54 protein-coding genes and 1 tRNA gene are annotated in these 55,329 nt (G+C 66.7%); 16 read left to right on the top strand and 39 right to left on the bottom strand.

Annotation, left to right across the window (positions count from 1 at the left end):
* Positions 1 to 221: 221 nt before the first annotated feature.
* From RT614_RS28270 to RT614_RS28250, 5 genes are all read right to left on the bottom strand, one after another.
* A complete protein-coding gene (locus tag RT614_RS28270; protein ID WP_313625817.1) occupies positions 222 to 1,184 on the bottom strand; it encodes a tripartite tricarboxylate transporter substrate binding protein in 963 nt (320 codons plus the stop codon).
* 186 nt (positions 1,185 to 1,370) lie between these two features.
* Positions 1,371 to 2,069 carry a 3-oxoacid CoA-transferase subunit B gene (locus tag RT614_RS28265; RefSeq protein ID WP_313625815.1) on the bottom strand — a complete coding sequence of 233 codons (699 nt, stop codon included), beginning with the start codon at positions 2,067 to 2,069 and terminating at the stop codon, positions 1,371 to 1,373.
* 1 nt (position 2,070) lies between these two features.
* Positions 2,071 to 2,736, bottom strand: a complete 666-nt coding sequence (locus RT614_RS28260) for a 3-oxoacid CoA-transferase subunit A (RefSeq protein ID WP_313625813.1) — start codon at positions 2,734 to 2,736, stop codon at positions 2,071 to 2,073.
* On the bottom strand, positions 2,737 to 3,705 hold the full coding sequence (locus RT614_RS28255; protein ID WP_313625811.1) for a tripartite tricarboxylate transporter substrate binding protein: 969 nt from the start codon (positions 3,703 to 3,705) through the stop codon (positions 2,737 to 2,739).
* Between the two features lie 136 nt (positions 3,706 to 3,841).
* The gene (locus RT614_RS28250; protein WP_313625809.1) at positions 3,842 to 4,744 is read right to left on the bottom strand and encodes a LysR family transcriptional regulator; all 903 of its coding nucleotides are present in this window, start codon (positions 4,742 to 4,744) and stop codon (positions 3,842 to 3,844) included.
* Positions 4,745 to 4,838: 94 nt separating this feature from the next.
* Here RT614_RS28250 and pcaD point away from each other — a divergent pair, with 94 nt between their 5' ends.
* Complete coding sequence (gene pcaD, locus RT614_RS28245) at positions 4,839 to 5,657, top strand: 3-oxoadipate enol-lactonase (RefSeq protein WP_313625807.1); 819 nt, start codon at positions 4,839 to 4,841, stop codon at positions 5,655 to 5,657.
* 16 nt (positions 5,658 to 5,673) lie between these two features.
* On the opposite strand, the gene RT614_RS28240 is transcribed toward pcaD, so the two are convergent.
* Positions 5,674 to 6,576 (bottom strand): NAD(P)/FAD-dependent oxidoreductase, encoded by a 903-nt coding sequence (locus RT614_RS28240; RefSeq protein WP_313625805.1) that lies wholly within the window; start codon positions 6,574 to 6,576, stop codon positions 5,674 to 5,676.
* Between the two features lie 122 nt (positions 6,577 to 6,698).
* Between RT614_RS28240 and folB the strand changes: the two genes are divergently transcribed.
* Together folB and ttcA are read left to right on the top strand one after the other, a co-directional pair.
* Positions 6,699 to 7,058 (top strand): dihydroneopterin aldolase, encoded by a 360-nt coding sequence (gene folB, locus RT614_RS28235; RefSeq protein WP_008164827.1) that lies wholly within the window; start codon positions 6,699 to 6,701, stop codon positions 7,056 to 7,058.
* A gap of 1 nt (position 7,059) precedes the next feature.
* Positions 7,060 to 8,028 carry a tRNA 2-thiocytidine(32) synthetase TtcA gene (gene ttcA, locus RT614_RS28230; RefSeq protein WP_313625803.1) on the top strand — a complete coding sequence of 323 codons (969 nt, stop codon included), beginning with the start codon at positions 7,060 to 7,062 and terminating at the stop codon, positions 8,026 to 8,028.
* A gap of 122 nt (positions 8,029 to 8,150) precedes the next feature.
* Here the strand turns inward: ttcA and RT614_RS28225 are convergent, their stop codons facing one another.
* The 6 genes from RT614_RS28225 to apaG form a co-directional block, all read right to left on the bottom strand.
* Positions 8,151 to 8,705, bottom strand: a complete 555-nt coding sequence (locus tag RT614_RS28225; protein WP_313625801.1) for a hypothetical protein — start codon at positions 8,703 to 8,705, stop codon at positions 8,151 to 8,153.
* Positions 8,706 to 8,983: 278 nt separating this feature from the next.
* Positions 8,984 to 9,943 carry a D-2-hydroxyacid dehydrogenase family protein gene (locus RT614_RS28220; RefSeq protein WP_313625799.1) on the bottom strand — a complete coding sequence of 320 codons (960 nt, stop codon included), beginning with the start codon at positions 9,941 to 9,943 and terminating at the stop codon, positions 8,984 to 8,986.
* A 66-nt stretch (positions 9,944 to 10,009) separates the two neighbouring features.
* A complete protein-coding gene (locus RT614_RS28215; RefSeq protein WP_313625797.1) occupies positions 10,010 to 10,798 on the bottom strand; it encodes a DsbC family protein in 789 nt (262 codons plus the stop codon).
* Between the two features lie 144 nt (positions 10,799 to 10,942).
* Positions 10,943 to 12,112 (bottom strand): UbiH/UbiF family hydroxylase, encoded by a 1,170-nt coding sequence (locus tag RT614_RS28210; RefSeq protein WP_313625795.1) that lies wholly within the window; start codon positions 12,110 to 12,112, stop codon positions 10,943 to 10,945.
* On the bottom strand, positions 12,109 to 13,413 hold the full coding sequence (locus RT614_RS28205) for a murein transglycosylase A (RefSeq protein ID WP_313625794.1): 1,305 nt from the start codon (positions 13,411 to 13,413) through the stop codon (positions 12,109 to 12,111). The genes RT614_RS28210 and RT614_RS28205 overlap by 4 nt, the downstream gene beginning before the upstream one ends.
* 40 nt (positions 13,414 to 13,453) lie before the next feature.
* Positions 13,454 to 13,828, bottom strand: coding sequence for a Co2+/Mg2+ efflux protein ApaG (gene apaG, locus RT614_RS28200; RefSeq protein WP_313625792.1), 375 nt, complete (start codon positions 13,826 to 13,828; stop codon positions 13,454 to 13,456).
* 129 nt (positions 13,829 to 13,957) lie between these two features.
* Here apaG and rpe point away from each other — a divergent pair, with 129 nt between their 5' ends.
* The 6 genes from rpe to trpC all read left to right on the top strand — a co-directional run bounded on the left by rpe (position 13,958) and on the right by trpC (position 19,651).
* Entirely contained in the window at positions 13,958 to 14,686 is a 729-nt protein-coding gene (gene rpe / locus RT614_RS28195; RefSeq protein ID WP_313625791.1) for a ribulose-phosphate 3-epimerase, read from the top strand.
* A gap of 16 nt (positions 14,687 to 14,702) precedes the next feature.
* Entirely contained in the window at positions 14,703 to 15,410 is a 708-nt protein-coding gene (locus RT614_RS28190; protein ID WP_313625789.1) for a phosphoglycolate phosphatase, read from the top strand.
* A 262-nt stretch (positions 15,411 to 15,672) separates the two neighbouring features.
* A complete protein-coding gene (gene trpE / locus RT614_RS28185) occupies positions 15,673 to 17,193 on the top strand; it encodes an anthranilate synthase component I (protein ID WP_313625787.1) in 1,521 nt (506 codons plus the stop codon).
* Positions 17,194 to 17,255: 62 nt separating this feature from the next.
* Positions 17,256 to 17,822 (top strand): aminodeoxychorismate/anthranilate synthase component II, encoded by a 567-nt coding sequence (locus RT614_RS28180; protein ID WP_313625785.1) that lies wholly within the window; start codon positions 17,256 to 17,258, stop codon positions 17,820 to 17,822.
* 12 nt (positions 17,823 to 17,834) lie between these two features.
* Positions 17,835 to 18,866, top strand: coding sequence for an anthranilate phosphoribosyltransferase (gene trpD / locus RT614_RS28175; protein WP_313625783.1), 1,032 nt, complete (start codon positions 17,835 to 17,837; stop codon positions 18,864 to 18,866).
* Positions 18,863 to 19,651 carry an indole-3-glycerol phosphate synthase TrpC gene (gene trpC / locus RT614_RS28170; RefSeq protein WP_313625781.1) on the top strand — a complete coding sequence of 263 codons (789 nt, stop codon included), beginning with the start codon at positions 18,863 to 18,865 and terminating at the stop codon, positions 19,649 to 19,651. The genes trpD and trpC overlap by 4 nt, the downstream gene beginning before the upstream one ends.
* 50 nt (positions 19,652 to 19,701) lie before the next feature.
* Here trpC and RT614_RS28165 read toward each other — a convergent pair whose 3' ends face one another.
* Positions 19,702 to 21,576 carry a sigma-54-dependent Fis family transcriptional regulator gene (locus RT614_RS28165; RefSeq protein ID WP_313625779.1) on the bottom strand — a complete coding sequence of 625 codons (1,875 nt, stop codon included), beginning with the start codon at positions 21,574 to 21,576 and terminating at the stop codon, positions 19,702 to 19,704.
* 294 nt (positions 21,577 to 21,870) lie between these two features.
* On the opposite strand from RT614_RS28165, the gene adh reads away from it, so the two are divergent.
* Both adh and RT614_RS28155 read left to right on the top strand, forming a co-directional pair.
* Entirely contained in the window at positions 21,871 to 23,400 is a 1,530-nt protein-coding gene (gene adh, locus RT614_RS28160; protein ID WP_313625777.1) for an aldehyde dehydrogenase, read from the top strand.
* 78 nt (positions 23,401 to 23,478) lie between these two features.
* On the top strand, positions 23,479 to 23,856 hold the full coding sequence (locus RT614_RS28155) for a DUF779 domain-containing protein (protein WP_313625775.1): 378 nt from the start codon (positions 23,479 to 23,481) through the stop codon (positions 23,854 to 23,856).
* Positions 23,857 to 23,920: 64 nt separating this feature from the next.
* Here the strand turns inward: RT614_RS28155 and RT614_RS28150 are convergent, their stop codons facing one another.
* The 3 genes from RT614_RS28150 to RT614_RS28140 all read right to left on the bottom strand — a co-directional run bounded on the left by RT614_RS28150 (position 23,921) and on the right by RT614_RS28140 (position 25,061).
* Positions 23,921 to 24,094, bottom strand: a complete 174-nt coding sequence (locus RT614_RS28150) for a hypothetical protein (RefSeq protein WP_313625773.1) — start codon at positions 24,092 to 24,094, stop codon at positions 23,921 to 23,923.
* Positions 24,095 to 24,134: 40 nt separating this feature from the next.
* Entirely contained in the window at positions 24,135 to 24,785 is a 651-nt protein-coding gene (locus RT614_RS28145; RefSeq protein ID WP_313625771.1) for a 2-hydroxychromene-2-carboxylate isomerase, read from the bottom strand.
* Between the two features lie 66 nt (positions 24,786 to 24,851).
* On the bottom strand, positions 24,852 to 25,061 hold the full coding sequence (locus RT614_RS28140) for a DUF2917 domain-containing protein (RefSeq protein ID WP_313625770.1): 210 nt from the start codon (positions 25,059 to 25,061) through the stop codon (positions 24,852 to 24,854).
* Between the two features lie 170 nt (positions 25,062 to 25,231).
* On the opposite strand from RT614_RS28140, the gene RT614_RS28135 reads away from it, so the two are divergent.
* Positions 25,232 to 26,149: a LysR substrate-binding domain-containing protein gene (locus tag RT614_RS28135; protein ID WP_313625768.1), complete on the top strand. Its 918-nt coding sequence runs from the start codon at positions 25,232 to 25,234 to the stop codon at positions 26,147 to 26,149.
* Between the two features lie 203 nt (positions 26,150 to 26,352).
* Here RT614_RS28135 and selD read toward each other — a convergent pair whose 3' ends face one another.
* Entirely contained in the window at positions 26,353 to 27,414 is a 1,062-nt protein-coding gene (selD, locus tag RT614_RS28130) for a selenide, water dikinase SelD (protein WP_313625766.1), read from the bottom strand.
* A 138-nt stretch (positions 27,415 to 27,552) separates the two neighbouring features.
* Here selD and RT614_RS28125 point away from each other — a divergent pair, with 138 nt between their 5' ends.
* Together RT614_RS28125 and RT614_RS28120 are read left to right on the top strand one after the other, a co-directional pair.
* A complete protein-coding gene (locus RT614_RS28125; RefSeq protein WP_313625764.1) occupies positions 27,553 to 28,653 on the top strand; it encodes a transglutaminase domain-containing protein in 1,101 nt (366 codons plus the stop codon).
* A gap of 23 nt (positions 28,654 to 28,676) precedes the next feature.
* Positions 28,677 to 29,216, top strand: coding sequence for a TlpA disulfide reductase family protein (locus tag RT614_RS28120; RefSeq protein ID WP_313625762.1), 540 nt, complete (start codon positions 28,677 to 28,679; stop codon positions 29,214 to 29,216).
* A 400-nt stretch (positions 29,217 to 29,616) separates the two neighbouring features.
* On the opposite strand, the gene RT614_RS28115 is transcribed toward RT614_RS28120, so the two are convergent.
* The 7 genes from RT614_RS28115 to fdnG all read right to left on the bottom strand — a co-directional run bounded on the left by RT614_RS28115 (position 29,617) and on the right by fdnG (position 38,784).
* A tRNA-Sec gene (locus RT614_RS28115) sits at positions 29,617 to 29,712 on the bottom strand.
* A gap of 12 nt (positions 29,713 to 29,724) precedes the next feature.
* Entirely contained in the window at positions 29,725 to 31,671 is a 1,947-nt protein-coding gene (gene selB, locus RT614_RS28110; RefSeq protein ID WP_313625760.1) for a selenocysteine-specific translation elongation factor, read from the bottom strand.
* Complete coding sequence (gene selA / locus RT614_RS28105) at positions 31,668 to 33,098, bottom strand: L-seryl-tRNA(Sec) selenium transferase (protein WP_313625758.1); 1,431 nt, start codon at positions 33,096 to 33,098, stop codon at positions 31,668 to 31,670. Before selA ends, selB begins: the two co-directional genes overlap by 4 nt.
* Positions 33,099 to 33,127: 29 nt before the next feature.
* A complete protein-coding gene (fdhE, locus tag RT614_RS28100) occupies positions 33,128 to 34,060 on the bottom strand; it encodes a formate dehydrogenase accessory protein FdhE (protein WP_313625756.1) in 933 nt (310 codons plus the stop codon).
* Between the two features lie 120 nt (positions 34,061 to 34,180).
* Positions 34,181 to 34,813, bottom strand: coding sequence for a formate dehydrogenase subunit gamma (locus RT614_RS28095; RefSeq protein ID WP_313625754.1), 633 nt, complete (start codon positions 34,811 to 34,813; stop codon positions 34,181 to 34,183).
* Positions 34,806 to 35,705: a formate dehydrogenase subunit beta gene (gene fdxH, locus RT614_RS28090; RefSeq protein ID WP_313625752.1), complete on the bottom strand. Its 900-nt coding sequence runs from the start codon at positions 35,703 to 35,705 to the stop codon at positions 34,806 to 34,808. The genes RT614_RS28095 and fdxH overlap by 8 nt, the downstream gene beginning before the upstream one ends.
* 10 nt (positions 35,706 to 35,715) lie before the next feature.
* The gene (gene fdnG / locus RT614_RS28085; protein ID WP_313625750.1) at positions 35,716 to 38,784 is read right to left on the bottom strand and encodes a formate dehydrogenase-N subunit alpha; all 3,069 of its coding nucleotides are present in this window, start codon (positions 38,782 to 38,784) and stop codon (positions 35,716 to 35,718) included.
* Positions 38,785 to 39,073: 289 nt separating this feature from the next.
* On the opposite strand from fdnG, the gene RT614_RS28080 reads away from it, so the two are divergent.
* Together RT614_RS28080 and RT614_RS28075 are read left to right on the top strand one after the other, a co-directional pair.
* Positions 39,074 to 40,723: a DUF1254 domain-containing protein gene (locus RT614_RS28080; RefSeq protein ID WP_313625821.1), complete on the top strand. Its 1,650-nt coding sequence runs from the start codon at positions 39,074 to 39,076 to the stop codon at positions 40,721 to 40,723.
* Positions 40,724 to 40,800: 77 nt separating this feature from the next.
* On the top strand, positions 40,801 to 41,301 hold the full coding sequence (locus tag RT614_RS28075) for an acyl-CoA thioesterase (protein ID WP_313625748.1): 501 nt from the start codon (positions 40,801 to 40,803) through the stop codon (positions 41,299 to 41,301).
* A gap of 87 nt (positions 41,302 to 41,388) precedes the next feature.
* On the opposite strand, the gene RT614_RS28070 is transcribed toward RT614_RS28075, so the two are convergent.
* The 15 genes from RT614_RS28070 to RT614_RS28000 form a co-directional block, all read right to left on the bottom strand.
* Positions 41,389 to 42,396, bottom strand: coding sequence for a sterol desaturase family protein (locus RT614_RS28070; RefSeq protein WP_313625746.1), 1,008 nt, complete (start codon positions 42,394 to 42,396; stop codon positions 41,389 to 41,391).
* A 2-nt stretch (positions 42,397 to 42,398) separates the two neighbouring features.
* Positions 42,399 to 43,241 (bottom strand): polysaccharide deacetylase family protein, encoded by an 843-nt coding sequence (locus tag RT614_RS28065; protein WP_313625744.1) that lies wholly within the window; start codon positions 43,239 to 43,241, stop codon positions 42,399 to 42,401.
* Positions 43,225 to 44,205, bottom strand: a complete 981-nt coding sequence (locus RT614_RS28060; protein ID WP_313625819.1) for a YncE family protein — start codon at positions 44,203 to 44,205, stop codon at positions 43,225 to 43,227. The genes RT614_RS28065 and RT614_RS28060 overlap by 17 nt, the downstream gene beginning before the upstream one ends.
* 183 nt (positions 44,206 to 44,388) lie before the next feature.
* A complete protein-coding gene (locus tag RT614_RS28055; RefSeq protein WP_313625742.1) occupies positions 44,389 to 45,237 on the bottom strand; it encodes a DUF2950 family protein in 849 nt (282 codons plus the stop codon).
* Positions 45,238 to 45,260: 23 nt separating this feature from the next.
* Positions 45,261 to 46,724, bottom strand: a complete 1,464-nt coding sequence (locus RT614_RS28050; RefSeq protein WP_313625740.1) for a DUF3300 domain-containing protein — start codon at positions 46,722 to 46,724, stop codon at positions 45,261 to 45,263.
* Positions 46,725 to 46,855: 131 nt separating this feature from the next.
* Positions 46,856 to 47,071 carry a molybdopterin-binding protein gene (locus RT614_RS28045; protein ID WP_006227327.1) on the bottom strand — a complete coding sequence of 72 codons (216 nt, stop codon included), beginning with the start codon at positions 47,069 to 47,071 and terminating at the stop codon, positions 46,856 to 46,858.
* Between the two features lie 68 nt (positions 47,072 to 47,139).
* Positions 47,140 to 48,045 (bottom strand): ATP-binding cassette domain-containing protein, encoded by a 906-nt coding sequence (locus RT614_RS28040; RefSeq protein WP_313625738.1) that lies wholly within the window; start codon positions 48,043 to 48,045, stop codon positions 47,140 to 47,142.
* 33 nt (positions 48,046 to 48,078) lie between these two features.
* The gene (locus RT614_RS28035) at positions 48,079 to 48,906 is read right to left on the bottom strand and encodes a MetQ/NlpA family ABC transporter substrate-binding protein (protein ID WP_313625736.1); all 828 of its coding nucleotides are present in this window, start codon (positions 48,904 to 48,906) and stop codon (positions 48,079 to 48,081) included.
* A 15-nt stretch (positions 48,907 to 48,921) separates the two neighbouring features.
* Positions 48,922 to 49,584: a methionine ABC transporter permease gene (locus RT614_RS28030; protein WP_056566920.1), complete on the bottom strand. Its 663-nt coding sequence runs from the start codon at positions 49,582 to 49,584 to the stop codon at positions 48,922 to 48,924.
* Entirely contained in the window at positions 49,584 to 50,393 is an 810-nt protein-coding gene (locus RT614_RS28025; protein ID WP_313625735.1) for a methionine ABC transporter ATP-binding protein, read from the bottom strand. Before RT614_RS28025 ends, RT614_RS28030 begins: the two co-directional genes overlap by 1 nt.
* A gap of 11 nt (positions 50,394 to 50,404) precedes the next feature.
* Complete coding sequence (locus RT614_RS28020) at positions 50,405 to 51,631, bottom strand: acyl-CoA dehydrogenase family protein (protein WP_313625733.1); 1,227 nt, start codon at positions 51,629 to 51,631, stop codon at positions 50,405 to 50,407.
* Positions 51,631 to 52,458, bottom strand: coding sequence for an ABC transporter permease subunit (locus RT614_RS28015; protein ID WP_313625732.1), 828 nt, complete (start codon positions 52,456 to 52,458; stop codon positions 51,631 to 51,633). The genes RT614_RS28020 and RT614_RS28015 overlap by 1 nt, the downstream gene beginning before the upstream one ends.
* Positions 52,458 to 53,630 carry an FMNH2-dependent alkanesulfonate monooxygenase gene (ssuD, locus tag RT614_RS28010; RefSeq protein WP_313625731.1) on the bottom strand — a complete coding sequence of 391 codons (1,173 nt, stop codon included), beginning with the start codon at positions 53,628 to 53,630 and terminating at the stop codon, positions 52,458 to 52,460. Before ssuD ends, RT614_RS28015 begins: the two co-directional genes overlap by 1 nt.
* A gap of 14 nt (positions 53,631 to 53,644) precedes the next feature.
* Positions 53,645 to 54,238, bottom strand: coding sequence for an NADPH-dependent FMN reductase (gene ssuE / locus RT614_RS28005; protein ID WP_313625730.1), 594 nt, complete (start codon positions 54,236 to 54,238; stop codon positions 53,645 to 53,647).
* A 22-nt stretch (positions 54,239 to 54,260) separates the two neighbouring features.
* Positions 54,261 to 55,061 carry a MetQ/NlpA family ABC transporter substrate-binding protein gene (locus RT614_RS28000; RefSeq protein WP_313625728.1) on the bottom strand — a complete coding sequence of 267 codons (801 nt, stop codon included), beginning with the start codon at positions 55,059 to 55,061 and terminating at the stop codon, positions 54,261 to 54,263.
* Positions 55,062 to 55,329: the final 268 nt, after the last annotated feature.

Below are 55,329 nucleotides of genomic sequence, written 5' to 3'. Positions count from 1 at the left end.
AGCGGCCGAAGGCCGGGACGACGATGACGAAGGGGCAGTCCGGAGCGAAGGCTCCAGACCGCAATCGTGGGCGCTCGCAGCCACGGCGACCGCGGCGTCGGGCGGCCTACGAAGAACTCAGGACAGCAACGTCTTCGCGCCTACGAAGAAGAACACCGGACCACAAAGACCGACAAAGCACCGAAGCCCACAAACCCCACGCACCTACGAATCCGTCATCATCAATTCACCTTCGCCCCCGACACCTCCACAGCCTTCTTCCAAGTCACCAATTCCCGCTCGATATGCGCCCCGAATTCCCCAGGCGTAGACCCCACCACCTCATACCCGTACCCGGCCAGCTGCTGCTTCACCGCCGGCGTCGCCACGACCTCCGCGATCCCTTTGCTCAACGCATCCACGACCGCCTTCGGCGTGCCCGCCGGCGCCAGCACCCCGTACCAGCCGTTCACGACGAATCCGGGCACGCTTTCCGCCACGGTCGGGACGTCCGGTAGCAGCGGCGAGCGGTGATCGCCGGTGACCGCGATGGCTTTCAGTTTGCCGGCCTGCACTTGCGGCAGCGATGTGGAGATGCTGTCGAACATCAGCGACACCTCGCCGCCCAGCAGCGCCACGACTGCCGGTCCGCTGCCTTTGTAGGGCACGTGCATCATGTCCGCGCCCGTCTGGTGCTTGAACATCTCGGCCGCCAGGTGGCTGGTGTTGCCGTTGCCGGCCGAGGCAAAGCTGAGTTTGCCGGGGTGGCTTTTGCCGTAGGCGATCAGTTCTGGAACGGTGTTCGCGGGCGTGGCCAGCGGCGCGGCGACGAGCATGGGCAGCGTGGCGACGAGCGACACCGGCGCGAAGTCCGTGCGCGTGTCGTATGGCAGCGAGGGATAGAGGCTCGGGTTGATGGTGTGAGCCGCCAGCACCATCAGCAACGTGTAGCCGTCGGGCTTGGCGCGCGCCAGCTGGGCCGATGCGATGGCGCCGCCCGCGCCCGGTTTGTATTCCAGCACTACGGGCTGGCCCCACTTCTTCTGCAGTTCCGCGCCAAGCGGTCGCGCCAGCATGTCGGCGCTGCCGCCTGGCGGATAGGGAATCAACAAGGTGATGGGCTTGTCGGGATAGGTCTGCGCGGCGTGCGCCGCGCCCATGCACAGTACGCCCGCAGATACGGCGGCCAGGATCGATCGGATCATCGGGAACTCCTTTGCCCGTCGCGGGGCGCAAGACTTCGGTCGTAACAGCGAAAATTCGCGACACGCACGGCGTCATTCGCGGTCAGGAACGTCAACGGCAACCGCCTTCAGACTCGACGGAATGGCCAGCGTGATGCGTCGGTCGATTCATGGCGGTTGGCGACATACGCCCGCGCCATTACCGGCTCACTCATAGCGCGGCGTCCCCGCGCCATCCACCACGATGGTGCGCGGCGTTTGCGGGAAATTCAGCCGGGCATCGGTGACCGAGCGCAGGAACGCCTCGTCGACGCCCTGCTTCATCGCATGCACCTGCAATCCTTCGGGCGTCACGTCGATGACGGCGAGATCGGTGTAGATGCGCGTCACGACGCCCTTGCCGGTCAGCGGATAGGTGCATTGTTTTCGCACCTTAGGGGTGCCGTCGCGGCCGCGATGCTCCATGGTGACCAGCACCTGTTTGGCGCCCACGGCCAGGTCCATTGCGCCGCCCACCGCGGGAATGGCGTCGGACGCGTCGGTCTTCCAGTTAGCCAGGTCGCCCTGCTCGGACACCTGGAACGCGCCCAGCACGGCGTAGTCCAGGTGGCCGCCGCGCATCATGGCGAACGACACGGTGTGCTCCGTGATGGACGCGCCCTGCAGCAACGTGATGGGCTGGCGGCTGGCGTTGATGAGGTCCGGATCCACGTGCTCGCCGCTGGCGGCCGGCCCCATGCCGAGGATGCCGTTCTCGCTGTGCAGCAGGATCTCGCGGCCTTCGGGCAGGTAGTCGCCCACCAGCGTCGGCATGCCGATGCCCAGGTTGACGATGAACCCGTCCGGGATGTCGCTGGCCAGCAGTTGCGCGATCTGCTGGCGGGTCAAGCCGATGATGTCTTGCATGTCAGGCCTCCACCCGGACCACGGATTTCACGAAGATGCCTTGCGACATGATCTGTTCGGGCGCCAGCGCGCCCAGCGGCACGATCTCGTCGACCTGCGCGATGGCATGGCCGGCGGCCATGCACATCACCGGATTGAAGTTGCGCGCGGCATGGCGGTACATGAGGTTGCCCCAGCGGTCGCCCAGGTGCGCGCGAATCAGTGCGTAGTCGCCCCGCAAGGGCTGTTCCAGCACATAGCCCACGCCGTCGATGATTTCCTGGCGGCGGCCTTGCGCCAGTTCGGTGCCGTAGCCCGTCGGGGTGTAGAACGGGCCCAGGCCAGCGCCGGCGGCGCGCAGCCGCTCCGCCAGCGTGCCTTGCGGCACGCATTCCAGTTCCACCTCGCCGGCGCGATAGGCTCTCGCGAAGGCTTCGGAGTTCGGCGGGCGGGGATGCGAGCAGATGATCTTTCTGACCTGCTTGCGTATCAACAACGCGGCGATGCCGCGGTCGAACGTGCCGGCGTTGTTGGAAATGATGGTGAGGTCGCGCCGCCCCGATTCGGCCAGGCATTGCAGCAGCTCGTATGGCACCCCCGCTTCGCCGAAGCCGCCCACCAGCACGGATGCGCCGTCGGGAATGATTGCCACGGCCTGCGCCATGGACTCCTGAATCTTGTCGATCACTTATTGCTCCTGCGCAAGGCCCGCCGCGTCCACGATGGTTTTCCAGCGGGTGCGTTCCTGATCGATGAACGCCGTGAATTCCGCGGGTGTGTTGCCGCCCGCCTGTCCGCCCATGGACCTGAAGCGTTCGCTGATCTCCGGGCTGCGCACCACGTCGCGGGTGGCGGCATAGAGTTTGTCGATCGCATCCTGCGGCGTGCCCGCGGGCGCGACCAATCCAAACCACGCGGTGACCACCATGTCCTTCACGCCGGCTTCGGCCATGGTCGGCACGTCCGGCAGCTCGGCCAGGCGCTTGTCGCTGGTGACGGCCAGCGCCCGCAGCTTGCCGGACTGGATGTACGGCATCGAACTGGGTAGGTTGTCGATCATGAAGGTGAACTGCTGGCCCAGCAGCGCGGCCACGGCTGGCCCGGCGCCCTTGTAGGCCACGTGGGTGCCGGGAATGCCGGCGCGCTGCTTGAACATTTCAGCGGACAGGTGCGGCGACTGGCCCGCGCCCGAGCTGCCGAAGGACACCTTTGCCGGTTCCTGCCTGGCCTGCGCCAGCAGGTCCGACACGCTGCGCGCCGGCGACGCTTCGTTCACGACCAGCACGTTGGGCACGGAGATCACCAGGGTCACCGGCGCAAAGTCGGCCGGCTTGTACGGCAGCGTCTTGTAAAGCGCGTAGTTGATGGCGTTGGGGCCGATGTTGCCCATCAGCAGCGTGTAGCCGTCGGGCTTGGCGCGGGCCAGCGCCTGCGCGCCGATGATGCCCGCCGCGCCTGCCCGGTTCTCCACGATGACCTGCTGCCCCAGTTTGGCGGACAGCTTGTCGGCAATGAGGCGCGCCGAGATGTCGGTGGTGCCGCCGGGCGCGGCGGGAATGATGAGGGTGATGGGACGTTCAGGCCAGGCCGCCTGCGCCGGACTCGCGATGGCGAAGGCCACCGCGCCGGCTGCCAGCCAGCGATGCGCACACTTCATGCTTGTCTCCCTGCGTGATCATTGATTGATCAACTTGTGAGCATGAGTGTGGGCGCGGCGCCGGCAAATTCCTATTCTTGAATCCGGAGGTGAGGCTTCGCCTGGGCTGAAGAGCGCGCCGGCGTGCGCGTCGCCGTCAGGCCAGGGGAAATGTGTGTGCGGCCTGCTGCAAGTGCTGCCACAGCCGCGTCAGGACCGGGCCGTGGGGCCGGTCTGCGCGGCGCGCCGCCACCAGTTCTTCGGTGCTGCCGGGCAGGCGGCGGTTCGCGATGGATAGCAATCGCCCGTCGCGCAATTCGTCTTCGATCAGGAAGCGTGGCAGGTGTCCCCAACCCATCCCCTGAAGGATGATCTCTTTCTTCATGAGTTGGTCGGGCACGGTGCACTGCGGCGCGCCTTCGATCATGAAAAAATCTTGCGTCGGTGTGTGCCGGGCGGTGTCTCGCATGACGCACTGCGTGAGGCCGCGCAAGGCGCGCGCATCGATGCCCTTGGCCTGCGGTTCGGGCAGGTAGCCCGGCGCGGCGACCGGAATGAACGGCACCTTCGCCAGGTCCAGCCATTCGATGCGCGGGTCGCGTTTGTCCACGCGATGCAGGATCAGGTCGGCGTCGCCGTCCAGCAAGCGTTCCTGCGGGCCACCCACTGCCTCGAAGTGCAGGTGCAGACGCGTGGCCGGACACTGCGCGAAAAAGCGGCTGAGCAACCCGAGCGTTTCGGCACGCGGGCAGAAGTCGCCGATGACGACGTGCAGTTCGCTTTCCTCTCCCAGGGCGAGTTGCGCGGCGTGGCTGCGCAGGCCTTCAAGTTCGCGCAGCAGCGACTGCGCGCGGCGATGGAACGAGGCGCCCGCGGACGTAAGCCTGACGCGATATCCGCTGCGATCCAGCAACGCCAGGCCAAGCTGGCGTTCCAGCTTGGCGACGGCGGCGAACACAGCCGGGTGAGAGCGGTGCAGCGTCGCGGCCGCCGCCTGGAAGCCGCCCGCCCGCACCACGGCGTCAAAGCACTGCAGGTCGTGCAGGGTGAATTCGCTCATGCTCAGCTTTTCCAACAAAGACTGTGCAAACTTTGTAATTTTTTCGTGAGCCGTGCGCAACTACGCTGCGAGTCATTCCATCTGGAGACTTGTCATGCAAAACCTTTCTTCCTTCACCACCGGCGACGGCGTGCGCATTGCCTACCGCTACGACGGCGACTCCGCGCTACCCGTTCTCGTCCTGTCGAATTCCATCGGCACCACGCTGCACATGTGGGACGACCAGATCCCCGCCCTGTCGCGCGCGTTCCGCGTGCTGCGCTACGACACCCGGGGGCATGGCGCTTCCGGCGTGCCTCAAGGCCCGTATTCGCTGGATCGGCTGGGCCGCGACGTCATCGAGCTGATGGATGGGCTGGGCATCGGCCGCGCGCATTTCCTGGGCCTGTCGCTGGGCGGCATCATTGGCCAGTGGCTTGGCGTGCATGCGCCCGATCGAATCGACCGCCTGGTCCTGGCCAATACGTCCGGCTACCTGGGGCCGGCGCCGCAATGGGACGAGCGGATCGCCGCCACGCTTCAGGCGCCGGACATGACCGACACCGCCGCGACATTCCTCTGCAATTGGTTTCCCGCGTCCATGCTGGAGGCCGGCGGGCCGGTCATCGAGGCCTTCCGGGCCATGCTGCTTGCCACGGACCGGAAGGGCCTGGCCGGCGCGTTCGCGGCGGTGCGCGACATGGACCTGCGCCGTACGGCCGCGCTGATCAACCGGCCGACGCTGGTGATCGCCGGCCGCGACGACACCGTGACGGCGGCCAGCCACGGCGAACGCATCGCCGCGACGGTGCCGGGCGCCGAACTGCTGGTGTTGCCTGCCGTGCACCTGTCGAATATCGAACGGCCGGCGGAATTCCTGGACGCGGTGCTGACGTTCCTGGCGCAGCCGGAAACTGTTTCGGCCGCCGCATAGCGCGGCCGCGCGACGCCTAGTCGCCCCCGCGCTCCCAGCGCCGCTGGATGGCCTTTGCCGCCACCACGCCGTCCGCCATCGACGTCACGACGCAGGGATGCATGCGGTGCGCCACCTCGCCCACCGCGTAGATGTCGGGAACGCTGGTCTCGGCCGTGGCGAAATCGGTGCGGATGTAGCCGCGTTCGTCGCGCGCCAGCCGCAGGTCGTCGGCAAAGCCGGCCTGCGGTTCCCACCCGTAGAAAACCAGGATCAGGTCGTACTGCCGGCCGTCGACACTGCGCGCCGCCGGATCCACCGTGTAGGGTCCGATGCGGACGCCTTCGCGCCCGGCCCGCGTGACCCACTGCTGCTGGGCGCGCACGCTGCGGGCGTACAGATGGACGGCGCGCGCGCCCCGGTTACGTACGTAGACGTAGTTTTCAAAGGCGTTGTCGCCTCCGCCCAGCACCGCCACGGACAGACCCGAGTAATCCTGCGCGACGATGGGCGAACCCGGGCCGATCAGCACGCCCGGCCACGATGACCCGGGCGGATGATCGGGCAGCCCTTTGGCGCGCACGCCGGAGGCGATGACCAGGGTGCGGGCCCGGACCTGGGATGCGTCCCCGGAAGAACCCGTCAGCGTGGCCTCAATGCCGCCCTTGCAGGGCCTCACGCCGGTAACGCGGGTTTCCAGGCGCAGCGGCACATTGGCGGCGCGCACGCTGGTGTCGATATTGGCCGCCACCTGCTGGCCAGTCACGCCGGGCAGGACAGCGATCCAGTCGTCTGCGAAGGGGTTTTCATTGCCAAGGCCGCCCAGGCGGTCGCTGGCCTCGACCAGCAGCGGGGACAGGCCCAGGCGCGCCAGCCACAGGGCGCAGGAGGCGCCGGCCGGGCCGCCGCCTACAATGACCGAATCGTGCATCTGTTGCATTTCACCCCTTATTGACTGCGCCGGCGCCTCGCGGACGCCCGGACATGGCCGGATTGTAGCCAGCGCGCCCCCCTGTCCCGGCGCCGCCTTACAATTCCCGCTATTCCACCCAGGTTTTCATCATGCCCACTCGCCGCATCATTCTTTCCGGGCTTGCGCTCGACGCCCGCATCGGCATCCTCGAGCACGAGCGCCGCGCCACCCAGCCCCTGCATGTCGACGCCGACTTCGACGTGGACATCCAGCGCTCGGTCGACGACCACGACATCCACAGCGTGCTGGATTACCGACGCCTGCGCGAAGCCATCGTCGAAGAATGCACGCAGGCGCACGTCAATCTCATTGAAACCCTGTCCGAACAGGTCGCCGCGCGCCTCCTGGCGGACTTCCAGGAAATCCGCGCGCTGCGCCTGCGCATCAGCAAGCCCATGGCCTTCTCCGACTGTGCGGCGGTGGGCGTGGAAATCCAGATCACCCGCTGACATGAACGATATCGCTCCCCCCGGCGTGCAATTCCGCACGCCCGCCGATGAAAAGGCGCGCTTTGAAGGCAACAAGCTGACCAAGCGCCTGGCGCGCGAGACCACTCGCGCCCTGTCCGACTACAACATGATCGAAGAAGGCGACCGCGTGATGGTCTGCCTGTCCGGCGGCAAGGATTCGTATGCCATGCTGGACATCCTGCTGCAGTTGCAGAAGCGCGCGCCGTTCAAGTTCGAACTGATCGCGGTGAACCTGGACCAGAAGCAGCCAGGCTTTCCCGACCACATCCTGCCGCAGTACCTGAAAGAACTGGGCGTGCCGTTCCACATCGAGACGCAGGACACGTATTCCATCGTCACGCGCGTGCTGGAAGAAGGCAAGACGATGTGCTCGCTCTGTTCGCGGCTGCGCCGGGGCATCCTGTATCGCGTGGCTTCCGAGCTGGGCGCGACCAAGATCGCGCTGGGCCATCACCGCGACGACATCCTGGCCACGTTCTTCCTGAACCTGTTCTACGGCGGCAAGGCCAAGGGCATGCCGCCCAAGCTGGTGTCCGACGACGGCCGCCACACGGTGATCCGCCCGCTGGCTTATGTCGCCGAAACCGACCTGATCGCATACGCGGAACTCAAGCAGTTCCCCATCATTCCGTGCAACCTCTGTGGTTCCCAAGAGAACCTGAAGCGCAAGGAAGTGGGCCGCATGATCAAGGAATGGGACAAGCAGCATCCCGGCCGTTCCTGGAATGTGTTCAATGCGCTGTCGCGCGTCGTGCCCTCGCACCTGATGGACCGCGACCTGTTCGATTTCGTGGGCCTCAAGCCCACCGGCGTGCCGGACGCCAATGGCGATACGGCGTTCGACGCGGTCGATCCCAGTGAGGACGCAGACGAAGCCTGCGGGGATACCCCCCAGGCGCTGGAACCGGGCGGGATCATCGAAAAGAAGGTGATGTTCTCGCGCGGTTGAGTACGGTGATCGACGAGAAGGGTTGCACGCTGATCTGAAACCCGCGATTGTTGGGAATCAGGAGCTGAAGATCAAAGGCCTGAGTCCGGTGCCGCACCGGACTCAGGCCTTTTGATTTGCACTCAGGGCTGCATGCCATAGAGTTCGAACGGTTGACACCCGGCGGGCGCAAGTCGAGTTCTGGCGTAATCGGTCAAGCATGCGATATCCGCTTCGACCCGCGTTTTGTCGTGCGCGGACAAGGCGCCGAGAACGTTGTCCGCGGCCATCACGGTCTGATATTGCATCAACGCATAGTCCATATCGCGCTCGACGCCGAGGCTCGTATTCCCGTTCCGGGCGCGGATTTCACCGAGCATGCGCAGGTTTGCGGCGACATATTCAGTCAATACTTGCGGGGTGGGATTCCGGATGGCGCTTTCACCGAAAGACTTGGCGGCGGCCGACCAATACTTCTTGCTTTTGTATTTCAACCCTTCATTGAAAGAGAAGGCAGCGCCTTTTTTGTCGACGCCTTCGGGGTTATCGCGGAGCCATTGGGCGACGACATCAGGCTCGGACAGCTGTCTCTGATTCAAGGGCTCTCCTGCGAGAACCCCAGCGGCGGCCGTTCCCATCAGGATCGCAAGCGCGCCATTCGTCAACCACCGCAACCGTGCCGATTGTCTTTCCATCATGGCCTCTGCAACGGGCTGAAGATTCCCAGCCGAAGCGACTGATCGTAGATTGCCATTCCAGAAAAGCCATAAGCACTGTCCTATGACCCACTGCTCAGGGCGCACGCAAGGCAATGCGAAGCCGCCGCAGCGCATACGGCAAGCGACAAGCGGCATGGGTTGTCTGACCGCGAGAATGTCCGAAGCTTTCCAAGTGTCCGATACCGCCAGGACACCCGAAAAGCTTCAGCGCACTTCCCCCCGGTATCAGACGCCGGCGTCGGCGCCTGACGGCGCGATCACGCCGCGTTCAGCACGCGGATCGGCTTGCCCGCCGCCCAGGCCTTCACCGCTTCGAGGCAGTTCTGGTAGAACGCCTCGAAATTTTCGCGGCTGACGTAGCCCAGGTGGGGCGTGAGGATGACGTTGTCCAGGTCGCGCACGTTGTCGGTGGGGGACAGCGGTTCTTCGGGATACACGTCCAGGCCGGCGCCGGCGATGCGGAATTTGACCAGCGCGTCCATCAGCGCTTCCTGGTCGACCAGGCCGGCGCGAGAGGTGTTCACGAGGTACGCGGTGGGCTTCATGGCGGCCAGCGCGGTGGCGTCGACCACGTTGCGGCTGCGATCCGACAGGATCAGGTGCAGGCTCACGACGTCGGACGTGGAGAAGAGTTCGTGCTTGTCCACGCGTGTGACGCCGGCGGCCTGGGCGCGTTCGTCGGTCAGGTTGGGGCTCCAGGCCACGACGTCCATGCCGAACGCGAGACCCACCTTGGCCACCGCGGCGCCCAGCTTGCCCAGGCCCACGACGCCCAGGCGCTTGCCGGCCAGGGGTTCGGGCATGGCCGTCTGCCACATGCCGCGGCGCATGGCCGCGTCTTCGGCGGGAAGGTGCTTGAAGAGGCCCAGGATATGCGCCCAGGCCAGTTCCGCCGTGGCGGTGTTGGCGTCGGCGCTGCCGGGTGCGCCGCACACTACGATGCCCTGCTCGGTGCAGGCCTGCATGTCGATGGCGTTGTTGCGCATGCCCGTGGTGATCAGCAGGCGCAGCCTGGGCAGGGCCTTGATGCGGGAAGCCGGGAACGGCGTGCGTTCGCGCATGGCGACGATGACGTCGAAGGGCTCGAGGGAGGCTTCGACCTGGTCGTCGGGGATGAAATTATTGAAGATCTGCACCTCGGCGTCACCGCCCAGCGAGGTCCAATCCGCGTAGCGCCGGGCTACGTCGTGGTAATCGTCGAGTATTGCGATTTTCAAGTCTTGTCTCCGGGTGGGGTGGCGCCGACCGCGCCACCCCACCCGGGCCGGCGCGACTTGCGCCGGTCAGTTCAAACGGGCCTTGAGCTGGTCCAGGGGCAACGCGCCGCTGATGCGCGAGCCGTCGGCGAAGAAGAGCGTGGGCGTGCCGCGCACCATCAGTTGCTGGCCCAGCGCCAGCAGTTTGTCTTCAGGCACGTCGCAGTCGGCCGCCGCGGGCGTCTTGCCGCGCAGCATCCAGTCGTCCCAGGTCTTGCCCTGGTCTTTGGCGCACCACACGTTGCGCACCTTGACCTTGGAATCCGGCGACAGGATGGGGTAGAGGAAGGTGTAGACGGTAAGGTTGTCCACTTCTTCGAGCGTCTTGCGCAGCTGCTTGCAGTAGCCGCAGTTGGGGTCTTCGAAGATCGCGACCTTGCGCGAGCCGTCGCCCTTGACCTGCTTGATGGCCAGGTCCAGCGGTAGCTGGTCGAACGTGACGGCGCTGAGCTTTTCCTGCGATTCGCGGGTGACGTCGCGACGCGTCGTGGCGTCGATCAGCGGACCTTCCATGACCCAGGTGACGCCTTCATCGGTGTAGATCATGTCCATGCCCAGCTGCACCTCGAACAGCCCGTAGGGCGTGCGGCGCACGGTGGTGACGTTCATGCCGGAGAACCGTTGCTGGAAACGTTCCTTGACGGCGGCCGAGACGGGGTCAAGTTCGGTCGTGGAGACGCTTTTTTCATTCTTGGCCGCCTGCCCCACGGACTGCGTGGAGACGGACTTGCCTTCCTGCGCCTGGGCGGCGGCGGACAGGCCCATTCCAGCAGCCAGGAAACAAGCCGCCAATGTGGCGGGTATGCGGAATTTCATCGGTGCTCCTACTTGTGTATCGAGTGCTTTGGCGGAAAGCGTAACCGATCCGGGATATCCGCCCCCCCTTTGCAAGGGGGACGGCGGTCTCTATCAGACGCCCGGCTGCCTGCCGAGGTTCCGCTGAAAGCGGCGGCTGCGTTCCTAGTTGGCGGACGCGCCGGCGATCAGGCGGCGCTTGATCAGCGGCGCCCGTTCGACCCAGTGCATGCCGGCGTTTCGCAGCCAGACGAGCGGCGTCGCCTTCGAGCCGAACAGCCTGTGCAGGCCGTCGGTGGCCAGGCGCATGGCCAGCACAGGTTCGGCCCGCGCCCGCTGATAGCGGTGCAGGACGCGCAGATCGCCGGCTTCGCGGAAGGGCTCGCGGCCCGCGACGATGCGGGCCAGGGCCTCGACGTCGCCCAGCCCCAGGTTCAGGCCCTGCCCCGCCAGCGGATGCAGGCGGTGCGCGGCGTCCCCCGCCAGGGCGATGCCCGGCGCCACCATCTGGGAGCGCTCCAGCGTCAGGGGAAAGCCATGCAACTTGCTGCGTACCTTCAGGCGGCCCAGCCGACCTTCGGCGGCGTCGGCCAGCAGGGTTTCCAGACGCGAGGCCTGCGCTTCCTGCGGCAAGTCCAGCAATTGGCGGGCGAGTTCATTGCGCATGGACCAGACCATGGAGACCTGCGGGCCGTCGGCGGTGTCGGGCAGCGGCAGCAGCGCCAGCACGCCGTCATCGCGGAACCACTGGAAAGCCGTGCCCTGGTGCGGCAGTTCGGCGTCCAGGTGAACCACCAGGCCGGTGTCGTCATAGGACACGGCTTCGTGCTTCATTCCGGCCGCGTCGCGCAGCGGCGAAGCCGCGCCATCGGCGCCCACGAACAGCTCCGCCTGGATGCGGGCGCCGCTTTCGGTGTCGATGGCGCCGTTCTGGTAACCCGTGCAACGGTCTTCCAGCCACGCAATGCCGAACATGCGGACGGCCTGGATCAGCACGCGTTCGATTTCTCCGGACTCGACGATCCAGGCCAGTTGCTGCAACGCGGCCTGCCAGGCGTTCAGGTTGACCTGGCCGTCGGCGTCGCCGTGGATTTCCATGGCCTGCACCGGCATCAGCCGCGAGGCCGGCATGGCGTCCCACACGCCCAGGTCGGCCAGGAAACGCTGGCTGGCGGGCGAGATGGCGTAGACGCGCGGGTGATAGTGGTTGGGATCGGCGGGCGGCACGGAGGAACGGGGCGCCAGCACGGCGACGCGCTGCCCGCGGCGGGCCAGCGCCAGCGCGGTGGACAGGCCGACGATGCCGGCCCCGCAAACTACGATCTGGTGGCTCATCGTGCGGAAGGCTCCCCGGCTTGTTTGGGCCAAAGCAGCCACATCTGGCCGCGCTGCTTCATGCGCCCGGCCTGCTGGCCGGCTTCTTCGCCGTAGCCCCAATAGAAGTCGGCGCGGGCCGCGCCGCGGATCGCGGTGCCCGTGTCCTGGGCGAACACCAGGCGCTGCAAAGGCTTGTCCGAGGCGGGATAGGTGGTGGCCAGGAACAGGGGCGTACCCAGCGGCACGAAGGTGGCGTCCACCGCCACCGAGCGCCGGGGCGCCAGCGGGATGGCGTAGGCGCCCTTGGGACCCTGTTCGGGATCGATCACCGGTTCCTCGCGGAAAAACACCACCGCGGGGTTGGCGTTGAGCATTTCAGGGACGCGCTTGGGGTTGCGCTGGGCCCAGGCCCGGATGTTCTGCATGGACGCCTGGTCGGCGGTCAGTTCGCCGCGGTCGATCAGCCAGCGGCCGATGGACGCGTAGGGCTGGCCGTTGTGGTCGGCGTAGGCGACGCGGATGGTCTTGCCAGCGTCCGGCCCGTCGGTGAGCTGCACGCGTCCGGAGCCCTGCACCTGCAGGAAGAAGTTGTCCACCGGGTCATCCACCCAGACCACCACGGGCGGCCGGCGGCCGGACGACGATTCGATGGCGGCGCGGGTGTCATAGGGCACCACGCGCTTGCCGTCCAGCTTGCCACGGACGCGCTTGCCGGCCAGGTCCGGGTACACCGAACCCAGGTCGATCGTCAGCAAATCGGCGGGCACCGCGTACAGCGGCCATTGGTAGGCGCCGCCCTGGCGGCGCGATCCGCGGACCAGGGGTTCGTAGTAGCCCGTCACCGTGTTGGCCGCCGGCTTGCCGTCGGCGGCATTCAGGCGCCAGGGTTGCAGATGGGTCTGGAGGAAGCGGCGCACGGCCTCGCCATCGCCGGCGGCCGGCGCGCGCGCCGGATCCACCGCCGCGGCGCAGACCGGCTGCCAGGCGCGCGGCGTGGCGCGCGCGGGCGCGGCCAGGTTGCCGCTGGTGGGCCGCATCAGGCCCTTGCAGTTGCGCAGGAAAAGGGGCCAGAACTGGGACAGGTCGTCCGTCGTCCAGCCGGGCATCTCGGCCCAGTTGGCCGGTTTGAGTTTGCCCGCCAGGTTGCGCGGCGCGGTGTCCGGCAGCGCCGACAGCGACGGCACGACGAGCGGGCCGTCGACCGCCGGCGTGCGCGGGGCCGGTGTGCCGGGCAGACCGGAATCGGGGGGAATGTCGGAGGGGGTGGAACATGCCGCCAGCAGAACCGACAGCACGGACAGGCTAAGAATGCGCTTCATGAGCAAATGGAAAAACGTGCTACGGAAGGCCGGACCATGCTCAATGCAGGGTGCGAGGCATGGCCAGGACGAATTCGGAGATCGGCACTTCGAACGGGATGCCGTTCTCGCCGACGCAGTGGTAGATGCCGCGCATCGTGCCCACGGGCGTGGGCAAGGGACAGCCACTGGTGTATTCGAAGGTCTCGCCGGGGGCCAGCAGCGGCTGTTGCCCGACGATGCCCAGGCCGCGGACTTCCTGTACGCGCTGGTTGCCGTCGGTGATGATCCAGTGGCGGCTGATCACCTGCGCGGGATGTTCGCCAGTGTTGGTGATGCGGACGGTGTAGGCGAACACGAATTGATGTTCGCCAGGATCGGACTGTTCGGGCACGAAGCGCGGCGAGACAGAGACGCTCAGGTCGTAAGGTTTCACAGTCCTTCCCTGTGTGGCAGCAAGCGGACAGCCGGATCCCGGCGCCGACGCTTGAAAAGACGCAATTTTCTGGCCTGTTGGACCGGGGCCTTCCCGATACGGCGGCTCAAACTGCAATAATGGCACATTATGCCCTTCCCGACCCCGAACATCATGTCCCAGCAAACGGCCTCCACCCGCATTACTCCCAGCATCCTGTCGGCTGACTTCGCCCGGCTGGGCGAGGAAGTCCGCAACGTCGTCGCCGGGGGCGCCGACTGGATCCACGTGGACGTGATGGACAACCACTATGTCCCCAACCTGACCATCGGCCCCATGGTGTGCGCGGCGATCCGCCCCCACGTCCAGGTGCCGATCGACGTGCATCTGATGGTTGAACCCGTGGACGCGCTGGTGCCGCAGTTCGCCAAGGCCGGGGCCGATTACATCAGCTTCCACCCCGACGCCAGCCGTCACGTGGACCGCACGCTGTCGCTGATCCGCGAAAACGGCTGCAAGGCAGGCCTGGTCTTCAATCCGGCCACGCCGCTGTCCTACATGGACTATGTGATGGACAAGATCGACCTGGTCCTGATCATGTCGGTGAACCCCGGCTTTGGCGGCCAGAGTTTCATTCCTGGCGCGCTGACCAAGCTGCGCGAGGCCCGCGCACGGATCGACGCCTGGATGCAGGCCGGCGGCCAGGAAATCGTCCTGCAGGTGGACGGCGGGGTCAAGATCGACAACATCGCCGAAATCCGCGCCGCGGGCGCCGACACGTTCGTGGCGGGTTCCGCCATCTTCGGCAAGCCGGACTACGCCGGCATCATCAAGGCCATGCGCGACCAGATCGCCATCGGCGAAACCACCGCCGTCTAACGACCAGGACACCGATATGACCGCCTTTCGCGCCGCGCTGCTGGACCTGGACGGGACCCTGCTCGATTCCATTCCCGATTTGGCCTTCGCCGCCAACGCCATGCGCGTTGAACTTGGCATGATCTCGCTGCGCGAAGACGTGGTGGCGACTTTCGTGGGCAAGGGCGTGGACAACCTGGTGCGCCGCAGCCTCGCTGGCTCGCTTGACGCCGCCGATCCGTCTCCCGAAGCGTTCAACCGCGCCCGCGAGGCCTTCTACCGCCATTACCACCTGGTCAACGGCGAGCGCGCCCAGGTCTATCCCGACGTCATCGAAGGCCTGAAACTCATGCGCGACCAAGGGCTCAAGCTGGCGGTCGTGACGAACAAGCCCACCGAATTCACGCTGCCCCTGCTGCAGCGCACGGGACTGGCGGGCTTTTTCGACGCGGTGGTCTGCGGCGACACCTGCGAACGGCGCAAGCCGGATCCCGACCAGATCCACCATGCGTGCGACCTGCTGGGCGTCTCTGTCACCGAGGCCGTGACCATCGGCGATTCCATCAACGACGCACAGGCCGGCCGCAGCGCCGGCACGCAGGTGCTGGTGGTGCCTTATGGCTACAACGAAGGACGTGACGTGCGCGAGCTGGATGTCGATGGTATAGTTGACACGCTTGTTGGCGCCGCAGAATGGGTTGCGCTCTGGAATCAGAACCAGAACGCGGCAAAAGTCCCGGCCTGAACGCCTTCAGATTCAACACCGCGAATCCCATACAGAATTCCCGTCAATGAACGTTTCCATCCAGAACCAAATGCTCGGCGCCTCGTGGCGTTGGTGGCGTTTGTCTTCCGGGTGGCGATGATTCCCCTTCCCGGCCCTAGACGCGACCTTGCCGCCTAGCGCCGACACTGTGTAAACAGCGCCCAACCCGGAACCAGTCAACTGGACCGGGTTTTTTGTTGCGTGCCCGGTCCGAAAGCAAATACCGCTTACGAGACCCGACATGACCGAAATCGAATTCAAGGCCCTTGCGGCACAAGGCTACAACCGCATCCCGCTGGTGGCCGAAACCTACGCCGACCTGGATACTCCGCTTGGCATCTACCTGAAGCTTGCGCATTCGGGCCCGCTGGCCGGCCGCATGACCTGCCTGATGGAATCGGTGGTGGGCGGCGAACGGTTCGGCCGCTATTCGTTCATCGGCCTGCCCGCGCGCACGGTGATCCGCGCCAGCGGCACGCTGACCGAAGTGCTGCACGACGGCAAAGTCGTGGAAACGCATGAAGGCGATCCACTGGCCTTCATCGAGCAATACCAGAGCCGCTTCAAGGTTGCGCTGCGTCCGGGCATGCCGCGTTTCTGCGGCGGCCTGGCCGGCTACTTCGGCTATGACACCGTGCGCCACATCGAGCCCTGCCTCGGTCCGGCGGTCAAGCCTTTCCCCGCAGGCATGGAAGGCGGCACGCCCGACCTCATGCTGATGCACGTGGACGAATTGGTGATCGTGGACAACCTGGCCGGCCGCATCTACCTGATGGTCTACGCCGATCCGAGCCAACCCGAGGCCTACAGCCGCGCGCAGCAGCGCCTGACGGACCTGCGCGCGCGCCTGCGACGCCCGGTGGAAATCCCGTACAGCCACGCCAGCATGCAGACCGAGGAACGGCGTGATTTCAAGAAGGCGGACTACCTGGCAGCCGTGCTGCGCGCCAAGGAACACATCGCCGCCGGCGACCTGATGCAGGTGCAGATCGGGCAGGTCATCGCCAAGCCCTTCCGCGACTCGCCGCTGTCCCTGTACCGCGCGCTGCGGTCGCTCAATCCCTCTCCCTACATGTACTTCTGGAACTTCGGCGACTTCCAGGTCGTGGGCGCATCGCCCGAAATCCTGGTTCGCCAGGAACGCACCGTTGAAAACGGCGAGCCCAAGTCCCAGATCACCATCCGGCCGCTTGCCGGCACCCGCAAGCGCGGCGGCACGCCCGAAGAGGACGCCGCATTGGCCGCCGAACTGCAGGCCGATCCCAAGGAAATCGCCGAGCACGTCATGCTGATCGACCTGGCGCGCAACGACGTGGGCCGCGTCGCGCAGGTGGGCTCGGTGAAGGTCAGCGACACCATGGTGATCGAACGCTATTCGCACGTGATGCACCTGGTGTCCAACGTGACCGGCACGCTGAACCCCGGCATGAGCAGCATGGACGTGCTGCGCGCGTCGTTCCCGGCCGGCACGCTGACGGGCGCGCCGAAGGTCGAGGCCATGAAGATCATCGATGAACTGGAGCCCGTGCGCCGCGGCATCTACGGCGGCGCGGCCGGCTACCTGAGCTACGGCGGCGAAATGGACGTGGCGATTGCGATCCGCACCGGCGTCATCAAGGACGGCACGCTGTATGTGCAGGCGGCCGCAGGCATCGTGGCGGATTCGAACCCGGAAGCCGAATGGGCCGAAACCGAAGCGAAGGCCCGCGCGGTGCTCCGTGCGGCAGAGCAGGTGCAGCACGGCCTGGACGAACCCATCTGAGACTGGCGGCGACCGCCCCGATTTACCGCCCGGGCCGCGAAGCCGGCCCCGAGGAGAAACAAATGCTGTTGATGATCGACAACTACGATTCCTTTACCTACAACCTGGTTCAATATTTCGGCGAGCTGGGCGTCGACGTGCGCGTGGCCCGCAACGACCAGATCACCCTGGAAGACATCGCCGCGCTGAACCCCGACCAGATCTGCGTGTCGCCCGGCCCCTGCTCGCCGGCCGAAGCGGGCATCTCCGTGCCCCTGATCCAGACATATGCCGGCAAGAAGCCCATCCTGGGCGTGTGCCTGGGCCACCAGGCGATTGGCGCGGCCTTCGGCGGAAACATCGTGCGCGCGCAGCAGATCATGCATGGCAAGACCATCCAGCTCTCGCATACCGGCACTGACATATTCCAGGGCCTGCCCACGCCGTACACTGTCATCCGCTACAACTCGCTGACCATCGACCCGGCCACCCTGCCGGACTGCCTGGCCGTCACCGCCACGGCGCCCGATGGCGACATCATGGGCGTGCGCCACAAGACGCTGCCGCTTTACGGGGTACAGTTCCACCCCGAATCCGTGCTGAGCGAGCATGGCCATGCCCTGCTGCGCAATTTCCTGAACCTCGCCTAAGAAGGACGCATCGTGACTATTTCTCCCACCGAAGCGCTGACGCGCTGCATTGAACACCGCGAAATTTTCCACGACGAAATGCTGCATCTGATGCGCATGCTGATGCGCGGCGAAATGTCGCCGCAGATCGCCAGCGCGCTGCTGATGGGCCTGCGCGTCAAGAAAGAGACCATCGGCGAGATCACTGCCGCGGCCCAGGTCATGCGCGAATTCGCGACTCCCGTGGTCACGCCCAACCCCAATGAGCTGCTGGACATGTGCGGCACGGGCGGCGACGGCAGCCAGACGTTCAATATCTCGACCACCGCCATGTTCGTGGCCGCGGCGGCGGGCGTGCCCATCGCCAAGCACGGCAACCGCAGCGCCTCGTCGTCCAGCGGCAGCGCCGACGTGCTGGAAGCGCTGGGCGCCAACCTGGTGCTGACGCCCGAGCAGGTGGCCGAGTGCATCCAGGAGACCGGCATCGGCTTCATGTTCGCGCCCGCGCACCACGGCGCGATGAAAAACGTGGCCGCCATCCGCAAGGAACTGGCCGTGCGCACGATCTTCAACATCCTCGGCCCCCTGACTAATCCCGCTGGCGCCGCGAACCAGCTGATGGGCGTGTTCCACCCCGATCTCGTCGGCATCCAGGTGCGCGTGCTGGAACGCCTGGGCTCGCGCCACGTGCTGGTGGTGCATGGCAAGGACGGCATGGACGAGGCGTCGCTCGGCGGCGCCACGATGGTCGGCGAACTCAAGGATGGCGTCGTCCGCGAGTACGAGATCCACCCCGAGGACTACGGGCTATCCATGATGTCCAACCGGAGCATCAAGGTGTCCAATCGCGAGCAATCGCGCGAGCTTGTCATAGAGGCGCTGGAGAATGTCGAGGGCGCTGCCCGCGACATCGTCGCCCTCAATGCCGGGCTTGCCATCTATGCCGGCAACAAAGCCGATTCCATTCCCGAAGCCTTAGCGCTAGCATTTGAACTAATTTCCACCGGCGCGGCGCGAGCCAAGCTGGAAGAATTCTGCGCATATACCCGGACATTCCAGAAATGAACGATATTCTCGCGAAGATCCTCGCCGTCAAGGCCGAGGAAGTCGCCGCCGCTCGCCAGATGCGCAGCGAAGCCGAAGTCCTGCGCGAAGCGCAGGCGCGCCAGGACGTGCGCGGCTTTGCCCAGGCCATCGAAGACAAGATCTCGCAGGGCAAGGCCGGCGTCATCGCTGAAATCAAGAAAGCTTCGCCGTCCAAGGGCGTCATCCGCGACGGCTTCGCCCCCGCCGAGATCGCGGCCACCTACGCCGTGCATGGCGCGGCCTGCCTGTCGGTGCTGACCGACGTGCAGTTCTTCCAGGGCTCGCACGACCACCTGCGACAGGCCCGCGCCGCGTGCTCGCTGCCGGTGCTGCGCAAGGACTTCGTCATCGATCCCTACCAGATCGTGGCCGCGCGCGCGATGGGCGCGGACTGCGTGCTGCTGATCGTGGCCGCGCTCACGCCCTCGCAATTGCGCGACTACGAAACGTTGGCCATCGAACTAGGCATGGACGTGCTGGTTGAAGTCCACGACGCCCAGGAACTCGAAATCGCGCTGACGCTCAAGACGCCGCTGCTGGGCATCAACAACCGCAACCTGCGCACGTTCGAGACCTCGCTGCAAACCACGCTGGACCTCTTGCCGCGCATTCCGGCGGGCAAGCGCGTCGTGACCGAAAGCGGGATCCTCAAGCCGGAAGACGTGAAGCTGATGCGCGACCACAAGGTCGACGCCTTCCTGGTGGGCGAAGCCTTCATGCGCGCCAAGGACCCGGGTGCGGAACTGGCCCGCCTGATCGGTTGATCCTCGTGTAGACAGCGGCCGCCGCCACGCGGTTCGGCGCGGCACCGCCTTCAGCGCGGCCGCGTCAGGCCCAGCGCGGCGGCGCGTCGGTAGATCGTGCTGCGGTGCACACCCAGTGCGCGCGCCGCGCGGGTGACGCTGCCGCCGCTCTCGGCCAGGGCATTGCGAATCGCCGCGTCCGTCATCGCCTGAAGGTCGGCCCCGACGCTTATCGCCGGCACCGCGATTGCCGCGCTGCGCAATTCAGCCGGCAGCATCTCGGCGTCCACCCTGCCCGCAGGGCCTGCCAGCACATGCAGGGTCCGCAACACCGACACCAATTGACGATAGTTTCCCGGCCACGAATAGGCGGCCAGGATGGCCTCGATGGCCGTTGGCAACGCAGGCCCGGGGCCTTGGGCCGCCCACAGACCGCGCAACAGCTCCAACCGGTCCTCGCGCGCCCGCAAAGGCTCCAGCGTGACGGTGTATTCGGCGATCCGGAAATACAGGTCGGGACGCACCGGCGCGTCCGGCCCTTCATGAGCCAGCGGACGGTGGGTGGCGCATATCAACGTGAAGTCCACCGGCACGGCGCGCGCGGCGCCCAGTGGCGAGACCTCGCGCGTCTGCAGCACGCGCAGCAATCGCGACTGCAGCAGGAGCGGCATGTCGCCGATCTCGTCCAGGAACAGCACGCCGCCGTGCGCCTGCCGCAGCAGGCCTTTGCTGCCCTGGCGGCGCGCGCCCGTGAACGCGCCCTCTTCGTAGCCGAACAATTCGGATTCGATCAGGCTTTCCGGCAAGGCGGCGCAATTCACCGCCACGAATGGACCGCATGAACGCTTGCCGCGCGCGTGCATCTGCCGCGCGAACACTTCCTTGCCCACGCCGGTCTCGCCCTGCAGCAAAATCGATACGCCCGCATCGGACAGATGCACGGCGCGGGCCAGCGCGCCCAGGGTCGCGGTGTCGAAACTGGTTGCAGGCGCAATGTCGCGGCCGGCGGCCGGCAGCGTCGCGGGCACGGCCGGCGATCGGGGCGGCCGCGAACGTGGCCAGCGCAGGCGCGCGTGATAGACCGCCCCCAGCCGCGTATGCACCCGGCCCGCCGCGTCGGGGCAGCGTTCGATGTCGCCATCGAAGACGTCCGCGTAGCGATACACGCCCAGCGCGGTCGCGGCCAAGCCCAGTGCATCCAATGCCTGCCGATTGGCGCCAACCAGCAAGTCTCCCTGGAACGCCAGCAGCGCTTCGCCCGGTTCGCCCAGGCCGGAGTGGTCCGCGTGCAGGCGCAACACGGCGCATTGGTCGTAAGCCTGTCCGAAGAGCTGGTGCTCGATACGGTCCACGGCCGCGCGCACCAACGCCAGCACGTCCGGGCGGATGTCGCGCGCCTGGCTGGACAGGTCAAGCACGCCGATCGTCCGGCCCTCGCTGTCGCTGATGGGAACGGCCGCGCAGGTCAGGATGCGGTTCGGTTCGAAATAGTGCTCGGCGCCGTGCACGGCGATGGGCCGGCCCTCGACGAGCGCGGTGCCGATGGCATTGGTGCCCGCCGCGGCCTCGTCCCAGGGCGCTCCCGGCATCAACGCTACACGCGAGGCGCGATGCGCGAACCCGGTATCGCCGTCCGAGTCCAGCACCAGGCCTTGCGCGTCGGACAGGATCACCAGGTTGCCGCTGCCTCCCGCCTGACGGCACAGGTACGACATCGCGGGTTCGGACATGCGGCGCAACGCCTCGTTGCGCTGCTGGGCCTCGCGCAATTCGCCTTGGGTCATGAGTTCGGCGCGACGCACGCCGCGCATGTCGAAGCCCAGATCGGCGCAGCGGCGCCACGACCTCAGGATGGGTTCGGCGACGACGCCGCCGGGCACCACGCCCTGCTGATTGAACAGCAGGCGCGCCTGCGTCAGCGTTTGCCGACGGGAGTGAATGGCCATGCATGTCTCCTTGGACGGGCGTTCTGCGACACCTGTTCCGCGACACTGTCGCAATTAGCGACGGTGAGGGAGGGGGTAAGCCCCCACGCCGCGCCCGCTCCGCGGGCTTGCTGCCCCCCAAGGGGGCTGCTCTGCCTTGGGGCGGCCCGGCGGCAGAGCGCTTCCTCTGTCACGGAAATCTACTTTCGCATGCGTGCGGCGGGCTGTCCACCCGTGTCGGCCCGACTGGCATGCGGTTTGCTTGATACAGGGCAGGCAGCATGCTGCCGCCATCCCAACGATACGGAGACAAGCATGGACATCGCGACCCGCGTTACCCCGGAAACCTATGGCACGCGCCTGGACCTCAAGACGCAGTACGATAATTTCATCGACGGAAAATGGCAGTCGCCCGCGGATGGCGAATACTTCGACAATGTCACGCCGGTCACCGGCCAGACCCTGACGCGCAACGCGCGTTCAAAAGAGCGCGACATCGAACTTGCGCTGGACGCCGCGCATCGCGCCGCGCCGAAATGGGGTTCGACCCCGGCAGCCGAACGGGCCCGCATGCTGATGAAGATCGCCGACGTGATGGAAGCCAACCTGGAACGCCTGGCCACGGCGGAAACCTGGGACAACGGCAAGCCCATCCGCGAGGCCCGCGCCGCCGACATCCCGCTGGCCATCGACCACTTCCGCTACTTCGCCTCGTGCATCCGCAGCCAGGAAGGCGGACTGTCCGAGATCGACCACGACACCGTCGCGTATCACTTCAATGAGCCGCTGGGCGTGGTGGGACAGATCATTCCCTGGAACTTCCCCATCCTGATGGCCGCATGGAAGCTGGCGCCCGCGCTGGCCGCCGGCAACTGCGTGGTGCTCAAGCCCGCGGAACAGACGCCGCTGGGCATCCTGCTGCTGATGGAACTGATCGGCGACATCCTGCCGCCGGGCGTCGTGAACGTGGTGACGGGCTTCGGCCTGGAAGCCGGCAAGCCGCTGGCATCGAGCAAGCGCATCGCAAAGATCGCCTTCACGGGCGAGACCACCACCGGCCGGCTGATCATGCAGTACGCATCGCAGAACATCATCCCGGTCACCTTGGAACTGGGCGGCAAGTCGCCCAACATCTTCTTCGCGGACGTGGCCGCGCAAGACGACGACTTCCTGGACAAGGCGGTCGAAGGCTTCGTCATGTTCGCGCTGAACCAGGGCGAAGTGTGCACGTGCCCCAGCCGCGCGCTGATTCAGGAATCGCTCTACGACAAGTTCATGGAACGCGCCCTGAAGCGCGTGGCCGACATCAAGCAGGGCAATCCGCTGGACGGCGACACCATGCTGGGCGCGCAGGCTTCCACCGAGCAGCTTGAAAAGATTCTGTCCTACCTGGACATCGGCAAGCAGGAAGGCGCCGACGTGCTGGCGGGCGGCTCGCGCGCGCAGATGCAGGGCGGACTGGAAGGCGGCTATTACGTGCAGCCCACCGTCTTCAAGGGCCACAACAAGATGCGCGTGTTCCAGGAGGAAATCTTCGGACCCGTCGTGGCGGTGACGACGTTCAAGGACGCCGACGACGCGCTTGCGCTGGCCAACGACACGCTCTACGGCCTGGGCGCGGGCGTATGGTCACGGGACGCGAATACCTGCTATCGAATGGGGCGCGCCATCAAGGCCGGCCGCGTATGGACCAACTGCTACCACGCCTACCCGGCGCATGCGGCGTTCGGCGGCTACAAGCAATCCGGCATCGGACGCGAAAACCACAAGATGATGCTCAATCACTACCAGCAAACCAAGAACCTGCTGGTGAGCTATTCGCCGAAGAAGTTGGGATTCTTCTGATCCGCCAGTTGTGATTCGCCGCCAGCTGCGGCACTCTGCGCGCCGGGTCCGCCCGGCGCGCCCGAAAGGAATCCGGCCATGCCAGAGCACACGCCACGCGTGGTCGCGACCGACGAAGCTCGCGACCTCATCGATACCCTGCGCGCCAAGCACGGCCCGCTGATGTTCCACCAGTCCGGCGGCTGCTGCGACGGCAGTTCGCCCATGTGTTATCCCCAGGGCGAGTTCATGGTGGGGGGCTCGGACGTGCTGCTGGGCGACCTGGAAGGCTGCCCCTTCTATATCGGCGAAGACCAGTTCACGTACTGGGAACACACCCAGCTCGTCATCGACGCCGTGCCCGGCCGTGGCGGGGCTTTCTCGCTGGACAGCGCCGAAGGCAGGCGCTTTTTGCTGCGGTCTCGGCTGTATTCGGATGAAGAGTGGGCGAACGTCGCGCACGTCACGAAAGGGTAGCCGGCGGATTGGTCAGCAACGCCTTGCTGCAACGGTCGCGGGCGATGCCGTCCGCGCGCGCGAGTCAGCCGCGCTTGCCGTGGCTGCCGCCCTTTGGCAGGCCTTCGTCCTGCGCGTCGGGCCGGTCGATCTGCTTCCACTGGAACGACACCCGGCGGATGCGGGCGGCCCGGAATTGGGTGAACGAGCGGCCGCCCGGCATGGGCGCGCCGCGATAGGCGCTGCTTGCGTTTTTCATTGCTGATGATGCGTTGACGAGAAAACTTGGGCGAGGTGGATCAGGCGCGGGCGGCGGGCGCCCAGGCGCTGGCGGGCGCAGTACGGCGCGTCCATTCCAGCGCGTCTTCGAGGCGATCGTTGCCCCAGAACATTTCGCCTTCCACGAAAAACGTCGGCGCGCCGAACAGACCCAGGTTGCGCGCCTTGTCGACACGGCGGCGCAGGGCCTCTTTGGCGGCCTCGGTCTTGGCGCGGGCGATCAGGCCATCCGCGTCCAGCGACAGGTCCGTCAGCAATCCATGCACGACGTCTTCGGCCTGGATGTCCAGATCGTGCTGGAAGTTGGCGCGGAACACAGCCAGGCAGAAATCGCGGCCCCAGGGTTCGTCCTGGCCGATCAGCGCGATGCGCGCGGGCAGCACGCTCATGCGCGGGAACAGACGCGGCCGGTTATAGACCACGCCGTATTTTTCGGCCAGGCGGGCGATGTCGCGCATCATGTAGGCGCCCTTCCCCGGGAAAAGCCGGAAGGGCGAGTCGTTCCATCCCTGGGCCTGGAAGATGGGGCCCAGCAGGAAAGGCCGCAGATCGACTTGCACACCTGCCGCCTTCGCAAGGGGTTCGATGCGCTCGATCGCCAGGTAGCTGTACGGACTGGCGAAGTCGAACCACATTTCGATGCGGGCGGTATCGGGCAAGGACGCGGTCATGACTGGATCTCCGGTTTGGCCTGCAGCACCACGGCTGGGCGCGACGCTGGACGCGCCGCGTCGTCGTCAGGAAAGTAGCGCGACCTGCGCATCCGGCAGGCCGCTGATGACGACGTCGCGATTGCTGCCGAGGGTCAGGGTTTCACCCGCTTGCAGCACGCTGTCATCAAAGCGGCGGTATTCGGATACCCACAGAGTGCCGGCGTGACACACGATGCGGACGCCCGAAGCGCGCTTGAGCAGCATAGTCGAGCCGCCGGCCAAACGGAATGACATACCCGCAGTGCAACATAACTGGATCATGGCGTACCTCCCGGCCGCGGCAGCGGCTATCGCGGCGGATGACCGGGATTGTGTCCCTGTCACCCATCGTCTGAGTCATATTGGACGCCTGGGCGTACTATTGCTCAAGCGACATTTCCGCCCGACTCGCATGAGTTTTACGAATGCCATACCCGCTCGCGAAACTTCCTCCGCTTGATCTCGTCCGGGGCTTCGTCGCCGTCGGCCGACGCATGAGCATCACCCTGGCCGCGCAGGACCTGCATGTCACCCAGTCCGCCGTCAGCCGCCAGATCCGCGCGCTGGAAGCGCATCTGGGTGTGCCGCTTCTGGTGCGCGGCTTTCGCAGCGTGACGTTCACGTCCGAAGGCGCGCAGCTATTCCGCATGGCTGACGTCTGGTTGAGCCAGTTGGGCGATCTGACCGAACAGCTGCGCGCCCCCGAAAGACGCACCCCCGTCACCGTCACCACCACCATCGGCGTCGCCTCGCTGTGGCTGCTGCCGCGGCTGGGAGACTTCCAGGCGGCACACCCGCAGATCGACGTGCGCGTGGCCGCCGACAACCGGCTCATCGATATCGACCGAGAAGCCGTGGACATCGCCATCCGCTACAGCGAGCGCGACACCGTGCCCGATGGCGCGGCGTGGCTCTTTGGGGAATCGGTGGTGCCGGTGGCGCACCCGTCGCTGCACGCTGAAGCGCTCGATGCGCGCGAGCTGCAACGCCACGTGCTGCTGGAATTCGACGACCCCACGCGCCCGTGGCTGCAATGGTCGGAATGGCTGAGTGCGCGCGGGCTGGGCCGCGTGCGCGCCAAAGGCATGCTGCGGTTCAATCAGTACGACCAGATCGTGCATGCCGCGCTGGCGGGACACGGCATCGCGCTGGGGCGGCTGGCGCTGATCGCGCCCATGCTGGCTGACCGCCGCCTGGCTATCGTCGGCGGGCAGGAAGCCAGCGCCACCGAACACGCTTACTGGCTGGTGCGCAACGCGCGGCGCAGCACGCCCGATGCCGACGTTGTCGCGCAGTGGCTGACGGAGCAAGCCGCCGCCACGGCGCGCGACTTGACGTCGTGACCCGCGAGCTGCCTCGCCGACCGATAGGGAGCGGCAGGGCGATTGACGCTCGGTCGTTTGGCATAGGCGCGCCAGGAGCTTTGCAGAAGCGAGGCGCGGAACCATCCGGGACACGCTTCCGGGCGACGGGGTCAGGCGTTCAGTCGTTGAGCCGTTCAACCATTCAGTCGCTCAACCGTTTAGCCGCTGAGCCGTTCAATCGTTCAGTCGACCATCACCTGCGCATCGCCCGCCGTCATCTCGCCGATCACGGCTGCCTGATCAAACCCCTGGCCGTGGAAGACTTTCAGCACTGCATCGGCGGCCTCGGGCGCGCACGACACCAGAAGTCCCCCCGAGGTCTGCGGGTCGGTCAGCAGCGCGCGATACGTGTCCGACACGCCCGCCCCCAGGCGCACCGACTCGCCATAAGACGCCCAGTTGCGGCCCGAGGCGCCCGTGATCACGCCGTCCGCCGCGAATTCCTGCACACCCGGCAGCCACGGCAACGCAGCCAACCGCAGGCGCGCCGTCAGCTTTGCGCCGCGCGCCATTTCAAGCGCATGTCCCAGCAGGCCGAAACCCGTCACGTCGGTAATCGCGTGCACGCCGTCCAGCGCGGCCAGCGCAGACCCCGGCCGGTTCAGTCGCGTGGTCGTATCGATCATCACGCGGTAGCCGTCGACATCCAGGCGGTTCTTCTTCAGCGCCGCCGACAATATGCCCACGCCCAGGCCCTTGCCCAGGATTAGCACATCGCCCGCGCGCGCATCCGCATTGCGCCGGACCTTCGAGGGATGCACCAGTCCCATCGCCGCCAGCCCATAAATGGGCTCGACGGAATCGATGCTGTGTCCGCCCGCCACCGGGATGCCCGCGTCCGCGCACACGGATTCACCGCCCCGCAGGATTTCCGCGATGACGCTGTGCGGCAGCACATTGATCGGCATGCCCACGATGGCCAGCGCCATGATCGGCGTGCCGCCCATCGCGTACACATCCGACAGCGCATTGGTGGCTGCAATGCGGCCGAAATCGAAGGGATCGTCCACGATGGGCATGAAGAAATCCGTGGTCGCGATGAGCGCCTGTTCATCGTTCAGCCGATACACCGCCGCGTCGTCGGCGGTCTCGGTGCCCACCATCAGGTTCGGATAACTGGCCGCCGGACCGAAGCGCGCCAGCAGGGCCGACAGCACGCCCGGCGCAATCTTGCAGCCGCAGCCGCCGCCATGCGAAAGAGAGGTCAAGCGCGGCACGTCCGCGGACGCTACATCCTGGGTCATCTCAATCTCCGTATGTCAGTCGAAAAAGGATAGCACCGCACCCGAAAATGCCCCTATGATGAATCGCACATGCAGCAACGGACGGCCGCCCGGCCACGGGCGCACCGACAGCCACACTTCACCGTGCGTGAGGGCTATATGGATCGCCGACACTTTCTCCGTTTCTCGGGCGCCCTGTGCGCCACCACCGCCGCGCTGCCTCATGCCGTGCGCGCCCAGCAAACACCTGTCACCACCGCGTGGCGCGCCTTCGAACTGACCACCTCCGTCAGCGTCAAGGATCCCGGCGCCCACACCCGCATCTGGCTGCCCGTGCCTTACGCCACCGACACCTCCTATCAACGCGGCGTGCAGAACACCTGGCAAGTCAGCGGCGCCGGCGCCGCACAACTGACCCAGGCCCCCGGCTATGGCGTCCAGATGCTGGCGGTGCAATGGCCCGACGCGCAAGCGCCGCGCACCGTCACCCTGACCAGCCGCTTCCAGATCCGCAACCGCCGCGTCGACCTCACACAGCCGCCGCCCGCCGCAACCGAACGCGAAAGCCCCACCGCACTGCGCGAATTCCTGCAACCCACCGCGCTGCTGCCTACCGACGGCATCGTCAAAACCACCGCCAACCAAATCACCCGCGGCCACCAGGGCGACATGGCGCGAGCCCGCGCCATCTACGACTGGGTCGTCGAAAACACCTGCCGCACCGCCTCCACCCGCGGATGCGGCGTCGGCGACGTGCGCTACATGCTCACCGCCAACGACCTCAACGGCAAATGCGCCGACATCAACGCCCTCTTCGTCGCCCTCGCCCGCGCCGCCGGCATCCCCGCGCGCGACGCCTACGGCCTGCGCGTCGCCAATTCCCAACTGGGCTACAAAAGCCTGGGCAAGGCCGGCGACGTCACCCGCGCCCAGCACTGCCGCGCCGAGTTCTACGCCGACGGCTACGGCTGGATACCCGTCGATCCCGCCGACGTACGCAAGGTCATGCTCGAAGAGCCGCCCGGCGAACTGCCCCTGACCGACGCCAAAGTGCGCGCCGCCCGCGTCATGCTCTTCGGCGCCTGGGAAATGAACTGGGTCGCCTACAACCACGGCCACGACGTCGCCCTGCCCGGCGCCACGCATGGCCCCGTTCCCTTCCTGATGTACCCCAACGGCGAAACCTCCGACGGCCGCCTCGACAGCCTCGACCCCGACAGCTTCAGCTACACCCTTACCGCCAAGCCCATTCCCATCTGACCTCCCGCCCGCAGGAACACGCCTTGACCAGCCGCCGCCTCCTCCTGCAATCCGCCCTCTCGCTGGCGGCCCTGCCCCACTGGGCCCGCGCCGCCCCCGACTCCGCCCTGAAAACCGCCACCGGCCCCGACTGGGCCCCGTGGACGGCGCCAACACCGCCCCTGATCCTTCCCGACCTGTCCGGCCGAGAACAGAAACTCTCGTCCTGGCGCGGCAACGTCGTCATCGTCAGCTTCTGGGCCACCTGGTGCGACCCCTGCCGCGACGAAATCCCCATCATGTCCACCATGGCCAAACGCCACCGCGAAGAAGGCCTGCGCCTCATCGCGGTAAACGTCGGCGAGTCACCAGCCAAGATCTCCGCCTTCCTGAAAAAATGGCCCGTCGCCGGCACGGTCCTGCACGACCGCAACAGCGCCGCATCGAAGAAATGGGAGGCAATCGGCCTGCCCGCCAACTACCTGGTGGACCGGGGCGGGACGGTCAGGTACTGGCACCTGGGCGAACTGGACTGGAAGTCGAACAGCGTGGGCGGCGTGGTGACGCGGATGCTGCGGAGTTGAGACACTCGTCGGCCCGTGCGCGGATAGTCGAACGTCCAACCGAAACCCCCCTCAGACGCAAGACACCACGTAAGCCAAAAATGGCGGCTGGGAGGGCCGCCTTTTTTGGCGGGCGCCGCACAATCTTCCACAACCCACTGCCGACCAAGAGAACGCCAAGCAAACCGCCCTCCCCAGCAACCCACCAAGCATTCGCAGACAGAGCCCGCGGTGGCGCGGGGTCTGTGTTGCGGGCCGTTTAGATAGCGCCCGGCGGAATCCGAAGGGAGCCGAAGGCGGACGAGGATGAGCCCGGGGCAGTCCGGAGCGAAGGCTCCGGACCGCTATCGGAGGCCCGCAACGCAGACCCCGCGACGCCGCGGGCGGCAGAAGAACACTGCACGAGAGCAACAAAAAAATCTGGCGGAAGGCAGCAGGAGTCGAACCTACCTGGGAACGTCTGACGCCCCCAACCGGGTTTGAAGCCCGGCCGTGCCGCCGGGCACGGATGCCTTCCGTAACGGCCCGCCTATGATACCGGCTCAGCGGGCCGCTGCATCGCCGCGTACGCGCTGTCGCCGCGCAGCAAATGCATATCCCGTACCCGCCGCGTATACCCCACTCGATCGAGGAACTCCAGAATCTGGATCGCCCGCTTCCTCCCCAACCCCGTCGCATCCCGGAACACCGCCGCATTCAACCCTTCCGGCCGCCCCGCCAGATCCGCCGCCAGCGCCGCCAGCGCCCGCACCTGATCACGGTGATAGAACAGATCCTTCACCACCTGCGCCACCTCCCCCCGCCGCAACAGCTTGCGCAGCAACTGGCGCACCGCGTCCTCCGGCTCGTTCTGCAGCCGCGCCAGATCCCGCACCCAGGGCGGATCGAACGCCCCTTCCGCAAGCAACGGCAACAATCGCGCAGCCATCGCCGACTCCGCCTCGGCCAGCGTCGACGTATGCGTCGGCAGATGCAGCCACGGACCATTGCGCGCGACACGGCCGTCGCGTTGAAGCGCATCCAGCACCGACGTCCACAGCGCATCCGGCCCCGCCGGCATCGCCATCCGACGCAACCGGGCGCTGTCCGGCCCCGGCTCGTCCGGCGCGCCCTGATGGAACGCCGCAAGCGCCTGCTCCACGCGCGCGCACAGCGCGTCCCAATGCGCCGCCAACATCAGCGTGCGCGGCCCCTGCGCATTGCGCGCTTCGATCCACACGGCGCCATCCGGCGCCGCGATCTCGTCCACCGGCCGGCCCGTCAGCCGCTGCAACGCCGCTTCGTCCAGGCCCAGCGGCGCATGTTCCAGGACCGGCCGCAGTCCGCCGCCATCCAGCATCGACGACAACGCCTGCAAGCCAGCCAGGCGCGCCGCCGCGCGACGCTTGCGGTCCGGCGCGTTCGGATCCAACACCCGGCCGCCGCCCACCGTGCGCGTCGCCTGCGCGTTGCGCACGATATAGCGGTCGCCCGGCATCGCGCACACGGGCTCGTCGAACACCAACTGCACCCAGCCCGACTGCCCCGGCGCCAGCGATTCAGCGCTGATCGGAACCGCATGCGCCACATGCCGCGCCGCGCCGAGGTGTACGTGCAACGGCGACCACGCGCGCACCGGCATGTCCGCCGACGGCAGCAGCGTCAACGCCACGTCTACATGCCGCGACGGCAGAAAGCAACGCGCATCCGCGATCCAGTCGCCGCGCGCTATCGCGGCCTTGTCGATGCCCGCCAGATTCAGCGCGCAACGCTGACCCGCCGCGCCGGTCTCGCTGGGCTGGTTCTGCGCGTGGATGCCGCGCACCCGCACCCTAGCGCCCGCCGGCATCAGCCGCAGATCCGCGGCTTCGTCCCCCGCGCTGACCTGCCCGGCGTGCGCCGTGCCCGTCACCACCGTCCCGTGCCCTGACAACGTGAACACCCGGTCCACCGCCAGCCGAAAAAGACCCGTTGCGTCACGCCGCGCCATCGCCTGCGCTTCACCGTGCAGATAAGCCTGCAAGGCCGCCACGCCCGCATCGCCGGCCAGCGACGCATTCGTGCCGAACACCGGCGCGTCTTCCAGGAACGTTCCAGCCACGAGCGCCGCGATCTCGCCACGCACCGCCTCGAGCCGCGCCGCATCCGCGCGGTCCGCCTTGGTCAGCGCAACCGCGCCGCGCGCCACGCCCAGCATCGCCAGGATGGCCAGGTGCTCGCGAGTCTGCGGCATGACGCCATCGTCGGCCGCCACCACCAGCAGCCCGAAATCGATGCCGCTGGCGCCCCCCGCCATCGTGTGCACCAGCTTTTCGTGGCCGGGGACGTCGATGAAGCCCAGCACGTCGCCGTTCGCCAGCGGCGTGTAGGCATAGCCCAGTTCAATGGATATGCCGCGCGCCTTCTCTTCCTTCAGCCGATCGGTATCCACGCCCGTCAGTGCGCGCACCAGTGTCGTCTTGCCGTGGTCGATATGGCCTGCGGTGCCGACGATCATGCCAGCGGCTCCGCCAACTGCGCCGCAAACGCGGCCTCGTCGCGGGCTTCCAGGCAGCGCAGGTCCAGCCAAAGCGTGTCGTCCGCGATGCGGCCGATCACGGGAATGGGCAACTGCCGCAGCTGGGTTTCGAGCCTTTCCAGGTGACGTCCGGGACGTCCGCTGCCTGCATAGCGCGCCGCCAGCCCATAGCTGGGAAGCTGGTCGATCGGCAATGCTCCGCTGCCGATCTGGCTGAACATCGAGACGGCCTCTACCGCGTAATTCGGGCCTGCCGCATGGGCGAGCGCACCGCGCAGCCGTTCGGCCTGGGGCTGGATGTCGCGCAGCGGACGGGTCAGCAGGCGCAGCGTCGTCAGGCGCTGTGCAAGGAACTCGGGAGCGCGGTACAGGTTCAGCACCGGCTCCAGCGCCGCCAGCGTCAGCTTGCCGACGCGGAGCGCGCGCTTGAGCGGGTTCTTCTTGATCTTGCGGATCAGGTCGGCCCGTCCCACCAGCAGGCCGGCCTGCGGCCCGCCCAGCAACTTGTCGCCGCTGAACGTCACCAGGTCGGCGCCGGCCGCGATGGTCTCGCGCACGGTGTCCTCTTTGGGCAGTCCGTACTTCGTCAGGTCCACCAGCGTGCCGCTGCCCAGATCCACCGTCGCCGGCAGCCCGCGCGCATGCGCCAGCGCGGCCACCTCGGCGATGTCCACGCTCTTGGTGAAACCGGTGACCGCATAGTTGCTGCAATGCACCTTCATCAGCATCGCCGTGCGCGGACCGATGGCGGTCTCATAATCGGCCGCGTGAGTGCGGTTGGTGGTGCCGACTTCCACGAGCTTGGCGCCCGCCCGCTTCATGATGTCGGGGATGCGGAAGGCGCCGCCGATTTCGACCAGCTCCCCCCGCGACACCACCACTTCGCGGCGGTCCGCCAGCGCATTCAGCATCAGCAGCACCGCGGCCGCGTTGTTGTTGACGACCGTGGCGGCCTCGGCGCCCGTCAGCTCGCACAGCAGGTCGTCGATCAGGTCGTCGCGATCGCCGCGGCCACCGGTGTCCAGGTCGAATTCAAGATTGGCGGGCGACGTCAGCGCGCGCAGCACCGACGCCACCGCCTCGTCGGGCAACAGGGCCCGGCCAAGATTGGTGTGCAGCACCGTGCCAGTCAGGTTGTAGACGGCGCGCAGGCGCGGCTGTGCGGCCTTGTCCAGCGCCGCCTGCGTGCGCGTCGCCACGGCCGCGCCCTCCAGGTCGGCGCGCGGCAGCCCCCCGTTCAGCGCGCGCCGGCGCAGCGCATCCAGGTCCTGGCGCAACGCCGCCACTACCTGGGTGCGGCCGTGGGCCTCGAGCGCCGGACGCAGCGCCTCGGCGTTCAGCAAGCGATCCAGCGAGGGAATGTCGGATGCGGCGGCCAGGCCGGCGCCGGACAGAGGGTCTGCCATGCGAGGTTCCTTATCGTGCCAAACGGGTTCTAGTCCTGCGCGCCGTGCCACAACAGCGGATTGCCGCTGGACCGCGAATAGCCCGCCTCGCCCACCAGCACGTCCAGCATCAGGCTGGCCAGGTCGTCCGCCACCGGCTCCACGTTCAGGTCCTTGTCCTGGTAGAAAATCTTGCGGTAGGTGTGGCAGTGGTCGCAGGTTTCGGCCTTGATGGCTGGCGAGCGTCCTTCGATGGCCTGATACGCGACCTTTTCGACGTCCTCGCAATGCGAACACTTCACGCGCACCATGTGCCACTGCGTCGAACAGAGGCTGCAGCACAGATATCGGTAGCCTTCATACTGCCCGCCCACGCGCACGATGCTGGCGACCGGCAGGCTGGCGCAGACCGGGCACACGCCAAAGGGGCTGGCGACCGGGAGCTGCTTGGGATTGAATCGGCTGGCCAGGTCGGTCCAGTAGACCTGCAACGCCGCCATGACGAAGGGCGCAGCGGCGCTGTCCACGCCCTGGTCCTGCTCGGACAGCACGGCCTCGGCCAGATCTTCCAGCGACTCCGGATCCTGGTCCAGCGCGCGGCGCATTGCGGCGCAGACTTCGATGGCTTCAGCCGGCACGCCTTGGGCGGCCGACACATCGTCCAGCAGCCGGGCCAGGATGCGGCGCCACAGGGGGTCGCGCGGCCAGCCCACGGCCTGCAGCGGCGGCATGCCGTGCGCCTGGGCGAGGGAAATGCGATCTTGGGAGGCTTCCGGCGCGGCGCAGTCCTTCAGTGCGCGATGCTGGGCATCGACCAGGTGCGCCATGAGCAGCAGGTAATCGCCTACGGGATTGCCGTCGGCCAGGTGACGCAACCGGGCCGCCCGCGCCGCGAAAACGGCATCGCGTTCCGGCAGGGTCACGCGGGGAATGGCGTTGTGGTCTAGCGCTTCGATTTCGCCGCGCGGAAGGATTCGCTGCAATTTCGTCTCCAGAGAAACAAACACGGCTGCCAGCCTCTGCATGGAGGATAGCAGCCGTGCGATCGCTACAGGCGGGCCCGAGGAAAACGGACCGCGTGGAGTAAGGAACAACCGCGCGGACTATTTCTTCACCTGCTCCCGGAACCAGGCGCGGTGGTGTTTCCACGCCCAGCCGGCTGTGACGTAGCCGCGCAGCATTGCCGTCAAGGAGCCCTTAACCCAGATCGCTGCGTAAATATGCACAATGATCGCGCAAATCAGCACCAGCGCACAAACCGCGTGCAGCACCGACGCCGCCCGGACCACCCAGATCGGGAAGTAGAACGCGAAATACTCGCGCCAGATCACGACGCCGCTGACCATCAGGCCCAGCATGCACAGGACCAGCACGAAGAACAGCAGCTTCTGCCCCGCGTTGTACTTGCCGACTTCAGGCAGCTTTTCCTCGCGGTTCTCGACCACGTCGTCAAGCTGCCTGAGCCACTGGCGATCCGCCTTCGTCAGCAGGTTTTGACGCCACATGTGCCCCGCGAACACGACGAAGCAGACGAACATCACAACCCCGATGAAGGGATGCAGGATCCGCGTCCAGGGGCCGCCCCCGAACAGATTGGAAAGCCAGTACATGGCCGGGTGGAACAGCGCCAGCCCGGACAGCGCAAGCAGGATGAACGTGAACGCGATGATCCAGTGGTTAGTGCGTTCGCCCGGCGTGTAGCGCTTGATGCGGCGATAGTGACGTTCTTCATTCATGGCGCGCCTCCTCTTCGGCCCTGCGCTCGTCTTCCTCGGTCACTTCGTTGCGGCCCACGCGGGCATAGTGGAAGAAGCCAGCCAGCGCGGTCAGCGCCATCGCGGCCAGGCCCAGCGGCTTGGCCAGGCCCTTCCACAAGGACACCATGGGACTGATGTGAGGGTCGGCGGGCAGCCCGTGATACAGGCCCGGCTGGTCGGCGTGATGCAGCACGTACATGACGTGCGTGCCGCCCACGCCGGGCGGGTCGTACACGCCCGCCTGCTGGAACCCTCGCGACTTCAGGTCCTCGACGCGCTCGGCCGCATGCTGGTGCATGTCGTCCTTGGTGCCGAAGACGATGGCGCCGGTGGGACAGGCCTTGACGCAGGCGGGCTCCATGCCGACGGCCACGCGGTCGGAGCACAGCGTGCACTTGTAGGCCTTGTTGTCCTTCTTGGAAATGCGCGGCACGTTGAACGGACAGCCGGTGATGCAGTAGCCGCAGCCGATGCAGTTTTCCTCGTGGAAGTCCACGATGCCGTTGGTGTACTGGATGATGGCGCCGGGAGACGGACAGGCCTTCAGACAGCCCGGGTCTTCGCAGTGCATGCAGCCGTCCTTGCGGATCAGCCATTCGAGGTCGCCGGCGGGATTCTCGAATTCCGAGAAGCGCATGACGGTCCAGGAATACTCGGTCAGGTCGGCCGGGTTGTCGTAGTAGCCCACGTTGACGCCGATCTCGTCGCGCACGTCGTTCCATTCCATGCAGGCGCTCTGGCACGCCTTGCAGCCGATGCACTTGGAGACGTCGATCAGCTTGGCCACCGAGCCCGTGACGGGCTCGCGGATGCTCGGCGGCGGCGTGGTGGTGGCGGAGCGCCGCTTGATGTCTAGGGATTGCATGGACATATCGGTTCTCCTAGAGCTTCTCGACCTTGACCAGGAACGACTTGAATTCCGGTGTCTGGGAATTGCCGTCGCCCACGAATGGCGTCAGCGTGTTGGCAAGGAAGCCAGGCCGCGCGATGCCGACGAACCCCCAATGGATGGGGATGCCGACCTGGTGCACCGTCTTGCCCTCGATGGTGAGCGGGCGCAGCCGCTTGGTGACCAGCGCAACCGCCTTGATGTAGCCGCGGTTGGACGACACCTTGACGCGCGATCCGTTGGGAATGCCGATTTCCTTGGCCAGCGCCTCTCCGATTTCGACGAACTGCTCGGGCTGAAGAATGGCGTTGATGCGGACGTTCTTGGTCCAGTAGTGGAAGTGCTCCGTCAGCCGGTAGGTGGTGGCCACGTGCGGGAAGTTTTCCGCCGTGCCCATCGCGGCCAGGTCATTCTTGAAGATGCGCGCGGCTGGATTGCTGGTGACGCCCTTGGCCTTCGGGTGCAGCGGGTTGTAGCCCAGCGGGTTTTCGAAGGGCTCGTAGTGTTCCGGGAACGGCCCTTCGGCCATGCCCGCCCGCGCAAAGAAGCGCGCCACGCCTTCCGGGTTCATGATGAACGGCCCCATGCCGCCGTCGGGGTTCTCGTCGCCCTTGAAGTCGGGGATGTCGGCGCCGACCCACACCTTGCCGTTCCAGGAAATGAGGCTGCGCCGGGGATCGAACGGCTTGCCCGCGGGATCGCACGAGGCGCGGTTGTACAGAATGCGGCGGTTGGCCGGCCACGCCCAGGCCCAGCTCAGGGTCTGTCCGATGCCGGTCGGGTCGCTGTTGTCGCGCCGGGCCATGAGGTTGCCCCCGGGACCCCAGGCGCCGGCGAAGATCCAGCAGCCGCTGGCCGTGGAGCCGTCATCGCGCAATTCGGCAAAGCCCGCCAGCTGCTCGCCGCCCTTGCGCATGATCTTGGAGGGATCCTTGGGATCGGCCAGGTCGACAAGCGCCCTGCCCGTGTATTCCTTGGCCAGTTCTTCGGCCGTGGGATTCTCCGGGTTGGAATACGGCCACCACAGGTTGACGATGGGGTCGGGATACTTGCCGCCTTCTTCCTGGTACATCTTGCGCAGGCGCGTGTAGAGCAGCGCCATGATCTCGATGTCGCTCTTGGATTCGCCCGGGGGCTCCGCCCCCTTCCAGTGCCACTGCAGCCAGCGCCCGGAGTTGACGAGCGTGCCGTCTTCCTCGGCAAAACAGGTGGTGGGCAGGCGGAAGACTTCGGTCTGGATCTTGGACGGATCGACGTCGTTGGCTTCACCGGCGTTACGCCAGAATTCCGAGGTCTCGGTGACCAGCGGGTCCATGATGACCAGGAACTTCAGCTTGGCGAAGCCCTCGTTCAGCTTGGCCTTGTTGGGCGCCGCGGCCAGGGGGTTGAATCCCTGCGCGATATAGCCGTTCATCTTGCCCTGGACCATGAGCTCGTAGACCTGCAGCATGTCGTAGAGCTTGTCCAGCTTGGGCAGGTAGTCGAACGCCCAGTTGTTCTGGGCCGTGGCCGCATCGCCCCACCAGGCCTTCATCAGGCTCACGTGGAACTTGTGGTAGTTCTGCCAGTAGCTGAGTTGGTTGGGACGCAGCGGCTTGAGCGTCCGGGTTTCGATGTACTTGGCGTAGTCCTGCTCGGCCTCGTTGGGCAGGGTCATGTAGCCGGGCAGCAGGTTCGACATCAGGCCCAAGTCGGTCAGGCCCTGGATGTTGGAGTGCCCGCGCAGCGCGTTCATGCCGCCGCCCGCGATGCCGATGTTGCCCAGCAGAAGCTGCACCATCGCGCCCGTGCGGATGATCTGCGAACCGATGGAGTGCTGCGTCCAGCCCAACGCGTACAGGACGGTGGCGGCGCGATTGGTGGTGGCCGTGGACGCCAGCATGTCGCACACGGTCAGGAACTTGTCCTTGGGCGTGCCGCAGACGCGTTCCACCATGTCGGGGGTGTAGCGCGAATAGTGCTTCTTCAAGAGCTGGTAGACCGTGCGCGGATGCTGCAGCGTGGGGTCTGTCTTGACGAAGCCGTCTTCGCCGCGCTCGTAGTCCCAGCTTTCCTTGTCGTAGCTGCGATGTTCGGCGTTGTAGCCCGAGAACAGGCCAGCGTCGAAGGTGAAGTCCTCGCGCACGATGAACGAAAAGTCGGTGTAGTTGCGCACGTACTCGTGCTGGATCTTGTCGTTGTCCAGCAGGTACTTGATGACGCCGCCCAGGAAGATGATGTCGGTGCCGGTGCGTATGGGCGCGTAGAAGTCCGCCACGGATGCCGAGCGCGTGAAGCGCGGATCCACGACGATCAGTCTTGCCTTGTTATGGGCCTTGGCTTCCGTGACCCATTTGAACCCGCAAGGGTGGGCCTCGGCGGCATTGCCGCCCATGATCAATACTACGTCCGCGTTCTTGATGTCGACCCAATGGTTCGTCATCGCTCCACGGCCAAACGTCGGGGCAAGACCTGCCACCGTCGGGCCATGTCAGACACGGGCTTGGTTGTCGAACGCCAGCATCCCCATGCTGCGCACAGCCTTGTGCGTGATGTAGCCGACTTCGTTGCTGCTTGCGGAGGCGGCCAGCATGCCGGTGGTGAGCCACCGGTTGACTGTCTTGCCGTCCGCGGATTTCTCGACGAAGTTCGCGTCGCGGTCGGCCTTCATGAGCTTGGTGATGCGGGTGAGGGCGTCGTCCCAGGAGATCCGCACCCATTTGTCCGAACCGGGCGCCCGGTATTCCGGGAACTTGAGGCGGTTGGGGCTGTGGATGAAATCGATCAGGGCCGCGCCCTTCGGACAGAGGGTGCCCCGGTTGACCGGGTGGTCCGGGTCGCCTTCGATGTGCATGATGCTGGCGCGGGCGTTCTTCGAGCCGTCTCCCAGGCCGTACATCAGCAGACCACAGGCAACCGAACAGTAGGGACAGGTGTTGCGCGTTTCCGTCATGCGCGCAAGCTTGAACTGACGGACTTCGGCCATGGCCGTGCCGGGAGCAACCCCCAGCAAAGCCAGGCTGGAACCCGCCAGCGTCGCACCGGTCACCTTGAAGAACTGGCGGCGATTCATGTTGACCATGAAGCACTCCTCTCCGGGTGAATGAAGGAAGCCGGAATTTCCACAACGAAAAGCCCTACAGCTTCCAAGGAAATATCAGCAAGTATATGCCCGGATTTGCGCGCGCCATACGCGCGCGGCGTGGGCATAACGTTCACTGGTCTGAAAATTGACGTCAATATCCGCTTTTTTCGCGGATTTTGCGGCAATGCAGCGCTGCTACGATGGCGGCTGCCTGACCATCCCGGCAGGCTTGCACCGCGCGACCCCGCTTGCGCCGCCGATTTTCGGCATGACCGTTGGAGCGCCGATGCGCCGCCTTGCCCCCCTGGCCCTGTCCCTGGCCGCCAGCACCTTCGCCCTGGCGCCGCGCGCCCCCGCGCATGCGGCTCCCGCCGTGCTGTCGCCCGCCGCCGCCGCGACCGAGGCGGCGCAGCAGGCGGCGATGGAGGGATACCTCTATTTCTATCCGCTGGTCACCATGGACCTGACCCGGCGTCAGTTCACGCACGCCGCACAAGGGAGCCTTGGCGCCGCGCCGAACGTCTTCCTGCACGGACGCGCGCTGCCCCAGGTGGGCGCCGCCACGCCCTGGGCCAATCCCGACATGCTGCGCAGCACGGCGTGGGTGGACCTGACGGCAGGACCGGTCGTGCTGTCGACGCCGGACACGCAGGGGCGCCTGTATACGCTGACGCTGCTGGACATGTGGACAGACGTGTTCGCCACGCTGGGCAAGCGCAGCACCGGCACGGCCAAGAGCAACACCGCGATCGTCCCGCCCGGCTGGACCGGCACGCTGCCTTCCGGCATGGCGCGCATCGACGCGCCCACCCCCCATGTATGGGTCAAGAACCTGATCCAGGCCGATGGTCCCGCCGACTATCCGACAGTCAACGCGCTGCAGGATGGCTTCGTCCTGACGCCGCTGGCGCAATGGAACCTGCCCGCGCAGGCGTCACACGCGAAGCCGGATGCGTCGCTGGACTTGAAGACGGCGGTGCGGGAACAGGTGGATTCCATGCCCACGGATGCTTTTTTCACCTATGCCGCCGACCTGCTGCGCAAGCATCCGCCGCACGCCACGGACCAGCCGGTGCTGGCCAAGCTGCGCGGCGTTGGGTTGATTGCCGGCCGGCCTTTCGATTTTGACAAGCTCGACCATTCGGCCAAGCAAGGCATGCGCCGCGGCGTGCGCGCCGCTCGCGAACGCATGGACGCGGCGGCGGGCAGCTCCCTGCGCGGCGCGAACGGCTGGCAGCAGGAGACGGCCAGCATCGGCGTGTACGGCAACGCCTGGCTGCGGCGCGCGCTGACGGCCCAGGCGCAGCCAGGCGCGGGATTGCCCGAGGACCTGTCGGTGCTGCTGCTGGCGACGGACAGCCAGGGCGCCCTGCTGGACGGCGCCCACCGCTACACGCTGCGCTTTGAAAGTGGACAGTTGCCGCCCGGCGACGCGCTGTGGTCGCTGGCGGCCTATGACGCCCAGGGCATGCCCGTGCCGAATCCCGTCAACCGCCTTGCGCTGAGCGATCGCCGTCCGATGCGTCACAACGCCGACGGCTCGCTCGACCTGATCCTGAGCCACGACGCCCCCGCGCCCGAAGACCAGCTCAACTGGCTGCCCATTCCGGCCGCCGGGCCGGTAGGCGTGCTGCTGCGCATCTATTCGCCGGGCGCTGCCGTGCTGGATGGATTGTGGGCGCCGCCGCCCGTGGTGCGGGACGAGCCGGAAGCGGCAGCCGCGCCGGAGGAGATGGGGGCCGTGGAAATGGGGAACGACGGAACACCGGCTGCGGACTCGCATGCTGCGGAAACGTCCACCGCGGGGGCTCCGGCCGCTGCGACTGGCAAGACGGCCGCCGGATCGCCGGCCGCCACCAAGACCTCACCCGACCGGGGAGCCGCCACGAAAACCACCGCCGTGACTGCTCCGGCCGCAGCCGCGAAGAAACCCTGAACGGCGCCCTGAAGATCGCGCCAGGACTGGCGTCAGCCGCTACCATAGCCCTTTTAATGAAGAATGAGCCGCCCGCCATGGACGACGCCTTTAGCCACCAATTGTCGATGACCATCCTGATGACGCCTGACATGGCGAATTTTTCAGGAAACGTACACGGCGGAACCATCCTGAAGTACCTGGACCAGGTGGCCTACGCCTGTGCCAGCCGGTACGCCGGCCAATATGTCGTGACCCTGTCCGTCGACCAGGTCGTGTTTCGTGAACCGATCCACGTGGGCGAGCTGGTGACCTTCCTGGCTGCCGTGAACTACACGGGCCGCACGTCGATGGAAATCGGCATCAAGGTCGTCACCGAGGACATCCGCAAGAAGCTGGTGCGTCACACCAATAGCTGTTACTTCACGATGGTGGCGGTGGACGACAAGGGCGCGCCGACCGCGGTGCCGCCGCTTGAACCCCGCACGCTGGAAGAAAAGCAGCGCTTCAAGGCCGCCGGCCTGCGCCGCGAACTGCGCCAGGAGATGGAGCGCCGGCACGGCGAGATCAAGCGGGAAACGACGCACGAAACGCCCTGAGCCTGACGCCGGCGTCGCGGCCCGGGTGCATTCCTGGGCCGCACGAAAAAACCCCGCAGACTGGAAAGATTCAGCTGCGGGGTTTTTTCATGCGCGTTCCACGCCGGCCGGCGGGGCGGGCGGCGCCGCCACGGGTTCGCGGTCGCGGCCCAGCATGCGCCTGATGCCCAGCCACTGCTGCGACCAGAATCCGCGGCCATAGTCGCGGCCGCCCAGTTCCGCCTGCTGGTCGTGAATGCCGGTGGGGCCATAGCCCACGCCAAAGCGGGCGGTGCGGAAAAGCACGTCCCAGATGGGAAACAGCGCGGCAAAGTTGTAGCCGCCGGCCGGCCCCGGCGACGAGGCGTCGTAGGCGATGGAATGATGGTGCCGGTGAAAGCGCGGACTGACGAGCAGGCGTTCGCCCAGCGCGCCGAAGTGCATGCGCAGGTTGGCGTGCGAAAAGCTCTGCGCCAGCTGGGTGATGGCCACCACCATGACGAACTGCGCCGGCGGCACGCCCACCAGTTGCGAGACGAACACGACCACCACGTCGCGCAGCATGTCGTCCAGCAGGTGGTTGCGGTCGTCGCTCCAGATGGTCATCTGGCGCTGGCTGTGATGCACCGCATGCAACGCCCAGAGCCAGCCAAAGCGATGCTGGGCCCGGTGGTAGAAGTAGTCCACCGCATCGAAGAGCAGGAGGTAGATGATCAGGCTGACCCAGGCTTTGTCCGTGACGCCGGGCCAATACTGGTCAAGCTGGAACGGCGCGAAGCCCCAGACGTGCAGTTGTCCGAAGATGCTGTCCCAGAACGGATCAATGGAGAAGAACAGCACCAGCCGGAACGCGCCCAGCCGGTGGATCAGCGTGTACAGCACGTCGATGCCGATCTGGCGGCGGTCGGTGACGGGTTCGACGGGACGCAGGCGCTGCAAGGGTCCGAAGACCAGCACCAGCACTGCCACTTGAAGCAGCCCGACGAGCAGCCACATGGTCGCGTCGTAGCCGTCTTCGATGAAGTTGCTCAGGCCCAGGTGGAACAGCGCGGGCTGAATCGCCGTCTCGAAGAGCCACTGCTGGCAGTCTCCGAAGAGTTGGCTAAGCGTATCCATGATCAGTGATGCGTGGCGATCCAGTCGCGATAGGCCGGATGGGTGTTCAAGGTAGCGAAACAATAGCCCTTGCGCTGCAAACCTTCAATCAGCGGCTCGAGCACGGCGGGCGCCCAGGGGTCCTGGCGCGACCAGATGCCCAGGTGGGCAAGCAGGATGTCGCCGGGTTTGACGTTGCGCAGCGCCTGGTCCAGCAGCTTGGCGTTCGGGTATTTGTCGCTGGGCAGTTCGTCGCCCAGGAAGCCGGCGGCAGCCCAACCGACGTGCTCGAAGCCGCAAGCCTTGGCGGCCTTCAGCAGCGCCGGCGACGTCTTGCCGCCCGGCGCGCGGTACAGCGGCAGCATGTTCTGGCCCGTCATCTGGTGAAACCGGCTGACGGAGCGCTTGATCTCGGCGCAGTACTGTTCGGCGGTCCATTCGGCGCGCTTGCCCGCATCCGGACCGGCGCTGGGCTTCACGCGGAACTTGCCGCCAGGCAGGTCGGCCTGCCAATAGACGTGGTCGTAGGTGTGCGAACCGAAGGCATGGCCTTCCGCGGCGCGCGCCTTCCACCAGGGCGCCCACACGTCATCCAGGCTGGAGCCGTCGGTGAGCGTGCGTTCGTTCGCCAGGAAAAACGTGGCCTTGACGTGATGGCGGGCCAGCACGTCGGCGATCAGCGGCGCCACGCCCATGTGGCCGGTGTCGAAGGTCAGGTAGACAGGCTTGTCGCAGGAGGCCGGCGGGGCCGCGCCCGCTGCCGAGGCAGCGAGCGACAGGCACAGGGCGGAGCCAAGGCGGCGCTTGAATGACCCGGCGGCGTACTGCTGCGCCGCAGGTCGCCAACCTTTAGCGCGTCGCTGCATGGTTCAGCGTCCAGACGCCGTGGGGCGACTTGCCGACCGGCACCTGATTGACGACCTTTTTCTGTTCCAGGTCCACCACGGTCAGCTTGCGCGCCCAGCGCGACGTGACCAGCAGGGTCTTGCCGTCGGCCAGCACGTCCATGCAGTCCGGGCCGCCCGGCACCGGGAAGGTGTCGACGACGGTGAGCGTTTGCAGGTCGATGCGGCTGATGGAGTTGGCCGTGCGGTTGCTGACGAAAAGGTGACGGTGGTCGCCCTGGGCGCGGAAGGCGTGCGCGCCCGCGGCGGTCGGGATGCGCTTGACCAGCTTGGCCGGGCCGTTGCTGACGTCGTAGGCTTCCACGAACGAGTCGCCGGTCAGCGCCACCAGCAGGGTTTTCTGGTCGGGCGTGAGAAAGACGTCGGCAGGCGTCTTGCCCACGGACACCGTCCACTTGGGCGTCTGCGTGGCCAGGTCGATGGCGATCAGTTGATCGCTGTCCTGCAGCGTGACGTAGGCCGTCGTGCTGTGCTTGTCGATCATGATGTGGCTGGGCGTCTTGCCCGCCTGGATGCGCTTGACGAGCGTCAGGTCGAAACCTTTTTCCAGCGGCTTCCAGGCATAGATGTCGATGTGGTCCAGGCGGTTGGCCGCCGTGACGAACCACTTCATGTCCGGCGAGAACTGGAGCTGGTAGGGATCGACGATGCCGGTGAGCGTGCGCTGCACGTCGCCCGTCTTGGGATCCATCAGCGTGATCGTATCGCCGGTGGCGTTGGCCACCATGAGCGACTTTTCATCGGGCGTCAGGTACAGGTGATGCGGCTCTTTGCCGGTGGGCACGCGCCGCAGTTCCTTGTAGGTGACCGGATCGATGATGCTGACGTTTGCGTCCAGGGAATTCAGGACAAAAATCGGGGCGGAGGCCGCCGCGGCGCTAAGCGCCATCCCCACGCCGAACAGGGCGTAGCGGACAAAATGCATGGGGTTCAATTTGAAGATCCGGCAAGGGGAAATCGGGCAAGGTCCCGATGCTCGTCATTTTATGCACAGCCGCCTGACAAAAGGGCCACAAGCGCGGCGCAAAACAGGCTTTGGCGACAAACCCACACGCCTGTTGCGACCCAGCAACAAGCGTGTGCGGAACCCGTCATACGGCCCCGAAAATCACTTCCCGGGCGCAGGCTGGCCCGTGGCGTCGACCCAGTTTCCGTTGCGGATATCGCCTTCGCGCAGGGCTGCCGCGCGCGTCGCCGATGACGGCCCCAGGTCGCTTTCCAGCACGCGGTCTTCGGGCCCGATGACGAAGGTGCCGATTCCAGTCTGGCCATAACGGGCGGGCCAGGCGACGATCCGGTACGAATTGTCCTGGCTGCCCGGAAGCACCTTGTAGCGGTAACCGAAGTAGGCGTCGTCGACGGGCACGTCCGGCCCCATCGCCAGGGCGTCCGGACCGAAGGCCTGCGGCGGCGCGTCGGGCAGTTCGGGCCAATAGAGGCCGTCACGTTCGCCGGCGCGGCTGACCAGACGCTGCGCGTAGCGCCCCTGCCCCACGCCCTGCCGGTAGCGGGTCTGCGCAGCCTGAAGCTCGTGCAGGGTTTCAATGGCCGTCAGCTCGTTGCGGTCGATGGCGCGCCGGCGGATTTCCGCCTTGCCCGCCACCGGATCGAAACGCCACCCCTGGCCGGCGCGCACCATGGGCACCGGCAGCGTCCAACCGGAATCGCCAACCGTGACCCAGGAACGGCCGTCGTCGGTGACGATGTCGTGCTTGCGCGCCCAGGCCGCAAGGTAGCGGTAGATGTCTTCCTGGTCGACGCCGCCCGGCACGATCTGCCTGTGGTTCGGCCCCAGCACCTTTGCCAGCGCATCGACATCGTTCAAGGCCAGCGCGTCGGTGAACGCCTGCGCCGCCGCCTGGGCGCTGGGATACACGGCTTGCGCCATGACGGGGGCCGAGAAGCCGAGAGCCAACACCGACGCGGCGCACAGCGCGCGCAAACGAGCAATCGTCATAGGAACTCCGTTGTCCATGGTGCTTATCTCCGGCCGCCGCCGCCCCGCCCGCCGCCGCCGCCGCGATGACCGCCGCCCGCGCCCCCGCCGCGATGAGGCGCGCTGGCGCCGGTCGAGCGATGGCCGCCGCCGCCGCGGCTCATATCGCTGCGCTGGCTTTGCTGGCGCATGCGGTCGCCGTCGCCCGCGCCGCTCAGCGCGTTGTGGGTGTTGGACGCGCGGGCTCGATCACGCGCGGCCGTTTCGTCGGCGCGCTGGCGCTGGGCCGCCGCCTGGCGGTCTTGCGTGGAAACGCCAGAGGCGCGGTCGCCAGTGCGGGCGTTCGTGGACGTGCCGGTCGAGCGTCCTTGGGCCCGATCCTGCGTGGACACACTGTTGGGACGGTCGCGAGCGCCCTGCCCGCCCTGCGGCCCTTGGCCCTGCCCCCGGCCCGCCGCGCCGTCGCCGCGACCGGCGCCTTCGCCCCGCGCGCCACTATGCCCCGCAACGGGCTGCCCGGTGCGGCCTTCGAAGGACTGGGCCGCGCGCTGGCGGGCAGCATCACGAGACCCGGCCGCGGGCGCCGCGCCGGCCGCCCTGCCGGCCTGGCCCGCCGCCTGGGAACGGTTCTGCAGGCCTGCCTGCCGCTGGCTGTCGAAGCGCTGGCGGCTGGCCTGGTCGGCGTAGGGCGCGTTGCCCCGGTTTGCGGCGTTGTGCTGCCACGTGGACCGGTTGTTGTTGGCGTTGTTCCGCTCGATGCGGTTGTTGGCGTTGATATTGTTGTAGCGATTGACGTCGATATCGATGTCGCCGTGCCCCCAATTGGCATCGCCCCACATCGAGTTGATCGCCGCGACCCCCAGCCCGAAACCGATGCCGGCCACCAGCGATGTCGCGAACATCGAACCCGGCGGCGGCGGATAGTAGTAAGGGGGATACGACGGATACGCCCACGTGCCGTAGACAACCGTCGGGTTGTAACTGGGCACGTAGACCACCTGGGGATCCGCGGGTTCGATCACCACGACGGTCTTTTCATTCTGGGTCGTGGTCTTGACCGTCTGCTGCGGCGTGCTTTTCAGGCTGCCCGCCTTCTGCGCCTGGGTGCGCAGGCGCTGGACGGAATCCATGACGGCCTCGGGCTGCGCCAGGAAGGCGTCGCCGACGGATTTCACCCAGTTGGGCTCGCGGGCCATCATGTCCATGACGGAGGGAAAGGCGACCAGCGACTTGACGCTGGGATCCCAGGATTCGGCCTCGACGGCCTTGACGGCATCGTCGCCGGATTGCTTGGGATTGGCGGCCGACCACTTGGCCGCCGCCGCGACGTCGTCGGGGTAGGTGGACCCCATGAGGATCTGCGAAAGCAGCGCGTCGGGATACAGCGCAACCGGCGCCATCAGCTGGTCCAGTTGCGCGTTGGTGAGCTTGGTCTGCGCCAAGGCGGGGAAGCTGACCGCCAGCCCCAGGCACATCAAACCGATGAACCACACTTGCAGTCGCCGCATTTCCGTTCTCCATTCGCACAGCATGTAACCACAAGCCAGGAGGAACCCGCCGGATATCGCGATGACAATATATGCCTAACGCCGGCGGTTGGGAAGCGCCGGCGCGGCACGCCTTGACTACTACATTCAGACTACAGCTTGGCGACGGAAACCTCGGTCGCCTTGACGAAGGCCAGGACCTCGGTGCCCACCTGCAGGTCCAGTTCCTTGACCGATCGTGTCGTGATCACGGACGTGACGATGCCGGCGGGGGTATCCACGTCGACCTCGGACACCACCGGGCCCAGGATAATCTCTTTGATCTTGCCGCGGAACTGGTTGCGGGCGTTGATGGATTGAATGCTCATGGTTCTGCTCCTGAAGTAAAGGGGAAGGCGCCGCGTCGACGCCCCGATGCAACCGACGACTGGCGGCGTCAGACCGCCAGCCTCAAATGCCGGATCTGGATGACGGGCGCCAGCGGCCGGTCGGAATCCGGCGTGTTCTCTTGCCGCAGCGCAGCGCGCATCACCCGCGCTTCCAGCGCCGCGAAGGGGGCCGACCCCCGCACGCGCGGCCGCGCCAGATCCACGCGCTCGTCCAGCGCCACGCGGCCCTTGTCGAGCACGAGGATCCGGTCGGCCACCGCCACGGCTTCGCCTGCGTCATGGGTGGCCAGCACGGCGGTGAAGCCATGCCGGCGCCATGCCTCTTCCAGGACGCGCTGCATGCCGATGCGCGTCAGCGCGTCCAGCCGGGCCAGCGGTTCGTCCAGCAGCAACAGCGCGGGACGATGAGCCAGGGCCCTGGCCAGCGCGACGCGCTGGCGCTGCGCTTCGGACAGGCTGGCGGGCCAATCGTCGCCGTGGCTTTCCAGACCCGCCTGCTCCAGCGCGGCGATCGCCTGCGCGCGCGCTTCGGCCGGCAATCCCAGCGCCACGTTCTGCAGCACGCGCTTCCAGGGAAGAAGACGCGCGTCCGGCGTCAGCATGCGCACGCGATCGTCCGGCGCCCACAGCGGAAAGTTGTCGAACAGCACGGGAGCGCGCTCGGGCGCGCCGCCCTGCTCTCCGGTGGGCGCCTCTTCGCCCGCCAGCAGCCGCAGCAAAGGGCGTTTGCCGCTGCCCGGCTCCCCGACCACGGCCACGAATTCGCCGGCGGCGATCTCCAGGTCCAGCGGCTGCAGCACCGTTCGACCGGCATGGCGCCGGGCAAGCTTGCGCAACGTCACACGCAACGCCGCCGGGCGCGCGCCGGCATCGCTGGCAACGTTGTCCGGCGCAATCCGGCCCGGCGCCTCCAGGTGCTGAAACAGCTCGAACTCGTTGGGATGGATGAACATGGCCGCAAGCCGCGCGTGCGCCGATGAACGGCCCTAGCGGGCCGCCTCCAGCTTCTGCTGGTAATCGGTCTTCACGAAGCCGGCGAACGACTGCTCGGTGACCTTCAGGAACTCGGGCGATGCGTAGGCCGCCGCGATGTCCTTCACGAACGGCTTGTCGCGGTCGGCGGTGCGCACCGCCACCAGGTTCTGGTAGGTGGGCGTGGTCTTTTCCAGCGCCAGAGCTTCGGTCAGCTTCAGGCCCGAAGCGAGCGCGAAGTTGCCGTTCACGAACGAATAGTCCGTGTCTTCCAGCGACCGCGGCAATTGCGCCGCTTCCAGCGGGATCAGCTTGATCTTCTTCAGATTGGCCGCCACGTCCTTTTCGGACACTTGAAGCGGGTCATAGCCGTCACGCAATTTCACCCAGCCCAGCTCCTGCAGCACAACCAGCGCGCGGGCCTGGTTGGTCGGGTCGTTGGGCACGGCCACGCTCACGCCGTCGGGCGCCGCGTCGACGCTTTTGTACTTCTTGCTGTAGATGGCGATCGGCGCCGTGGGCACCTTCACCAGCTCGGAAAGTTCCAGCTTGTTCTTGGCCGCGAAATTCTTCAGGTACACGATGTGCTGGAACGCATTGGCGTCCAGCGCGCCCTGCGCCAATGCGAAGTTCGGCTGCACGTAGTCGTTGAACTCGACGATCTTGACCGTGTAGCCCTGCTTTTCCAGGATCGGTTTGATGCCTAGCTTGATCTGGTCGCTGTAAGGGCCGGCCGTCGCGCCGAACACGATTTCCTTCTTGGCCGGATCGGCCGCCTGAGCGGCGCCTGCAAGCGTCAGCGCGGCCAGCGTGGCGGTCAGCAGAGTGCGGTAGTGCGTCATGATAGTCCTTGGTCTTCAGCGTTTGTCGATGCGTCGCGCGACGGTATTGCCGGCGAATTGAATGATCTGCACCAGCACGACGAGCAGCGCCACGGTCAGCACCATCACGTCGGTCTGGAAGCGGTAATAGCCATAGCGAATGGCCAGGTCGCCGATGCCGCCGCCGCCCACCACCCCGGCCACGGCCGAGTAGGACAGGAAGCTCACGGCCAGCACCGTCAGCGCCAGCACCAGTCCCGAACGGGCCTCCACCAGCAGCACACGGCGCACGATCTGAAGCTCCGATGCGCCTGCGGCGTGCGCGGCTTCGATCACCCCGCGCGGCACTTCGCGCAGGCACTGTTCCACCAGCCGGGCGAAATAGGGAATGGCCGCGAACGACAGCGGCACCGCCGCCGCGACCGGCCCGATGGACGTGCCGGCGATGACGCGCGTGAAGGGCACCAGCGCCACCAGCAGGATGATGAACGGGAAGGAGCGCACGGTATTCACCGTCCAGCTCAGCAGGCGGTGCAAGACGGGACGGTCCAGCGACTGCCCCGGCCCAGTCAGGAACACCAGGATGCCCAGCGGCCCGCCCAGCAGGATGGACGCCGCCAGCGCGATGGCCAGCATCAGGAAAGTCTGCCCGACCGCGACGCCCAGCTCGGGCAGCAACTGCACAAAGGTATCGAGCATCATGCGACCTCTTCGTAGGGGTGGGTGGCTTCGCGGATCAGTTCGCGGCCCAGCGCGGACGACAGGTGCACGTTGGCGCCGGCGATTTCGGCCTGCTCCAGCACCTGCCCGTTCTCCATGACGGCAACGTGCCGGCACAGCGCGCGCACCACCGCCAGCTCGTGCGTGACGATCACGAGGGTCACGCCCAGGCGCTTGTTGATGTCGCGCAGCACGCTCAGCACCGACCGCGTGGTCTCGGGATCCAGGGCCGACGTGGGCTCGTCGCACAGCAGCACGGCGGGTTCGCTGGCCAGCGCGCGCGCAATCGCCACGCGCTGCTTCTGGCCGCCGGACAGCTGGGCGGGATAACTCGCGGCCTTGTCCGTCAGCCCCACGATCTCCAGGCATTCGCGCACGCGCGCGGCGACTTCCTGTTTGCCGCGCCCGCCATGCACACGCAACGCGAACGCCACGTTCTCGAAGACGGTTTCGTTCTGCAGCAGATTGAACTGCTGGAAGATCATGCCGATGTTCTGCCGCGCCGACCGCAGATCGCGCTTGGACAGCGCCGTCAGCTCGGTCCCGGCCACGCGCACGGCGCCGGCGTCCGGACGTTCCAGCAGGTTGATCAGGCGCAGCAGCGTGGACTTGCCCGCGCCGCTCTTGCCGATGATGCCGAACGTGTCGCCGGCGCGGATCGACAGCGACACGTTGCGCACGGCGTCGAACCGCCCGGCGCGCGTGGCGAAGGACTTGCTGACCGCATCCAGCCGGATGACGGGCTGCGGCACGGCGGAGATGTCGGACAGGGCATGAAGTTCGGTCATTGCACGGGCCATCAGGAATAGGCGGTGGGTTCGGGCGCCTGGTCCAGCAGCGCATAACGCCCCAGGTCGCGGATCTTGTAGGACACCGGGTCGTGCAGGGTATGCACCCGGGCATTGCGCCAGTAGCGGTCGTAGCCGTAGCGCGCGGCGGTGGAACTGGCGCCCGTCACTTCAAACAGGTCCGATCCGACCGCCAGCGCGGCGCGGTGCGCCAGGACCTTGGCCTGGGCCCCGGCCACCGCCACTTCACCGCGCTCCGCGGCCGTGACGGACGGCCCGCGCGCAATGGCGGCATCCAGCTTCAGCCCGGCCTGGTCGGCCAGTGCCTGCGCCGACTGCACGCGCAGCCAGAACTCGCCAAAGCGCTCCTGCACGTAGGGATCGTCGGCGTGGCGCGAAACGCCTGAGGCGAACCAAGGCCTGGCGTCGTCGCGCACGTAGCGGCGCGCCTCGTGGAAGGCGCCGCGTGCGATGCCCAGATACAGATTGGTCATGATGAGCTGCGCCACCTGCGACCGCAGCGTGGCGCGCGGCGATGGCTCGACGCCGGGCGCCTGAAGCACCTGGATGGCTTCGAGCCGGACGTGATCGAAGCGCACGGTGCCGCTGTCGGTCTGGCGCTGGCCAAAGGCGTCCCAGTCGGGATTGACGGTGATGCCGTCCGCCTGCGTCGGCAATGCCGCAATCAGCGCCGTGCCGGAAGGCTTGTGCCACGCGGAAAACGTCAGCAGGTCCGACCCGACCGAGCCCGAGCTGAAGTTCTTCACGCCGTCGATGCGGTAGCCGTCCAGTTCGGCGCGCGCGATGACGCGGCGGTCCAGCGGGTTGAGCGCGTTGCCCCAGAAAAGCTGGCGCTCGGCGGTGGGCGGAAGGAAGTAGGCCTGCTGTTCCGGCGTGCCGTACAGCATCACACCCGCGACCTGCAGATGATGAAAGCCGAACACGTGCGCCAGCGCGCTATCGACTTCAGCCAGGCGGCGCACGGCGGCCAGCACCGTCGACCAGCTGGCGCCCGCGCCGCCATAGGCGGTGGGGATGGACAGGCGCAAGAGGCCGCTGGCGCGGATGAGTTCACGCTCGGCGGCCGCGTGGCCGCCCGCGCGGTCGCGTTCGACTGCCGTGGCGGCCAGCTGCGCGGCCAGGGTTTCGAGCGCGGTGGCGGAGCCCGCGGACGCCGCGGGTGCGGGGCTTGCGCCTTCACCGTGGCGCGCGTCGTGCAGTTGGGGGATCTTGGCCATCAATCTGTCCTTGAAAAAAGTTCCGGGCGATGCGCCGGACTCCAGCGCAGCAGGCGGCGCTCCAACGCAAGCACCAGCGCGCGGGACACCGCGCTCATCGCGGCATAGAGCGTGATGACGCCAAGCAGCACCTCGGGACGCGCCACGCCGTTCTCAGCCAGCGCCAGTCGACCCAGCCCGGACGGCGCGGCAAAGAGTTCAAGCGCAACGAGGATCAGCCACACCAGGCCCACTGCCCGCTTCAGGCCGGCAAGCATGGAAGGCAGCGCGCCGGGCAGGATCACGTGCACGCACAGCGGCCAACCCTGCAGTCCGCAGGACTGGCCGATCGCGACCAGTCCGGCATCGACCTCGCGAACGCCGCGCACGGTGCGCCGATAAATGGGAAAGAACGCTCCCAGCGCCAGCAGGGCCAGCCGGGCGGTCTCGCCAGCACCGAGCCACAACAGGATCAAGGGCGCGAAGGCCAGCACGGGCACCAGGCCCAGCGCTTGCAAAAGGCGGTCGGCCTGCGCGCCGGCGCGGCGGGCGATGGCGTTCAGCGCACCCAGGATCAGCCCCGCCGCGCCGCCCAGCAACAGGCCGATGAGCGCGCGCAGGGCGCTTGCGCCGGCGGCTTCCCAGAGTTCGCCAGACCGCGCCAGCGCCGCCGTCGCCGCCGCCACGGATGACGGCGCCGGCAGGATGCGTTCGGTCAGCCAGCCGGCTTGCGACGCCGCCTGCCAAACGGCCACGGCCACGATCGGCGGCAACGCGGCGGCCGACGCGGCCGACAGCCAGCGACGGGATGGCGTCGCGGGGCGGCGCAAGGAGCGAACGTCCGACATCAGCTTGCCGATTCCTTGGGCACCAGTTCGGTGGCCATGACCTCGCCGAAAGGACCGGTCAGCACCGTGCTGCCCGCCTTGCGCTCGCCCTTGCCCGGCAGCAGCGGAAAGACCAGTTCAGCGAAGCGGTACGACTCTTCCAGGTGCGGATAGCCAGAAAAAATGAAGGTGTCGATGCCGAGATCCGCGTACTCCTGAATGCGCTCCGCCACGGTCTGCGGATCGCCCACCAGGGCCGTGCCCGCCCCCCCGCGCACCAGACCGACGCCTGCCCACAGATTGGGCGAGATCTCCAGATGGGACCGGCCTCCCTTACCGTCGGTCAGCTTGCCGCCATGCAGGGCGGCCATGCGGCGCTGGCCTTCGGAATCCATCTTGGAGAAGGCCGCCTGCGCGGCCTGCACGGCGTCGTCGCTGAGATGGCTGATGAGCTCGTCCGCCGCGGCCCACGCCGCCTCGGTGGTTTCGCGCACGATGACGTGCAGGCGTATGCCGAACCGGACGCTGCGGCCATGACGCGCCGCGCGCTCGCGCACGTCGGCGATCTTGCGCGCGACGGCGTCGGGCGGTTCGCCCCAGGTCAGGTAGACGTCAAGCTGTTCGGCCGCCAGTTCATGCGCGGCTTCGGACGAGCCACCAAAGTACAACGGCGGATAGGGCTTCTGGACGGGCGGATAGATGACCTTCCCGCCCTTGGAAACCAGCTGTTCGCCTTCGAAGCTGAAGCCTTCGGCCTGGTGGCTGTTCTGCAGGATGCCGCGCCAGATCTTCAGGTAGTCGGCCGTAATGGCATAGCGCTGGTCGTGGCTGACGAAGACGCCGTCGCCTTCCAGTTCACCGGGGTCGCCGCCCGTCACCACGTTGACCAGCAGCCGCCCTTCGGACAGGCGATCGAAGGTGGCGGCCATGCGGGCGGACACCTGGGGCGAACTGACGCCCGGGCGGATCGCCACCAGGAATTTCAGGTTGCGCGTCGCACCGATGAGGCTGGACGCCACGACCCATGCGTCTTCGCACGAGCGGCCCGTCGGCAGCAGCACGCCGTCATAGCCCAGCGTGTCGGCGGCCACCGCGACCTGCCGGAAGTAGTCGTAGCTGGCGGCGCGCGCGCCGCGGCTGGTGCCGAGATATCGGGAATCCCCGTGCGTGGGAATGAACCAGAAAACATCCATCGGAAAACTCCAGGTCAGACGCTGAACCCGCCCGCCAGCGCGAGGCGACCCAGGTCGTAGGCTTCGTTGACGGCGGCGCCGCGCGGCAGCACCTGTTCGGACAGACGATCGACGGAATCCTCGAGGCGTCCGCGCACGTCGTCGTCGATGTCGGCATTGCCCTGTTCGTCCAGCCGCACCTGCTTGTCGGTGGCGTAGACGCCGGCCAGGATGTGGCGCGCGCCAAGGGCGGACAGGACGGGCTTCAGGCCGTATTCCAGCGCCAGCAGATGCGCGGGACTGCCGCCGGTCGCGATCGGCAGCACAACCTTGCCGGCCAGCGCCTTTTCGTCCAGCAGGTCGAGCACGGCTTTCAGCCCGCCCGAGAACGAGGCCTTGTAGACCGGCGTGGAGATCAGCACCGCATCCGCGGCCGCCACGCGCGCCCGCAGCGCACCGGCAGCCGCGCCGCTGTAGTGGCCTTCGATCAGTTCTTCGGCGGGGATGTCGCGCAAACCGAGCTCACTGATCCGCAGTCCGCGCGCGCGCAGGATGTGGGCGGCATGGCGCAACAAGGCGGAGGAACGGGAACGCTGCGACGGACTGCCCGCCAGGGTGAGAATGCTCATGGTGAATCGCCGGGATGTTGCGTTAGAAGGCGGGGACGAGCGAGCCTTTGAATTCACGCTCGATGTAGGCGCGCACCTCGGGAGACTGGTACGCGGACACGAGTTTCTTGACCCACGGCTGGTCGCGATCCTTGGTGCGCACGGCAATGAGGTTGGCGTAGGGACCATCGGCCGCCTCGCGCCCGATGGCGTCGCGCGCCGGCACCAGGCCCGCTTGCTCGGCATAGTCGTTGTTGATGGACGCCGCGGTCAGGTCATCCAGCGAACGCGGCAACTGCGCGGCATCCAGCGCGACGAGCTTGAGCTTGCGTGGGTTGGACACGACGTCCAGCGGCGTGGCGTTGTTCTTCTGTTCAGCCTCGGGCTTGAGGGTGATGAGTTTGTAGGCCGACAGCAGCCGCAAGGCGCGGTTGCCGTTGGAGGGGTCGTTCTGGATGCCAACGGATGCGCCTTCCGGCAGTTCATCCAGCGACTTGATCTTGCGCGAGTAGAAGCCGAGCGGCGCGGTGACGGTCAGGCCGACGGGCACGATGTCGAAACCACGCGCTTTGATCTGGTTGTCGAGGAAGGGCTTGTGCTGAAACGCATTGGCATCGAGGTCGCCGGCGTTCAAGGCGGCGTTGGGCAATTGGTAGTCGTTGAATTTCACGAGCTTGATCTTGAGTCCGTCGCGGGCAGCGACTTGCTGGACGACGTCGAAGATTTTTTCCGCGGTGCCGACGGAGATGCCGACGGTGATCGAGTTTTTATCCTCGGCATGGACGCCGGCGGCGAACGCGAGCGTGAGTGCTGCGGTGGACAGAAGGCGGCGTAGCGGGGACATGTTTTCGTTTCCGATCGGGTGGTGTTTTGAGAAGACGAAGTGATTCTGTCATCGCGCTGGTGGGCGGAAAAATACTTAGTCGATATGAGGTTATGTGGCGGATGCGTTTGAGGGGGGAATGGAAATATGGGGGTATTACTGGGGGTTTTGATGAGTGCGTAGTTTGGAATTTTGAGTGGGGGGTTTCGTGATTTCTTGCTGGTGAAGTTGTGAGGGGAGTGTCCGGATTTTTGTGTGCAGGCCTATGATGGTTTTCAAGGAGACCGAC

Source organism: Achromobacter sp. (assembly GCF_032102605.1).
Lineage (GTDB): Bacteria > Pseudomonadota > Gammaproteobacteria > Burkholderiales > Burkholderiaceae_B > Achromobacter.
Note: the sequence above shows the minus strand (reverse complement) of the source record. Positions and strands in the feature narration are given on the sequence as shown.

Excerpts from the sequence above, each read along its gene's own strand:
- adh (WP_313625777.1), top strand. The coding sequence starts at position 21,871 with ATGGACATCGCGACCCGCGTTACCCCGGAAACCTATGGCACGCGCCTG.
- RT614_RS28080 (WP_313625821.1), top strand. The coding sequence starts at position 39,074 with ATGCGCCGCCTTGCCCCCCTGGCCCTGTCCCTGGCCGCCAGCACCTTC.
- rpe (WP_313625791.1), top strand. The coding sequence starts at position 13,958 with ATGCCCTTCCCGACCCCGAACATCATGTCCCAGCAAACGGCCTCCACC.
- RT614_RS28250 (WP_313625809.1), bottom strand. The coding sequence starts at position 4,744 with ATGAGCGAATTCACCCTGCACGACCTGCAGTGCTTTGACGCCGTGGTG.
- RT614_RS28270 (WP_313625817.1), bottom strand. The coding sequence starts at position 1,184 with ATGATCCGATCGATCCTGGCCGCCGTATCTGCGGGCGTACTGTGCATG.
- RT614_RS28025 (WP_313625735.1), bottom strand. The coding sequence starts at position 50,393 with ATGACCGAACTTCATGCCCTGTCCGACATCTCCGCCGTGCCGCAGCCC.
- RT614_RS28265 (WP_313625815.1), bottom strand. The coding sequence starts at position 2,069 with ATGCAAGACATCATCGGCTTGACCCGCCAGCAGATCGCGCAACTGCTG.
- ssuE (WP_313625730.1), bottom strand. The coding sequence starts at position 54,238 with ATGAGCATTCTCACCCTGGCGGGCAGTCCGTCGCAGCGTTCCCGTTCC.
- RT614_RS28205 (WP_313625794.1), bottom strand. The coding sequence starts at position 13,413 with ATGAAGCGCATTCTTAGCCTGTCCGTGCTGTCGGTTCTGCTGGCGGCA.
- RT614_RS28030 (WP_056566920.1), bottom strand. The coding sequence starts at position 49,584 with ATGCTCGATACCTTTGTGCAGTTGCTGCCCGAGCTGGGCGTCGCGGTC.
- selB (WP_313625760.1), bottom strand. The coding sequence starts at position 31,671 with ATGATCGTCGGCACCGCAGGCCATATCGACCACGGCAAGACGACACTG.
- RT614_RS28060 (WP_313625819.1), bottom strand. The coding sequence starts at position 44,205 with ATGCATTTTGTCCGCTACGCCCTGTTCGGCGTGGGGATGGCGCTTAGC.
- pcaD (WP_313625807.1), top strand. The coding sequence starts at position 4,839 with ATGCAAAACCTTTCTTCCTTCACCACCGGCGACGGCGTGCGCATTGCC.
- trpE (WP_313625787.1), top strand. The coding sequence starts at position 15,673 with ATGACCGAAATCGAATTCAAGGCCCTTGCGGCACAAGGCTACAACCGC.
- RT614_RS28055 (WP_313625742.1), bottom strand. The coding sequence starts at position 45,237 with ATGACGATTGCTCGTTTGCGCGCGCTGTGCGCCGCGTCGGTGTTGGCT.
- ssuD (WP_313625731.1), bottom strand. The coding sequence starts at position 53,630 with ATGGATGTTTTCTGGTTCATTCCCACGCACGGGGATTCCCGATATCTC.
- RT614_RS28240 (WP_313625805.1), bottom strand. The coding sequence starts at position 6,576 with ATGCAACAGATGCACGATTCGGTCATTGTAGGCGGCGGCCCGGCCGGC.
- folB (WP_008164827.1), top strand. The coding sequence starts at position 6,699 with ATGCCCACTCGCCGCATCATTCTTTCCGGGCTTGCGCTCGACGCCCGC.
- RT614_RS28075 (WP_313625748.1), top strand. The coding sequence starts at position 40,801 with ATGGACGACGCCTTTAGCCACCAATTGTCGATGACCATCCTGATGACG.
- selA (WP_313625758.1), bottom strand. The coding sequence starts at position 33,098 with ATGGCAGACCCTCTGTCCGGCGCCGGCCTGGCCGCCGCATCCGACATT.
- RT614_RS28155 (WP_313625775.1), top strand. The coding sequence starts at position 23,479 with ATGCCAGAGCACACGCCACGCGTGGTCGCGACCGACGAAGCTCGCGAC.
- ttcA (WP_313625803.1), top strand. The coding sequence starts at position 7,060 with ATGAACGATATCGCTCCCCCCGGCGTGCAATTCCGCACGCCCGCCGAT.
- fdxH (WP_313625752.1), bottom strand. The coding sequence starts at position 35,705 with ATGTCCATGCAATCCCTAGACATCAAGCGGCGCTCCGCCACCACCACG.
- RT614_RS28215 (WP_313625797.1), bottom strand. The coding sequence starts at position 10,798 with ATGAAATTCCGCATACCCGCCACATTGGCGGCTTGTTTCCTGGCTGCT.
- RT614_RS28140 (WP_313625770.1), bottom strand. The coding sequence starts at position 25,061 with ATGTCATTCCGTTTGGCCGGCGGCTCGACTATGCTGCTCAAGCGCGCT.
- RT614_RS28015 (WP_313625732.1), bottom strand. The coding sequence starts at position 52,458 with ATGTCGGACGTTCGCTCCTTGCGCCGCCCCGCGACGCCATCCCGTCGC.
- RT614_RS28145 (WP_313625771.1), bottom strand. The coding sequence starts at position 24,785 with ATGACCGCGTCCTTGCCCGATACCGCCCGCATCGAAATGTGGTTCGAC.
- RT614_RS28000 (WP_313625728.1), bottom strand. The coding sequence starts at position 55,061 with ATGTCCCCGCTACGCCGCCTTCTGTCCACCGCAGCACTCACGCTCGCG.
- RT614_RS28020 (WP_313625733.1), bottom strand. The coding sequence starts at position 51,631 with ATGGCCAAGATCCCCCAACTGCACGACGCGCGCCACGGTGAAGGCGCA.
- RT614_RS28035 (WP_313625736.1), bottom strand. The coding sequence starts at position 48,906 with ATGACGCACTACCGCACTCTGCTGACCGCCACGCTGGCCGCGCTGACG.
- RT614_RS28070 (WP_313625746.1), bottom strand. The coding sequence starts at position 42,396 with ATGGATACGCTTAGCCAACTCTTCGGAGACTGCCAGCAGTGGCTCTTC.
- RT614_RS28165 (WP_313625779.1), bottom strand. The coding sequence starts at position 21,576 with ATGGCCATTCACTCCCGTCGGCAAACGCTGACGCAGGCGCGCCTGCTG.
- trpC (WP_313625781.1), top strand. The coding sequence starts at position 18,863 with ATGAACGATATTCTCGCGAAGATCCTCGCCGTCAAGGCCGAGGAAGTC.
- selD (WP_313625766.1), bottom strand. The coding sequence starts at position 27,414 with ATGACCCAGGATGTAGCGTCCGCGGACGTGCCGCGCTTGACCTCTCTT.
- RT614_RS28040 (WP_313625738.1), bottom strand. The coding sequence starts at position 48,045 with ATGTTCATCCATCCCAACGAGTTCGAGCTGTTTCAGCACCTGGAGGCG.
- RT614_RS28135 (WP_313625768.1), top strand. The coding sequence starts at position 25,232 with ATGCCATACCCGCTCGCGAAACTTCCTCCGCTTGATCTCGTCCGGGGC.
- RT614_RS28190 (WP_313625789.1), top strand. The coding sequence starts at position 14,703 with ATGACCGCCTTTCGCGCCGCGCTGCTGGACCTGGACGGGACCCTGCTC.
- RT614_RS28255 (WP_313625811.1), bottom strand. The coding sequence starts at position 3,705 with ATGAAGTGTGCGCATCGCTGGCTGGCAGCCGGCGCGGTGGCCTTCGCC.
- RT614_RS28225 (WP_313625801.1), bottom strand. The coding sequence starts at position 8,705 with ATGATGGAAAGACAATCGGCACGGTTGCGGTGGTTGACGAATGGCGCG.
- RT614_RS28065 (WP_313625744.1), bottom strand. The coding sequence starts at position 43,241 with ATGCAGCGACGCGCTAAAGGTTGGCGACCTGCGGCGCAGCAGTACGCC.
- RT614_RS28095 (WP_313625754.1), bottom strand. The coding sequence starts at position 34,813 with ATGAATGAAGAACGTCACTATCGCCGCATCAAGCGCTACACGCCGGGC.
- RT614_RS28045 (WP_006227327.1), bottom strand. The coding sequence starts at position 47,071 with ATGAGCATTCAATCCATCAACGCCCGCAACCAGTTCCGCGGCAAGATC.
- RT614_RS28150 (WP_313625773.1), bottom strand. The coding sequence starts at position 24,094 with ATGAAAAACGCAAGCAGCGCCTATCGCGGCGCGCCCATGCCGGGCGGC.
- RT614_RS28125 (WP_313625764.1), top strand. The coding sequence starts at position 27,553 with ATGGATCGCCGACACTTTCTCCGTTTCTCGGGCGCCCTGTGCGCCACC.
- RT614_RS28210 (WP_313625795.1), bottom strand. The coding sequence starts at position 12,112 with ATGAGCCACCAGATCGTAGTTTGCGGGGCCGGCATCGTCGGCCTGTCC.
- RT614_RS28050 (WP_313625740.1), bottom strand. The coding sequence starts at position 46,724 with ATGCGGCGACTGCAAGTGTGGTTCATCGGTTTGATGTGCCTGGGGCTG.
- RT614_RS28180 (WP_313625785.1), top strand. The coding sequence starts at position 17,256 with ATGCTGTTGATGATCGACAACTACGATTCCTTTACCTACAACCTGGTT.